The 53,059-nt window shown below is 63.9% G+C and carries 64 protein-coding genes; 28 read left to right on the top strand and 36 right to left on the bottom strand.

Features of this window, described 5'->3' with window-relative positions; all coding sequences use genetic code 11:
* Positions 1 to 35 precede the first annotated feature (35 nt).
* Together FS320_RS07820 and FS320_RS07815 are read left to right on the top strand one after the other, a co-directional pair.
* Positions 36 to 1,481 carry a TolB-like translocation protein gene (locus tag FS320_RS07820; protein ID WP_152710569.1) on the top strand — a complete coding sequence of 482 codons (1,446 nt, stop codon included), beginning with the start codon at positions 36 to 38 and terminating at the stop codon, positions 1,479 to 1,481.
* A gap of 23 nt (positions 1,482 to 1,504) precedes the next feature.
* Positions 1,505 to 2,530: a calcium-binding protein gene (locus tag FS320_RS07815; protein WP_162002916.1), complete on the top strand. Its 1,026-nt coding sequence runs from the start codon at positions 1,505 to 1,507 to the stop codon at positions 2,528 to 2,530.
* Positions 2,531 to 2,740: 210 nt separating this feature from the next.
* Here FS320_RS07815 and FS320_RS07810 read toward each other — a convergent pair whose 3' ends face one another.
* Both FS320_RS07810 and FS320_RS07805 read right to left on the bottom strand, forming a co-directional pair.
* Positions 2,741 to 3,055, bottom strand: coding sequence for a hypothetical protein (locus FS320_RS07810; RefSeq protein WP_152710565.1), 315 nt, complete (start codon positions 3,053 to 3,055; stop codon positions 2,741 to 2,743).
* 156 nt (positions 3,056 to 3,211) lie between these two features.
* Positions 3,212 to 4,414 (bottom strand): pyridoxal phosphate-dependent aminotransferase, encoded by a 1,203-nt coding sequence (locus tag FS320_RS07805; RefSeq protein ID WP_152710563.1) that lies wholly within the window; start codon positions 4,412 to 4,414, stop codon positions 3,212 to 3,214.
* A gap of 124 nt (positions 4,415 to 4,538) precedes the next feature.
* On the opposite strand from FS320_RS07805, the gene FS320_RS07800 reads away from it, so the two are divergent.
* From FS320_RS07800 to FS320_RS07785, 4 genes are all read left to right on the top strand, one after another.
* Positions 4,539 to 5,519 (top strand): Bug family tripartite tricarboxylate transporter substrate binding protein, encoded by a 981-nt coding sequence (locus FS320_RS07800; RefSeq protein WP_152710561.1) that lies wholly within the window; start codon positions 4,539 to 4,541, stop codon positions 5,517 to 5,519.
* A gap of 142 nt (positions 5,520 to 5,661) precedes the next feature.
* Positions 5,662 to 6,075 carry a VOC family protein gene (locus FS320_RS07795; RefSeq protein WP_152710559.1) on the top strand — a complete coding sequence of 138 codons (414 nt, stop codon included), beginning with the start codon at positions 5,662 to 5,664 and terminating at the stop codon, positions 6,073 to 6,075.
* 141 nt (positions 6,076 to 6,216) lie between these two features.
* A complete protein-coding gene (locus FS320_RS07790; RefSeq protein ID WP_152710557.1) occupies positions 6,217 to 6,408 on the top strand; it encodes a hypothetical protein in 192 nt (63 codons plus the stop codon).
* Between the two features lie 82 nt (positions 6,409 to 6,490).
* Complete coding sequence (locus tag FS320_RS07785; RefSeq protein ID WP_152710555.1) at positions 6,491 to 7,630, top strand: PQQ-dependent sugar dehydrogenase; 1,140 nt, start codon at positions 6,491 to 6,493, stop codon at positions 7,628 to 7,630.
* A 196-nt stretch (positions 7,631 to 7,826) separates the two neighbouring features.
* Here FS320_RS07785 and FS320_RS07780 read toward each other — a convergent pair whose 3' ends face one another.
* From FS320_RS07780 to FS320_RS07770, 3 genes are all read right to left on the bottom strand, one after another.
* Complete coding sequence (locus tag FS320_RS07780) at positions 7,827 to 8,147, bottom strand: YnfA family protein (RefSeq protein WP_152710553.1); 321 nt, start codon at positions 8,145 to 8,147, stop codon at positions 7,827 to 7,829.
* Positions 8,148 to 8,155: 8 nt separating this feature from the next.
* Positions 8,156 to 8,497, bottom strand: coding sequence for a DMT family protein (locus FS320_RS07775; RefSeq protein ID WP_152710551.1), 342 nt, complete (start codon positions 8,495 to 8,497; stop codon positions 8,156 to 8,158).
* A 368-nt stretch (positions 8,498 to 8,865) separates the two neighbouring features.
* Positions 8,866 to 9,636 carry a C13 family peptidase gene (locus FS320_RS07770; RefSeq protein WP_152710550.1) on the bottom strand — a complete coding sequence of 257 codons (771 nt, stop codon included), beginning with the start codon at positions 9,634 to 9,636 and terminating at the stop codon, positions 8,866 to 8,868.
* A 130-nt stretch (positions 9,637 to 9,766) separates the two neighbouring features.
* Here FS320_RS07770 and FS320_RS07765 point away from each other — a divergent pair, with 130 nt between their 5' ends.
* Entirely contained in the window at positions 9,767 to 10,156 is a 390-nt protein-coding gene (locus FS320_RS07765) for a DUF3775 domain-containing protein (protein WP_152710547.1), read from the top strand.
* Between the two features lie 186 nt (positions 10,157 to 10,342).
* Complete coding sequence (locus tag FS320_RS07760; RefSeq protein WP_152710546.1) at positions 10,343 to 10,573, top strand: hypothetical protein; 231 nt, start codon at positions 10,343 to 10,345, stop codon at positions 10,571 to 10,573.
* 189 nt (positions 10,574 to 10,762) lie between these two features.
* On the opposite strand, the gene FS320_RS07755 is transcribed toward FS320_RS07760, so the two are convergent.
* Positions 10,763 to 12,943, bottom strand: a complete 2,181-nt coding sequence (locus FS320_RS07755) for an esterase-like activity of phytase family protein (protein WP_152710544.1) — start codon at positions 12,941 to 12,943, stop codon at positions 10,763 to 10,765.
* 201 nt (positions 12,944 to 13,144) lie between these two features.
* Here FS320_RS07755 and FS320_RS07750 point away from each other — a divergent pair, with 201 nt between their 5' ends.
* On the top strand, positions 13,145 to 14,200 hold the full coding sequence (locus tag FS320_RS07750; protein WP_152710542.1) for a DUF808 domain-containing protein: 1,056 nt from the start codon (positions 13,145 to 13,147) through the stop codon (positions 14,198 to 14,200).
* 47 nt (positions 14,201 to 14,247) lie between these two features.
* On the top strand, positions 14,248 to 16,941 hold the full coding sequence (gene uvrB, locus FS320_RS07745; RefSeq protein ID WP_152710540.1) for an excinuclease ABC subunit UvrB: 2,694 nt from the start codon (positions 14,248 to 14,250) through the stop codon (positions 16,939 to 16,941).
* A gap of 52 nt (positions 16,942 to 16,993) precedes the next feature.
* Here uvrB and FS320_RS07740 read toward each other — a convergent pair whose 3' ends face one another.
* Both FS320_RS07740 and FS320_RS07735 read right to left on the bottom strand, forming a co-directional pair.
* Entirely contained in the window at positions 16,994 to 17,278 is a 285-nt protein-coding gene (locus FS320_RS07740; protein ID WP_152710539.1) for a hypothetical protein, read from the bottom strand.
* Positions 17,279 to 17,372: 94 nt separating this feature from the next.
* Positions 17,373 to 18,185, bottom strand: coding sequence for a nickel-binding protein (locus tag FS320_RS07735; protein ID WP_152710537.1), 813 nt, complete (start codon positions 18,183 to 18,185; stop codon positions 17,373 to 17,375).
* 163 nt (positions 18,186 to 18,348) lie between these two features.
* Between FS320_RS07735 and FS320_RS07730 the strand changes: the two genes are divergently transcribed.
* Positions 18,349 to 18,714: an ArsR/SmtB family transcription factor gene (locus FS320_RS07730; RefSeq protein WP_152710535.1), complete on the top strand. Its 366-nt coding sequence runs from the start codon at positions 18,349 to 18,351 to the stop codon at positions 18,712 to 18,714.
* Positions 18,711 to 19,259 (top strand): SRPBCC family protein, encoded by a 549-nt coding sequence (locus FS320_RS07725; RefSeq protein WP_152710533.1) that lies wholly within the window; start codon positions 18,711 to 18,713, stop codon positions 19,257 to 19,259. The genes FS320_RS07730 and FS320_RS07725 overlap by 4 nt, the downstream gene beginning before the upstream one ends.
* Positions 19,260 to 19,571: 312 nt before the next feature.
* Here the strand turns inward: FS320_RS07725 and FS320_RS07720 are convergent, their stop codons facing one another.
* Positions 19,572 to 19,832 carry a hypothetical protein gene (locus FS320_RS07720; RefSeq protein ID WP_152710532.1) on the bottom strand — a complete coding sequence of 87 codons (261 nt, stop codon included), beginning with the start codon at positions 19,830 to 19,832 and terminating at the stop codon, positions 19,572 to 19,574.
* 398 nt (positions 19,833 to 20,230) lie between these two features.
* Here FS320_RS07720 and FS320_RS07715 point away from each other — a divergent pair, with 398 nt between their 5' ends.
* The gene (locus FS320_RS07715; protein WP_152710530.1) at positions 20,231 to 20,962 is read left to right on the top strand and encodes a Crp/Fnr family transcriptional regulator; all 732 of its coding nucleotides are present in this window, start codon (positions 20,231 to 20,233) and stop codon (positions 20,960 to 20,962) included.
* Here the strand turns inward: FS320_RS07715 and FS320_RS45090 are convergent.
* From FS320_RS45090 to FS320_RS07700, 3 genes are all read right to left on the bottom strand, one after another.
* On the bottom strand, positions 20,950 to 21,411 hold the full coding sequence (locus FS320_RS45090) for a hypothetical protein (RefSeq protein ID WP_153885291.1): 462 nt from the start codon (positions 21,409 to 21,411) through the stop codon (positions 20,950 to 20,952). The genes FS320_RS07715 and FS320_RS45090 overlap by 13 nt on opposite strands.
* A gap of 659 nt (positions 21,412 to 22,070) precedes the next feature.
* On the bottom strand, positions 22,071 to 22,229 hold the full coding sequence (locus tag FS320_RS45085; protein ID WP_153885290.1) for a hypothetical protein: 159 nt from the start codon (positions 22,227 to 22,229) through the stop codon (positions 22,071 to 22,073).
* Between the two features lie 286 nt (positions 22,230 to 22,515).
* On the bottom strand, positions 22,516 to 22,674 hold the full coding sequence (locus tag FS320_RS07700) for a DUF3309 family protein (protein WP_152710527.1): 159 nt from the start codon (positions 22,672 to 22,674) through the stop codon (positions 22,516 to 22,518).
* Positions 22,675 to 22,905: 231 nt separating this feature from the next.
* On the opposite strand from FS320_RS07700, the gene FS320_RS07695 reads away from it, so the two are divergent.
* Both FS320_RS07695 and FS320_RS07690 read left to right on the top strand, forming a co-directional pair.
* Positions 22,906 to 23,133 carry a NepR family anti-sigma factor gene (locus FS320_RS07695; RefSeq protein ID WP_244627023.1) on the top strand — a complete coding sequence of 76 codons (228 nt, stop codon included), beginning with the start codon at positions 22,906 to 22,908 and terminating at the stop codon, positions 23,131 to 23,133.
* Positions 23,130 to 23,678, top strand: coding sequence for a sigma-70 family RNA polymerase sigma factor (locus FS320_RS07690; RefSeq protein WP_152710524.1), 549 nt, complete (start codon positions 23,130 to 23,132; stop codon positions 23,676 to 23,678). Before FS320_RS07695 ends, FS320_RS07690 begins: the two co-directional genes overlap by 4 nt.
* Positions 23,679 to 23,745: 67 nt before the next feature.
* Here FS320_RS07690 and infA read toward each other — a convergent pair whose 3' ends face one another.
* The 3 genes from infA to FS320_RS07675 form a co-directional block, all read right to left on the bottom strand.
* On the bottom strand, positions 23,746 to 24,027 hold the full coding sequence (gene infA, locus FS320_RS07685) for a translation initiation factor IF-1 (RefSeq protein ID WP_009494617.1): 282 nt from the start codon (positions 24,025 to 24,027) through the stop codon (positions 23,746 to 23,748).
* Between the two features lie 90 nt (positions 24,028 to 24,117).
* Positions 24,118 to 24,327 carry a cold-shock protein gene (locus FS320_RS07680; RefSeq protein ID WP_091138623.1) on the bottom strand — a complete coding sequence of 70 codons (210 nt, stop codon included), beginning with the start codon at positions 24,325 to 24,327 and terminating at the stop codon, positions 24,118 to 24,120.
* 213 nt (positions 24,328 to 24,540) lie between these two features.
* Positions 24,541 to 24,801 (bottom strand): hypothetical protein, encoded by a 261-nt coding sequence (locus FS320_RS07675; protein WP_152710522.1) that lies wholly within the window; start codon positions 24,799 to 24,801, stop codon positions 24,541 to 24,543.
* A gap of 190 nt (positions 24,802 to 24,991) precedes the next feature.
* Between FS320_RS07675 and FS320_RS07670 the strand changes: the two genes are divergently transcribed.
* The 4 genes from FS320_RS07670 (at position 24,992) to FS320_RS07655 (ending at position 28,081) form a co-directional block, all read left to right on the top strand.
* Positions 24,992 to 25,852 carry a BON domain-containing protein gene (locus FS320_RS07670; RefSeq protein WP_244627022.1) on the top strand — a complete coding sequence of 287 codons (861 nt, stop codon included), beginning with the start codon at positions 24,992 to 24,994 and terminating at the stop codon, positions 25,850 to 25,852.
* 143 nt (positions 25,853 to 25,995) lie between these two features.
* Positions 25,996 to 26,370, top strand: coding sequence for a hypothetical protein (locus FS320_RS07665; RefSeq protein ID WP_152710520.1), 375 nt, complete (start codon positions 25,996 to 25,998; stop codon positions 26,368 to 26,370).
* 177 nt (positions 26,371 to 26,547) lie between these two features.
* The gene (locus FS320_RS07660; RefSeq protein ID WP_244627021.1) at positions 26,548 to 27,363 is read left to right on the top strand and encodes a nucleotidyltransferase family protein; all 816 of its coding nucleotides are present in this window, start codon (positions 26,548 to 26,550) and stop codon (positions 27,361 to 27,363) included.
* Positions 27,356 to 28,081, top strand: a complete 726-nt coding sequence (locus tag FS320_RS07655; protein ID WP_152710518.1) for a metallophosphoesterase family protein — start codon at positions 27,356 to 27,358, stop codon at positions 28,079 to 28,081. The genes FS320_RS07660 and FS320_RS07655 overlap by 8 nt, the downstream gene beginning before the upstream one ends.
* A 49-nt stretch (positions 28,082 to 28,130) precedes the next feature.
* Here the strand turns inward: FS320_RS07655 and FS320_RS07650 are convergent, their stop codons facing one another.
* Positions 28,131 to 28,352, bottom strand: a complete 222-nt coding sequence (locus FS320_RS07650) for a hypothetical protein (RefSeq protein ID WP_152710516.1) — start codon at positions 28,350 to 28,352, stop codon at positions 28,131 to 28,133.
* A 137-nt stretch (positions 28,353 to 28,489) separates the two neighbouring features.
* Between FS320_RS07650 and FS320_RS07645 the strand changes: the two genes are divergently transcribed.
* Complete coding sequence (locus tag FS320_RS07645) at positions 28,490 to 29,071, top strand: type 1 glutamine amidotransferase domain-containing protein (protein WP_152710515.1); 582 nt, start codon at positions 28,490 to 28,492, stop codon at positions 29,069 to 29,071.
* Positions 29,072 to 29,144: 73 nt separating this feature from the next.
* Here the strand turns inward: FS320_RS07645 and FS320_RS07640 are convergent, their stop codons facing one another.
* Together FS320_RS07640 and FS320_RS07635 are read right to left on the bottom strand one after the other, a co-directional pair.
* The gene (locus FS320_RS07640; RefSeq protein WP_152710513.1) at positions 29,145 to 30,185 is read right to left on the bottom strand and encodes a Tim44 domain-containing protein; all 1,041 of its coding nucleotides are present in this window, start codon (positions 30,183 to 30,185) and stop codon (positions 29,145 to 29,147) included.
* Positions 30,186 to 30,330: 145 nt separating this feature from the next.
* Positions 30,331 to 30,606, bottom strand: a complete 276-nt coding sequence (locus FS320_RS07635) for a DUF3072 domain-containing protein (RefSeq protein ID WP_152710511.1) — start codon at positions 30,604 to 30,606, stop codon at positions 30,331 to 30,333.
* 182 nt (positions 30,607 to 30,788) lie between these two features.
* On the opposite strand from FS320_RS07635, the gene FS320_RS07630 reads away from it, so the two are divergent.
* Positions 30,789 to 32,033: a Y-family DNA polymerase gene (locus FS320_RS07630; protein ID WP_152710509.1), complete on the top strand. Its 1,245-nt coding sequence runs from the start codon at positions 30,789 to 30,791 to the stop codon at positions 32,031 to 32,033.
* A 134-nt stretch (positions 32,034 to 32,167) separates the two neighbouring features.
* Here the strand turns inward: FS320_RS07630 and FS320_RS07625 are convergent, their stop codons facing one another.
* Positions 32,168 to 33,055 carry a branched-chain amino acid aminotransferase gene (locus FS320_RS07625; RefSeq protein ID WP_152710507.1) on the bottom strand — a complete coding sequence of 296 codons (888 nt, stop codon included), beginning with the start codon at positions 33,053 to 33,055 and terminating at the stop codon, positions 32,168 to 32,170.
* Between the two features lie 162 nt (positions 33,056 to 33,217).
* Here FS320_RS07625 and FS320_RS07620 point away from each other — a divergent pair, with 162 nt between their 5' ends.
* The 3 genes from FS320_RS07620 to FS320_RS07610 are packed head-to-tail and all read left to right on the top strand — an operon-like array spanning position 33,218 to position 35,853.
* Positions 33,218 to 33,739: a MarR family winged helix-turn-helix transcriptional regulator gene (locus FS320_RS07620; protein WP_152710505.1), complete on the top strand. Its 522-nt coding sequence runs from the start codon at positions 33,218 to 33,220 to the stop codon at positions 33,737 to 33,739.
* Between the two features lie 33 nt (positions 33,740 to 33,772).
* The gene (locus FS320_RS07615; protein WP_152710503.1) at positions 33,773 to 34,489 is read left to right on the top strand and encodes a response regulator; all 717 of its coding nucleotides are present in this window, start codon (positions 33,773 to 33,775) and stop codon (positions 34,487 to 34,489) included.
* Entirely contained in the window at positions 34,486 to 35,853 is a 1,368-nt protein-coding gene (locus FS320_RS07610) for an ATP-binding protein (protein WP_152710501.1), read from the top strand. The genes FS320_RS07615 and FS320_RS07610 overlap by 4 nt, the downstream gene beginning before the upstream one ends.
* A gap of 65 nt (positions 35,854 to 35,918) precedes the next feature.
* On the opposite strand, the gene FS320_RS07605 is transcribed toward FS320_RS07610, so the two are convergent.
* The 5 genes from FS320_RS07605 to FS320_RS07585 all read right to left on the bottom strand — a co-directional run bounded on the left by FS320_RS07605 (position 35,919) and on the right by FS320_RS07585 (position 38,994).
* A complete protein-coding gene (locus FS320_RS07605; RefSeq protein WP_152710499.1) occupies positions 35,919 to 36,278 on the bottom strand; it encodes a tRNA-binding protein in 360 nt (119 codons plus the stop codon).
* 20 nt (positions 36,279 to 36,298) lie between these two features.
* Entirely contained in the window at positions 36,299 to 36,955 is a 657-nt protein-coding gene (locus tag FS320_RS07600) for a TetR/AcrR family transcriptional regulator (RefSeq protein ID WP_152710576.1), read from the bottom strand.
* Between the two features lie 116 nt (positions 36,956 to 37,071).
* Positions 37,072 to 37,899, bottom strand: a complete 828-nt coding sequence (proC, locus tag FS320_RS07595) for a pyrroline-5-carboxylate reductase (RefSeq protein ID WP_152710498.1) — start codon at positions 37,897 to 37,899, stop codon at positions 37,072 to 37,074.
* 72 nt (positions 37,900 to 37,971) lie between these two features.
* Positions 37,972 to 38,472, bottom strand: coding sequence for a type III secretion system chaperone family protein (locus tag FS320_RS07590; protein ID WP_152710496.1), 501 nt, complete (start codon positions 38,470 to 38,472; stop codon positions 37,972 to 37,974).
* Positions 38,473 to 38,715: 243 nt separating this feature from the next.
* Positions 38,716 to 38,994, bottom strand: a complete 279-nt coding sequence (locus FS320_RS07585) for an accessory factor UbiK family protein (protein ID WP_152710494.1) — start codon at positions 38,992 to 38,994, stop codon at positions 38,716 to 38,718.
* A gap of 138 nt (positions 38,995 to 39,132) precedes the next feature.
* Between FS320_RS07585 and lgt the strand changes: the two genes are divergently transcribed.
* The 3 genes from lgt to pgeF are packed head-to-tail and all read left to right on the top strand — an operon-like array spanning position 39,133 to position 41,840.
* The gene (gene lgt, locus FS320_RS07580) at positions 39,133 to 39,990 is read left to right on the top strand and encodes a prolipoprotein diacylglyceryl transferase (protein WP_152710492.1); all 858 of its coding nucleotides are present in this window, start codon (positions 39,133 to 39,135) and stop codon (positions 39,988 to 39,990) included.
* Positions 39,987 to 41,063, top strand: a complete 1,077-nt coding sequence (locus tag FS320_RS07575) for an SAM-dependent methyltransferase (RefSeq protein WP_162002914.1) — start codon at positions 39,987 to 39,989, stop codon at positions 41,061 to 41,063. Before lgt ends, FS320_RS07575 begins: the two co-directional genes overlap by 4 nt.
* A 9-nt stretch (positions 41,064 to 41,072) precedes the next feature.
* Entirely contained in the window at positions 41,073 to 41,840 is a 768-nt protein-coding gene (gene pgeF, locus FS320_RS07570) for a peptidoglycan editing factor PgeF (protein WP_152710490.1), read from the top strand.
* Here the strand turns inward: pgeF and FS320_RS07565 are convergent.
* Positions 41,830 to 42,585: an SDR family oxidoreductase gene (locus tag FS320_RS07565; protein WP_152710488.1), complete on the bottom strand. Its 756-nt coding sequence runs from the start codon at positions 42,583 to 42,585 to the stop codon at positions 41,830 to 41,832. The two genes, pgeF and FS320_RS07565, sit on opposite strands and share 11 nt — an antisense overlap.
* A 293-nt stretch (positions 42,586 to 42,878) precedes the next feature.
* Here FS320_RS07565 and FS320_RS07560 point away from each other — a divergent pair, with 293 nt between their 5' ends.
* On the top strand, positions 42,879 to 43,520 hold the full coding sequence (locus FS320_RS07560) for an outer membrane protein (protein WP_152710486.1): 642 nt from the start codon (positions 42,879 to 42,881) through the stop codon (positions 43,518 to 43,520).
* A gap of 56 nt (positions 43,521 to 43,576) precedes the next feature.
* Here the strand turns inward: FS320_RS07560 and FS320_RS07555 are convergent, their stop codons facing one another.
* The 11 genes from FS320_RS07555 to uvrC form a co-directional block, all read right to left on the bottom strand.
* Positions 43,577 to 44,182: a glutathione S-transferase gene (locus FS320_RS07555; protein WP_152710483.1), complete on the bottom strand. Its 606-nt coding sequence runs from the start codon at positions 44,180 to 44,182 to the stop codon at positions 43,577 to 43,579.
* A 64-nt stretch (positions 44,183 to 44,246) separates the two neighbouring features.
* Positions 44,247 to 45,095, bottom strand: coding sequence for a 23S rRNA (adenine(2030)-N(6))-methyltransferase RlmJ (locus tag FS320_RS07550; protein ID WP_152710481.1), 849 nt, complete (start codon positions 45,093 to 45,095; stop codon positions 44,247 to 44,249).
* Between the two features lie 88 nt (positions 45,096 to 45,183).
* Positions 45,184 to 45,846: a ribonuclease T2 family protein gene (locus FS320_RS07545; protein ID WP_152710479.1), complete on the bottom strand. Its 663-nt coding sequence runs from the start codon at positions 45,844 to 45,846 to the stop codon at positions 45,184 to 45,186.
* Positions 45,843 to 46,274 carry a hypothetical protein gene (locus FS320_RS07540; protein WP_152710477.1) on the bottom strand — a complete coding sequence of 144 codons (432 nt, stop codon included), beginning with the start codon at positions 46,272 to 46,274 and terminating at the stop codon, positions 45,843 to 45,845. The genes FS320_RS07545 and FS320_RS07540 overlap by 4 nt, the downstream gene beginning before the upstream one ends.
* A gap of 81 nt (positions 46,275 to 46,355) precedes the next feature.
* A complete protein-coding gene (locus FS320_RS07535) occupies positions 46,356 to 47,402 on the bottom strand; it encodes an extensin-like domain-containing protein (protein WP_152710475.1) in 1,047 nt (348 codons plus the stop codon).
* Positions 47,403 to 47,873: 471 nt separating this feature from the next.
* Complete coding sequence (locus tag FS320_RS07530) at positions 47,874 to 48,953, bottom strand: IS630 family transposase (RefSeq protein ID WP_152710473.1); 1,080 nt, start codon at positions 48,951 to 48,953, stop codon at positions 47,874 to 47,876.
* Positions 48,954 to 49,041: 88 nt separating this feature from the next.
* Positions 49,042 to 49,311 carry a hypothetical protein gene (locus tag FS320_RS07525; RefSeq protein WP_152710471.1) on the bottom strand — a complete coding sequence of 90 codons (270 nt, stop codon included), beginning with the start codon at positions 49,309 to 49,311 and terminating at the stop codon, positions 49,042 to 49,044.
* A 66-nt stretch (positions 49,312 to 49,377) separates the two neighbouring features.
* Positions 49,378 to 49,833 carry a molybdenum cofactor biosynthesis protein MoaE gene (locus tag FS320_RS07520; protein WP_152710470.1) on the bottom strand — a complete coding sequence of 152 codons (456 nt, stop codon included), beginning with the start codon at positions 49,831 to 49,833 and terminating at the stop codon, positions 49,378 to 49,380.
* A gap of 24 nt (positions 49,834 to 49,857) precedes the next feature.
* On the bottom strand, positions 49,858 to 50,109 hold the full coding sequence (gene moaD / locus FS320_RS07515; protein ID WP_152710469.1) for a molybdopterin converting factor subunit 1: 252 nt from the start codon (positions 50,107 to 50,109) through the stop codon (positions 49,858 to 49,860).
* Between the two features lie 5 nt (positions 50,110 to 50,114).
* Entirely contained in the window at positions 50,115 to 50,711 is a 597-nt protein-coding gene (gene pgsA / locus FS320_RS07510) for a CDP-diacylglycerol--glycerol-3-phosphate 3-phosphatidyltransferase (RefSeq protein ID WP_152710468.1), read from the bottom strand.
* A 127-nt stretch (positions 50,712 to 50,838) separates the two neighbouring features.
* Positions 50,839 to 52,842 (bottom strand): excinuclease ABC subunit UvrC, encoded by a 2,004-nt coding sequence (gene uvrC / locus FS320_RS07505; RefSeq protein ID WP_152710467.1) that lies wholly within the window; start codon positions 52,840 to 52,842, stop codon positions 50,839 to 50,841.
* Between the last annotated feature and the right edge of the window lie 217 nt (positions 52,843 to 53,059).

The following is a 53,059-nucleotide window of genomic DNA, read 5'->3' as shown; positions in this document are numbered from 1 at the left end:
GGGGGGCTGCGTTTTTTATCGATTAAAGGCCGACCATGTTTCTGTCCGTGCTGTCCGTCTCTCGCCCGACGAGCGACGATATCCAGACCCGAATCTCGACCGCGGCCGATGGCACGGAGGGGCTGGGCGACAGCAATGAAGCCCAGTTCAGCCCGGACGGGCGCTTTGTGGTGTTCGAAAGCGATGCCAACAACCTGGTCGCCGGCGACACCAACAATGCAACCGACGTCTTTCTGAAGGACTTGAGCACAGGCGCGATCAGCCGCCTCTCCACCACGGCAGGCGGAGCACAGGCCAACGGCGGCAACTCGACAGCTCATTTCAGCTCCGACGGGCGCTTCGTGGTGTTCACCAGCGCCGCCACCAATCTGGTTGCCGGCGACACCAACAATTTCGACGACATCTTCCTCAAGGATCTGACCACCGGAGCCGTCACCCTTCTCTCCACTACGGCGAACGGAACACAGACAAACGGCAACAGCTCTAATGCTCAGCTCAGCCAGGACGGACACCTCATGGTGTTCAGCAGCGTCGCTACCAACCTGGGCAGCAGCAGCATTCTTTTCTCCGACATCTTCCTGAAAGATCTAATCACGGGGGCCGTCACTGTTGTCACAAACGCCGCAGATGGAACCCGGGCAAACGGCCTCAGCTCCCACGCTCGGTTCAGCCCGGACGGGCACTCTGTAGTGTTCGAAAGCAGCGCCAATAACTTGGTTACTGGGGACGCCAACAATCAAATCGACATCTTCTTGAAAGACCTAGACACGGGTGCCGTCACACTTGTTACAAACACCGCGGACGGAACACAGGGAAATGGGCGCAGCTCTGACGCTCGGTTCAGCGCGGATGGACACTTCGTGACGTTCACCAGCGTCGCCACCAATCTGGTTGCCGGCGACACCAACGATGCGAGTGACATCTTTCTCAAGGACCTGAACACCGGGTCCGTCACTCGCCTTTCCACCGCCGCAGACGGAACGCAGGCGAATGGCCGCAGCTATGACGCTCGGTTCAGCGCAGACGGACGCTTCGTGGTGTTCACGAGCGAGGCCTCCAACCTGGTCGCCGGCGACACCAACGGCGTCTCCGACGTTTTCCTCAAGGACCTGAACACCGGCGCGATCACCCGCCTCTCCACCGCGGCCAACGGAGCCCAGACAGACTTCGATAGCTATACGCCTCTGTTCAGCCCGGATGGGCGCTCTGTCGTGTTCGAAAGCGACGCCACCAACCTGGTCGCCGGCGACGGCAACAACCGAACCGACCTCTTCCTCGTCAACCTGTTCTACAAGGCCAACGCGGCCGCCATCCTCGAGGGCCGTTTCATCGAGACGACGCTCGGCGTCGGCAGCGCCTCGAGCGTCAACATCGCCTGGGGCGACGGCACCAGCACCACACGGAGACACCCGTCGCCGGCAAGGTCAGCCTGCACCACGCCTATGCCAGCACCGGGGCCAAGGATGCCGTCGTCACCCTGATCGAAGGCGCGTTGACCTGGAACGTGGCGCATACTCTCGATCTCGCCAGCGGCACCATGGTGCGCAACACGGCGCTCGCCGACACGCTGTCTGGCAGCGCGGGCAACGACGTCCTCACCGGCGACGCGTTTCGCAACATCCTCAACGGCAACGCCGGCAACGACCGGCTCGACGGTGGATTCGGTGCAGACGTCATGAACGGTGGTGTCGGCGACGACACCTATGTCACGGATGGATCGGACACGATCGTCGAGGCGGCCGGCGGTGGCATCGACACTGTCGTGACCGGCCTCAGCTTCTCGCTGGCCGCGTTGACTGAGGTGGAGAACCTCACGGCTGCAGACGGCAGCGCTGGCGTGATGCTCACGGGTAATGCTCTCGCCAATATGCTTAGCGGCAACGCCGGCGCGAACCGACTCGATGGCGGAGCCGGTGCGGACGTGATGAACGGCGGCAGCGGCGACGACACCTACGTGACCGACGGAGCGGACATGATCGTCGAGACTGTCGGCGGCGGCACCGACACTGTTCTTACGAGTGGCAGCTTCTCCCTCGCCGCGCTCGCTCAGGTGGAGAATCTCACAGCCGCAGACGGCACTGTTCGCTTGGCGCTCACCGGCAACAACCTCGCCAACGTTCTCACCGGCAATGCGGGCGTCAACAAACTCTCCGGCGCCGCCGGCAACGACCGGCTGACAGGTGGGCTCGGCCAGGACAGCCTCACCGGCGGCGCGGGACGGGACGTGTTCGTCTTCGACGATCGGGACACGAGCGCGTCCAAGAGCCGGGCAGATTATATCCTCGACTTCTCGCACCGGCAGGGCGACAGGATCGACCTGAGGGCAATCGACGCTAATACGAGGAAGCGGGGCGACCAGAACTTCAGCTTCATCGGCACCAAGGCCTTCAGCAAAGCGGGCGAGGTGCGCATCGAGAAGACGAAGAGCGTGACTTACGTCTCCCTCAACACCGACAGCGACAAGGCGGCCGAGGCCGTGATCAAGATCAAGGGCGCGCTCGACCTTCAGAAGGGCTGGTTCGTGCTGTAGGAGACTGGCCGGGAACGAGCCCGCCCCAGCTCACACCCTCCCCGTCATGGCCGGCCTCGTGCCGGCCATCCCGATCATGGGAAGCGCGGCGCTTTTCCTCATCGAGATCACCGGCACGAGCTCGGTGATGACGGTGGAGTTGAACTGACGGTCGGTCCTTCACGAGCAAGGGATCGCGGGCCTTCCTCTCCCGGTCCGAGAGAAGGCCCCTCACCCGTCCTGATGCTCGCCGCGCCTGACGATGCGCATGGCCGTGATGGTCACGGGGCCCGCGCGCAGCAGGTTCATGGCTGAGACGATCATCTCGGCCAGGCGTTCGGGGCTGACGTTGTCGCCCGCGATCTCGAGGAGGAAATCCTTGGCCTCCACATAGCCGCCATTGGTGAAGTCGACGCGGGCGTCGAACTTCACGCGGTGCGTGGAGGCGGGATCGGCCCGGTAGGGCTGTGCCGCGGGATCCGGACGGAATGTCCGCGGCAGGCTTGTCTGCACGGTGCGCTCCTCGAAGACAATCTCGTCAGTCACTGCCCTCATCCTGAGGAAGTCACGAAGTGACTGTCTCGAAGGAGGATCCAGTGAACGCTGGAGTCGCCCTCGTCCTTCGAGACACCGCCTCCGGCGGTCCTCAGGATGAGGGCTTGAGGGGCAGGCACAATTTTGAGCCGCCCCTCATCCAATGCTCTAGCGCAAAGACCCGCAGAAGCGCTGGATGCGGTTGCAGGCATCTTCCAGCGCCGCGTTGGACGTGGCGTAGGAGATGCGGAAGTTGGGGCCGAGGCCGAAGGCCGAGCCGTGCACCGCCGCGACGCCCTCGGATTCCAGCAGTTCGGACACGAAGTCCTCGTCCGTCTCCAGCACCTTGCCCGAAGGCGTGGTCTTGCCCATGGCCTCGGCGCAGGACGGATAGACGTAGAACGCGCCTTCCGGCATCGGGCACTTCAGGTACTTCGACTGGTTGAGCATGGAGACCACGAGGTCGCGGCGCTCCTCGAAGGCTCGTCTGAACACCTTGAGGTGATCCTGCGGACCGTCGAGGGCCTCCACGGCCGCCCATTGGGCGATCGAGGTGGCGCCGGAGGTCTGCTGGCCCTGCACGAAATCCATGGCCTTGATGAGCTGCTCGGGGCCGGCCGCGTAGCCGATGCGCCAGCCGGTCATGGCATAGGCCTTCGACACGCCGTTCATGGTGAGCGTGCGCTCGTAGAGGCCGGGCTCGACCTGCGCCGGAGTCACGAACTCGAAATCGCCGTAGGTGAGGTGCTCGTACATGTCGTCGGTGAGCACCCACACATGCGGATGGCGCATCAGCACGTCGGTGATCGCCTTCATCTCAGCCCGGGTATAGGCCGCGCCCGTCGGGTTCGACGGCGAGTTGAGGATGATCCACTTGGTCTTCGGCGTGATGGCGCGCTCCAGCGGCTCCGGCTGGAGCTTGAAGTTGTGCTCCATGGTGCATTCCACGAAGACCGGCTTGCCGCCGCACAGGCCCACCATCTCAGGGTACGATACCCAGTAAGGCGCCGGGACGATGACCTCGTCGCCCGGGTTGAGGGTTGCGAGCAGCGCGTTGTAGATCACCTGCTTGCCGCCGGTGGACACGATGGTCTGCGAGGGCTTGTAGTCGAGGCCGTTCTCGCGCTTGAACTTGCGGGCGATGGCCTCGCGCAGGGGAACGATGCCGGCAACCGGCGTGTACTTCGTCTCGCCGCGGCGGATCGCGGCGATGGCGGCTTCCTTGATGTTGTCGGGCGTGTCGAAATCCGGCTCGCCGACGGAGAGGCTGATCACGTCCCGCCCTTGAGCTTTCAGATCCCGCGCTTTCTGCGTGATGACGATGGTTGCAGACGGCTTGATGCGGGAAAGGGCGTCAGACAAAAAGCCCATGGGAATCCTCCGATCGGGGCGTTAGATAAGGACCGTGACGGCGGCGGACCCTAATGCGGCCAAGCCGCCCAAGCAAGCAAAACAGCCCCTCCAGAACGGGGTTTTTCAGGAGACGCCTTTTCCGATGACCACATCCGTCACCCGCCGCCTCGCGCTCGGACTCGTTGCCGGCGCGGCCCTCTTCGCCACCGCGGCCGCCGCCCAGGATTATCCCAACCGCATCATCAAGATGGTGGTGCCCTACCCGGCCGGCGGGCCGACTGACGTGATCGCCCGCATCGTGGCGGAGGAGATGGGCAAGTCTCTCGGCCAGAACGTGCTCGTCGAGAACCTGGCCGGCGCCTCGGGCGCGGTCGGCACCCGCGCGGTCGCCAAGGCGGATCCCGACGGCTACACGATCGTGTTCGGCAACAACCAGACGCACGGGAACAACATGTTCCTGCTCAAGGAGCCGGGCTACGACGCGGTGAAGGATTTCGCCCCGCTCGCCGGCGCCGGCGCCTTCGAGCATGTGTTCGTGGTCAAGAACGACCTGCCCGCCAAGACGATCCCCGAGCTGATCGAGCTCGCCAAGAAGGATCCCGGCAAGCTGAATTACGGCTCGACCGGCGTCGGCTCCGGCTCGCATCTGGCGACCGAGCTGTTCATGGCCCGCACCGGCATCAAGATGACCCACGTGCCCTTCCGGGGCGCCGCGCCCCTGGTGACGGAGCTCATGGCGGGCCGCATCGACGTGTCGAACTCGACCTTGCCCAGCGTGCTCTCCCAGTTCCAGGCCGGCCAGATGCGCGCCATCGGCATCGCGAGCCCTCAGCGCAACCCGCAGGCCCCGGACGTGCCGACCCTGCGCGAGCAGGGAATCACCAATGCGGACGCGGAATCCTGGGCCGCCTTCTTCGCACCGGTGAATACGCCGAAGCCCGTTCTCGACAAGCTGTCGGGCACGATCATCGCGATCCTGAACCGGCCCGACGTGAAGGAGCGCATCACCAAGCTCGGTTTCACCCTGAACGTGCGCGACCCCGAGGCGTTCAAGCCCTATCTCGCCAAGGAGATCCAGACTTGGGCCGAGATCATCAAGGACGCCGGCATCAAGGCCGAGTAATTTTACCTCATTACACCGCCGTGGCCGGGCTTGTCCCGGCCATCCCGATGATGTGAAGCGCCGCGCTTTTCTTCATCGAGATCACGGGCGCAAGGCCGGTGATGACGTGACGAGGGTCGTCGAACCCACTGGAGGAAAGTCCATGCAGTTCCACCAAGGCCGGCTGATCGACCACGTTCACCTGCGCGTCTCCGACCTCGAGGCGAGCCGGCGCTTCTACCGCGCCGTCCTGAAGGCGCTCGGGCGTGAATTCTCCTCGGAGAGCCCGAAGCACTTCTCATGCGACGAACTGTGGGTGGATCAGGCGGACGGGCCGGTCACACGGGTCCACCTCGCCTTCCAGGCGCGGGACCGGGAGGCCGTCCACGCCTTCCATGCGGCGGCCCTCAGCTCGGGCGGCCGTGACAATGGGGGGCCTGGAGAACGGTCCTATCACCCAGGCTATTATGCCGCCTTTGCGTTCGATCCTGACGGCCACAATGTCGAGGCGGTCCACCATGGGCCGGCGGAGCGCTCTGCGGAATCCGTCGTCGTCAGCCCCAAAACTGAGCTTTAGCCTGCCACAATGGTTAATGATTAGTTAACGCCGATACTTAGCCAAGAATCCGGATGCGGCACTTTCGGATGAGGCGGGAACTTTCTTGAATCGCACAAGTTTTTCTCCCGCAGCCTCCTTTCGGCTGCTGGGAATGGACCAATGAAAACTTTCCGACCAAGAAACGTCTGCCACGTTTCGTCCCGTGTCCACCGCCTCGACCCGCGCCAGGAAAGCCGCTGCTCGCTGGCCCTGGTCATGCTGCTGGGCCTTGCAACCCTCTCCGTCATGGCCACGACCCAGACACTCTCGGCTGAGGATACGAAGACTATCCACGTCTATTCCCTTCGATAACGCGCGAGTGAACGGCGGCATGGTTGACCGCCTGTCGCAGGCGTCTAGCTCTCCGGCATCGGAACGACGGAGAGATTCCCCCATGCTGAGCCCCCGTATCGCCCTGGCCTGCGCCCTCGCTCTCGGCGCCATCCCGTCCGCCCTGGCCCAGGACACCCAGCGTTTCCGCACCGACAAGGTCGAGGTGATCGTCGAGACGGTCGCACGCAATCTCCAAAATCCCTGGGGACTCGCCTTCCTTCCCGACAATCGCATGCTGGTGACGGAAAGACCCGGCCGCCTGCGCATCGCTGACGCCGACGGCAATCTCTCCGAACCGCTTCAGGGCGTCCCGCCTGTTGCGGCGCGCGGACAGGGCGGCCTTCTGGACGTCGCGCTCGATCCGAACTTCGCGCAGAATCGCCTAGTCTACCTGAGCTTCGCCGAGGATCGCGGCGAAGGCCGCGCCGGCACCAGCGTGGCGCGGGGCCGCCTCGACGCGGACGGGACCGCCCTGGAGGGCGTCACGATCATCTTCCGCCAGGAGCCGACCCACACGGGCAACAATCACTGGGGCTCGCGCCTAGTCTTCGACCGCGAGGGCCATCTCTTCGTCACCCTCGGCGACCGGTTCGACCTGCGCAACCAGGCGCAGAACCCGGCCAACCATCTGGGCAAGATCGTCCACATCAAGCCCGAAGGGGGCGCGGCCCCCAACAACCCCTTCCTGAACCGGGAGGATGCCAAGCCCGAGATCTGGTCGCTCGGACACCGGAACCTGCAATCGGCCGCCCTCCATCCGACGACCGGCGAACTCTGGACCGTGGAACACGGCGCCCGCGGCGGCGACGAGGTGAACATCCCGCAGAAGGGCAAGAACTACGGCTGGCCCGTCATCTCCTACGGGGTCGATTATTCCGGCGCGAAGATCGGCGAAGGCACCAAGAAAGCGGGCCTGGAGCAGCCGGTCTATTACTGGGATCCGTCCATCGCACCCTCCGGCATGGCCTTCTACACGGGCGACAAGTTCCCGGCCTGGCGCGGCAGCATTCTGGTCGGGGCGTTGGCCGGCAAGCTCGTCTCGCGCCTGGAAACCAACGGCAACCGGGTCACGGCTGAGGAGCGCATGCTGCAGCAACTCGGCGAGCGCATCCGCGACGTGCGCCAGGGCCCGGACGGCTTCGTCTATCTTCTGACGGATTCCCGCAACGGCCGCATCCTGCGGATGATGCCCGCGACCTGAGAGGCCGATCGATAACACAGGCTCATCTTGAAGGGTGGGCTCGTAAATCTCTCACCTCATCCTGAGGAGCAGCGGAGCTGCGTCTCGAAGGAGGCTCCAGTGCATTCTGGAGATGCCCTCGTCCTTCGAGATACCGCCTCCGGCGGCCCTCAGGATGAGGGCTCAGGATTGCGTCATTTGGCCAGATACTGAGGAATTAAGCCCGTGGCCCGAACAGGATGAGCGCCGTGCCCGCCAGGCAGATCCCGGCGCCGGCGATGTCCCACCGGTCGGGCCTCGCCCCTTCGGCGATCCAGAGCCACAGGATCGACGCGACGATGTAGACGCCGCCATAGGCCGCATACGCCCGCCCGGCGGCGTCAGACGGAACCAGCGTCAGCAGATAAGCGAACAGGGCGAGCGCGCCCATGCCGGGCACGAGCCACAGGTGAGATTTGCCGAGACGCAGCCAGGCCCAGAAGGAAAAGCAGCCGGCGATCTCGGCCAGCGCTGCGCCCGCATAAACGAGGAACGTCATGGCTCGGGTCAGCTGCCCTGGAAGATGAAAGTCGCTCCGGCCGCGATGAGGCCGAAGCCGATCAGATGGTTCCACCCGAGCGGCTCCTTCAGGTAGAGCACCGAGAAGATCGCGAAGACCACGAGGGTGATGACCTCCTGCATGGTCTTGAGTTCGGCTGCCGAATAGACGGCGGAGCCGATCCGGTTGGCGGGAACGGCGAACCAATATTCGACGAAGGCGATGGCCCAGCTGGCCATGACCGCGATCCAGAGGGGCGATGTCTTGAATTTCAAATGCCCGTACCAGGCAAAGGTCATGAAGACGTTCGATGCGATCAGCATCAGGACGGGCGCCGTGTGGGGGCTCATGGAGAAGACCTGAGGAGAGAGGAAGGATCGGGCCCTGCCCTATTCCTTCACGCCGCGGTGTCAAGTCACCCCGTGGACGCGCTCCTCCGAGGAAGGGTCATTGAACGCCGACCGCCTCCCGAGAGGCTGGCCGGACATTCACCTCGGACGTCATCACCGGCCTCGTGCCGGTGATCCGGATGTGAGAGGCACGGCGTTTCACACCATCGGGATGGCCGGGACGGGCCCGGCCATGACGGCGAGGGAAGCGCATGATCGGTCGGCCTCTCAGGACGAGGCTCAGGGATGGGTCGGGTTCAGACCAGCCTCTCTGAGAATGAACGTCGGACGGATCCGTGACATGCGCATCCGAGTGTCAGTCCGATGCTCTAGCGGGCGCTGAGACGCTCCAGCACCTGGGCGCCGCCCGCGATCTGCGGATTGGAGGGATCGAAGCCTTCGCGCCGCTCACGCTGCGTGACGAGCCCTCGGGCTCGCTCGAAAGCGACGTCCAGGCGGCGCTCGCCGCGCAGGGCCTTGTTGAAGAAGGCATCGCCGAAATAGGTCCAGGTCGCCCCGTCCCGGCAGCCGAAGGACGGCTTGTCGGCGGCGGCCGCCGTGATGACGAGGGTGCGGGCATCGGCGAGGTCCCGGGCAAAGACGCCCGAATAGCAGGCCGAGACGATCACGACCCGGTGCTGCGCCCTGGTCTGGTCGAGCAATCGCCTGACGTCGCCCGGCGTGACGAGAAGGGCATCGCGCCCGGCCACCAGTCCGATGCCTTCGGGTGCCCCATGGGAGGTGAGGACGAGCACCACGATATCCTCGGCCGGATCGAGCGTCTGCCCCGCGGCGGTAGCGGCGGCTTGCAGGGATTGCGGTGTCGCTCCGGCGCGGCGCTTCGTGTTGAACTGGACGATGGAGCGCCCCTTGGAGCCGATCTGCGCCTCGAGAATGCGCGCCGCCCCTTTGGCCTCGCTCTCGAACACGCTCTGCGGCCCCCAGAGACCGAAGGACAGGATGTACACGTCGGTCTGCCCCGGACGCTGCGGCGCCAATCCGACAGGCTCAGCCCTGCGGGCCGTCTGCCCGAAAGCGTCGTGAGAAGGACCGAGGGCAAGAAAGAGCCCGATCAGACAAAAAGCGAGCAACCGGCGCATGTTACACCCCAACCTCGGCCTACCTTACGCTCAGCGCCCCTCGAAAGCCAAGGATCGGCCGTCGCTGAACCGAATCCCCTCTTCCGTGTTTCCCTGTCAGTTCCGTCAAGATTCATCCCAAGAGGGTTTTATGGACATCGCGCTCGATAAGGTTTGCGAACTCATTCTCCGGGTCAGGGCCATTGATGTGAAGGAAGGCATTACCGATCCGGCCTCGGGCTCGAACCCTATCGACGACGGCAGCATCGACTCCCTCACCTCCTCGCCGGATGACGCCACGGAGGACGAGCTTCGCGACGTGATCGCGGGCCTCAACGATGACGAGCGCGCCGACCTGATCGCCCTCGTCTATATCGGCCGCGGCGACATGGAGCCCGAGGAATGGGGCGCCGCGGTCCGTCTGGCCCGGGAGCGCGAGGAAGCGAGCTCGCTCTCGACCGCCGACTGGCTCATCGGCATTCCGAACCTGGCCGACCTTCTGGACGAAGGCCTCAACGCCATGGGCCGAAGCTGCACCTGACACGCGGCCGAACCCGCAACCCTGTCGGCTGATCGCGACCTCGTTCGAGCCACCGGCCGGGGCACCTGCGGGACGAGGGTCGAAGCTTGCCTCCATCACGAAAACGGCATGGCCGACACGGCGACGGCGCCCTATTTGTGACACGGATCAAGCCAATAATTCAGTCTACTCCTAAAGGAGGATGCCATGACTCCGCGCCAGCCCCCGGAGAATCCGGATGACGACGAGCAGAGCGAGCTGCTCCGGGCCGTGCACACGGCTCTGAACGATCTCGCCCCGATGAACGACCCGGTGGAGGAACTGCCCCTCACCGAGACGCAGCAGGGCGTGCGACCGGCCCTGTCCCCGGACGAAACCGAGGTCGAGATCGACCGCTTCGAAGCTTACCTGAGGGGTCCGACGGCGTTCACCGCCTGACCCTAAACCTGCCCTGCATCCGCACCTCGATGCCCAACCCCGGTTCCTCGATTTCAGGGCATCTTTTCACTTAATCTCATCTGTGCAGCAGTGCCGGCCGTCTGATCCGAGCGATGAATGTTGCCTTCGATCAGCTGCCTGCATTCGCGAGTGGGGCCCAGGGCCCCACTCCCTACCGTCATTGGTTTCTCAAAGCTTCCCGAGCTTGAGGAACTGCGTCTCGCCCGACGAATCGTCCACCCCGTCGTTGTCAGTCACGATGTAGGCGTCGCCCGCGGCGTCAATGGCGAAGCCCTCGACCTTGTCGAGCACATAGCCTTTCGCAGCTTTCAGATCGGGAAGAAGATCGCGCACCAAGGTCTTCTGCACGAGCGGCAGTTCTCCGCCGAGCTTGATGGGTTTCATGTCGGCGAGCGACACCGCATAAAGCTTCTTCATCGCAGCCTTCTCGGCGATCTGGCTGTCGCGCTCGATGATGATGACGCGATCGCCCGCCGCCGTGATCTCGGAAAGGCCGATCCAGCCGGCCCCAGCCGTGTCGAGTGGATAGCGCACGGCACTCCAGCTCTTGTCCGACGGCTTGTACGCAAGGAGCTTCACGGCGTTCTTGCCGTCGTCCGCCCATGGGCGTTGCACCGCGAGCCACACGGTCTCGTCGGCGCCGGCGCCTGTCACCGTCACGCCCTCGAAGCCGTAGTTCTTCGCTCCCTTTTCGAGATCCGCCGGAACCGCGATCTCCTCCTGGATGGCGCCCTTGGCATCGACCTTGATGAGCAGGTTCTTGATGCCCTTTTCCGGATTGCCCTCGGAGGCGAGCCAGAACCCGTCTTGCGCAACGGCGATTCCTTCGAGATCGAGCTTCTCCGCCGCAACGCCGTTGCGCGTCACGAGCGCCTCGCCGGTGATCAGTGCAGGCTTTTTCGCGGCATCGATGGGGAGGATGCGCGGCGCACCGGCATAGACGCTGTCCGTGACTGCATAGAGCCTGCCGGCCTGCGTACTGTCGGCGGCGAGACCGGAGAGCGCACCCCAGGCGATCGGCAGGCCATCGGCATTCCTGGCCGAGCGGATCGTCGGATAGGCCGGAGCCGCGCGCTCGGCGCGCTGGTAGATCATCACGTGCGGAGCAACCCCGCCGTCACCGTGCAGGTCGGTCTCGCTGGTGGCGACGAAGAGGTTGCGTCCGGGAATGGCAATCAGCCCTTCCGGCCCGATGCCGGTCGGCAGAATCTGCACGAGTTCCGGCGCAGCGCCCGTGTCGCGGTAGACGGCGACGACCGAGGCGCGCTCGGAGCCGAAGAAGATCAGGTTGTCGTTGCCGAAGCGCCCGGTCTCGACGCCCTCGATTTCGACGCCCTTCTTGTTGCGCTTGTCCGGGTAGTGGCCGAGCGCAACGATGTCGTGCTCCAGGCTCGCGCCGGATTCATACGCCACGGTGCCGTCTCTGTTGAAGATGGTGAAGCCGCGGGAGCCGCCCTTCCAGTCACCCTCGTTCGCGGTCACGAAACGATTGGTATCGATCCAGTGCACGGCGTCCGGCTCGCGGGCGACCTTCTCCATCGATCCCGTGAGCTCGATCCTGCCGTCCTTCTTGGTGTCGATCTGCTTTAGGTCGATGCTGCCGGCGGAGAAATGCGCCTCGACCTTGCCGGTTCTTCCATCGACGACCGCGATGTGGCTGTTCTCCTGCAGGGTCACGACAACCTTGCCGTCATCGGAAACATCCACGTATTCCGGCTCCGGATCCTCACCTGCGACAGCCGCGAGGCCCGTCAGGCTGACGGTCGTGAGGGACGTGCAATCGAGGCTGTCACCATTGAGCGGCGCCACCACCAGCGCACCTGCGGGCAGTTGCGGAAGTGCGCCCTCGTTGACCTCCTCGTTACGCTCGTTCTCGATGGCGATCGCAAGAACGCCCGCATTGGCGGCGACGGAATCGGGCTGTCCCGGCAGAGCGCATTCCGCCGCGATCCTGCGGTCGGCAAGGTTCACGGTCACGAGCTTGCCGCTCGGATGGGTGAAGCTCGCGGAGGTGTTGACGGCCACATAGGCCTTCCCGCCCACGACCTTCACGGAGGTCGGTTCGCCGCCGATAGCCAGCGAGCCGCCGGCCGTGGGCTGCGCGGGGTCGGCAATGTCGATGAAGCCCAGCGCCTTGCGCGGGCTGTCCGTGTAGATCAGCAGCCTGCCATCCTCGCTCGCCGCGATGATCTCGGCCACGGTCCCGGCCTTCTGGTCTCCGTCCTTCGACAGATTCGCGGTGATCGGGAAGCTGGCGATGCGATCGAAGTATTCCGCCGCCGAAGCGCTGAGCGCCGTGCCGGACAGGAGAGCGGCTGCAAGCGAGCCGATGATGAAGGAACGGTACATGGAATCCCCGCGCAACTGTGAAGGTTAGCCGGGATGTGATGCGCGCGTCGTATGACGGGCCGATGACGGTTCGTGATTGGCATCGACATGGGTGGTTCTGCAGCAAAATTGCCGCTCAGGCGTTGTCGAAGCCAAAGCCAAACGATAGCTAATGCTCATCGAGCACACAGTCACGCTTCAACGCTTTAGACGGGAGCCTCCATGAGCATCGGCCTGATCGCCTTGCTGGACGACATTGCAGGCCTCGCCAAGGTCGCCGCCGCCTCGCTCGACGATGTGACCGCCCAGGCGGCCAAGGCGGGCGCCAAGGCGGCCGGCGTGGTGATCGACGATGCCGCAGTGACGCCGCGCTACGTGACGGGCTTTGCCGCATCGCGGGAACTGCCGATCGTCGGCAAGATCGCCTTAGGGTCGCTCAAGAACAAGCTCATCTATCTGCTGCCGGCAGCCCTGCTTCTCAGCCTGTTCGCGCCCTGGGCCATCACGCCGCTTCTGATGATCGGTGGCGCCTATCTCTGCTACGAGGGCTCGGAGAAGGTGTTCGAGGCGCTGTTTCCGCATGGCGCCCACGACCATGAGGCCGCTGTCGGCGCCGCGACCCGGACGGCCCGGAATATCGAGGACGAGAAGGTGAGCGGCGCGATCAAGACCGACTTCATCCTCTCGGCCGAGATCATGGCGATCACGCTCGCGAGCATACCGGCGGGCTCGGCCTGGATGCAGGCGGTGGTCCTCGCCGTCGTCGGCATCGGCATCACGGCCCTGGTCTATGGCGGCGTCGCGCTGATCGTGAAGGCGGACGATGCCGGCGTGGCGCTCGCCCGCAACGACAGGCCGGTCTCGAGCCTGCTGCGGCGCAGCACCGCGAGCGCCCCGCTTCATACGGACCGTCTCCTGGCTCCTGTGACGAAGTTGTTCGGGCGTGGGCTCGTGAAAGGCATGCCGGCCATGCTCAGAATCCTCGGCATCGTCGGCACGGCCGCGATGATCTGGGTCGGCGGCGGAATCATCATCCACGGGCTCGAAGGCTACGGCTTTGCCGGTCTCGGCCATGTCATTCACGATGTGGCGGCAGCCGCGGGCCACGCGGTGCCAAGCCTCGGCGGAGCGGTCGAGTGGCTGGTCTCGGCCGCTGCTTCAGGTCTTTTCGGGCTCCTTCTCGGCGCCCTCCTGATTCCCCTCGTCCACTTCGTCGCAGTGCCGCTGCTGAGGCCTCTGCGCGGCGGGAGCGGGAAGGCGGAGAAGCATACGGTATAACCGCCTTCACTCTTCCATTCCCCGGCCGTTCGTACCATATTCGTTCTATGGCCAAATCACCCAAGAAGCCCAAGCTTTCCACCGGGAAGGCGTCCAAACCTGATCTGAAGCCCCTGGCCCCTCATCTGGCAGAACTTCTCAATCCGGCGGTCAACCGGGAGCGGGAGGCGGCTGAGGGCTTTGCCGAGCGGGCGCAGGAAACCTTCATCCACGGCGACATCACCGATGTCGACCCGGCGCTGGCCAAGAAGCTTGGCCTGAAAGGGCCTGACGACGGGCCGGACGTCGCCGAGGAGCTTGGCGAGCTGTCTCCCGGCGCGGGCGTGTCGGCCACGGTCGACGCCCTGAGCAGGCTGCTCACCGAGGGCGACCCGCGGTTCAAGGACGGCAAGGCCTGGGTGCCGCACCGCCCGCCTCGCCCCGAGAAGACGGAAGGCGGCATTCCGTTCAGGATCAAGTCCGACTTCGCGCCCTCGGGCGACCAGCCCACGGCCATCCGCGAATTGGTGGACGGCGTGCGCCGCGCCGAGCGCGATCAGGTGCTGCTCGGCGTCACCGGCTCGGGCAAGACCTTCACCATGGCCAAGGTGATCGAGGAGACGCAGCGTCCTGCCCTCATCCTCGCGCCGAACAAGACGCTCGCCGCGCAGCTTTACGGCGAGTTCAAGTCGTTCTTCCCCGACAACGCGGTAGAATATTTCGTCTCGTATTACGACTACTACCAGCCCGAGGCCTATGTGCCGCGCTCGGACACCTTCATCGAGAAGGAATCGTCCATCAACGAGCAGATCGACCGCATGCGCCACTCGGCGACGCGCGCCCTGATCGAGCGCGACGACGTGATCATCGTCGCATCCGTGTCGTGCATCTACGGTATCGGCTCAGTCGAGACCTATACGGCCATGACCTTCTCCGTGAAGGTGGGCGAGCGCATCGAGCAGCGCCAGCTCATCGCGGATCTCGTGGCCCTGCAGTACAAGCGCATCCAGAGCGACTTCGCCCGCGGCACGTTCCGCGTCCGCGGCGACGTGATCGAGCTGTTTCCGGCCCACTTGGAAGACCGCGCCTGGCGCATCGGCCTGTTCGGCGACGAGATCGAGAGCATCGTCGAGTTCGATCCGCTCACCGGCAAGAAGACCAACGACCTGCAATTCGTGAAGGTCTACGCGAACTCGCACTACGTGACGCCGCGACCGACGCTGCAGCAGGCCGTGAAGGGGATCCAGAACGAGCTGCAGCACCGCCTGCAGGAGCTCGCCCGCATGGGTCGCCTGCTCGAGGCGCAGCGCCTGGAGCAACGCACGCAGTTCGATCTCGAGATGATCGAGGCCACCGGCGTGTGCAACGGCATCGAGAACTATTCGCGCTATCTCACCGGCCGCAAGCCGGGCGAGCCGCCGCCGACCCTGTTCGAATACCTGCCCGACAACGCGCTCGTCTTCACCGACGAGAGTCACGTGACCGTGCCGCAGATCGGCGGCATGTATCGCGGCGACTTCCGCCGCAAGGCGACGCTCGCGGAATACGGCTTCCGCTTGCCCTCCTGCCTCGACAATCGCCCTCTCAGATTCGAGGAATGGGACGCCATGCGTCCGCAATCCGTGCACGTGTCGGCGACCCCTGCCAAGTGGGAGATGGAGCAGACCGGCGGCATCTTCGTCGAGCAGGTCATTCGCCCCACGGGCCTCGTCGATCCCGTCGTGGAGATCCGCCCGGCGCGAAGCCAGGTCGACGATCTCGTGCACGAGGTGAAGGAGCTCGCGGCGCAGGGCTACCGCACGCTCGTCACCACGCTCACCAAGCGCATGGCCGAAGACCTGACCGAGTACATGCACGAGAACGGCATCCGCGTTCGCTACATGCACTCGGACATCGACACGCTGGAGCGCATCGAGATCATCCGCGACCTGCGGCTCGGCGCCTTCGACGTGCTCATCGGCATCAACCTGCTGCGCGAGGGCCTCGACATTCCGGAATGCGCACTCGTGGCCATTCTCGATGCGGACAAGGAAGGTTTCCTGCGTTCCGAGACCTCGCTGGTGCAGACCATCGGTCGCGCGGCGCGTAACGTGGAAGGCAAGGCGATCCTCTATGCCGACAAGATCACCGGCTCGATGGAGCGCGCGATCGCGGAGACCAACCGTCGCCGCGAGAAGCAGCTCGCCTACAACGCCGAGCACGGCATCACGCCGCAAAGCGTGAAGAAGAACATCGCCGACATTCTCGAGAGCGTCTACGAGCGCGATCACGTGTCGGTCGATACGAGCCTCGCCGACAGGACGGTCGGCCACAACCTCAAGGCCGTCATCGCCGACATGGAAAAGCGCATGCGCGAGGCCGCCGCGAATCTCGAATTCGAGGAGGCGGCTCGCCTTCGCGACGAGCTCAAGCGCCTGCAGGCGACGGAGCTTGCGATCAGCGACGATCCGATGGCGCGGCAAAGCGACGTGGAGAAGGAAGCGGGCCGGTATGGCGGCTCGCGCAAATACGGCCGCAGCGCCAACCTGCCGCCGAAAGGCCTGCCGCCCTCGGGCGACGGCGCCGCGGATTCCGACGCCTATGGGCCGACGGGCAAGGGCCGCTCGGACGAAGGCACCCGTATCCGCAAGCCCGGCCTCGACGAGATGGGCCCCGGCACGGATCGCGAGGTCCCGCTGAACTACCGCGAACGCCCCGCCGCGCGCTCGACGCAAGGGCTTGCGGGGCAGAAGCCGAAATACAAAGGACGCAAAGGGCGCTAGCGCCCTTTGCAAAGACCTGGGTCCAATCGTCCGTCCAAGGGGTGTCCCGGGCCTAACCCGGCATGGCGTCAAGGATGCCGGTCACCACTGAGCCGATGCTGGTGATGAGGATGGCGGCCGTGGCCGCCGCCTTCGGCAGCAACAGGCCAGCACGTCGCGCGTCCGCATACCAGCCACCCGCGATGGTGCGCCATTGCCAGTACGGCGAGAGCGTCCAGGCCGGCGGATAGGACCGCCTCTCGCGACGGCAGACATCCCAGACGATCCGGTCATTCACCCCATATAACGCCACCGATGCGGCTCCGAACAGCGCAAACCAAACCAGACCTCTGACCATCACTCGACGCTCCGGCTTTCGCCCGAACCTCATGGTAGACGCAGCCCGTGCAATCTTTGTGGCAATGCGATCGGGAACATCGGCCTGCCGCCCCTCACCGCCAGCTCACCGCGAACGCCTCCACCGGACGCCCGAAGCCTTTGACATGGCGGCTCCCAAGATCGACCAGCGAGAAGCGGCCGGGGAGCGACCCGGTGACTGCCCCCGACACCACGATGGTGTCGGGCTCGGCGCTCTGGCACAGGCGCGCGGCCATCTGCACGGTCGCGCCGAACAGGTCGTTGTGATCGGCGACCGGCTCGCCGGCATCGAGGCCGATGCGCACCCGCAGCTTCTCGCGGCTTGCGAGGTTGAAGGCCTCGAAGGCCTGCTGGATGGCGCGGGCGGCATCGACGGCGGAGGTTGCATCGTCAAAGGAGGCCATGATCCCGTCGCCCGTATGCTTGACCTCCCGCCCGCCCTTGTCGTGCAGGGCCCGGCGGACCATGGCGTCGTGCGCTCGCACCATCTCGACGGCGCGCACATCGCCGAGGCGCTCGGTCATGGCGGTTGAATCGACGATGTCGGTGAACATGATGGTGCGCAAGGCCGGATCGACTCGGCCCTCCGAACAGCATGCCGCCGGCTCAGGATCGGAGATACGGCCGAGAAAGGCCTCGACGGCGGAAAGATCGACCTCGATCACGTCGCGGGCGACCTTCCCATGGGCTTCGTCGTGCACCCGCATGGCGGTCTCGATATCGGGAGCATCGATGAGGCAGAACGCGGTGCCGCGGGTGTCGTCGAACCAGTAGGTCAGGAACCGCACCCCGTAGCGTCCCTGCACCTCCAGGTCACTCCGATGGGCGTCGGCAATATCGGCGGCGGTCACTCCTGTCAGGTCGTGACGGTCAAGGAAGATAGGCATCAACGCCTCCTGCTCCCCCAGCGTAATCTACACGGTTTGGACGGAACCAGCGATCTCTCCGCGCGCGCCAAGTGCCGGGCCGCACATCAGGGCGATGTCAGCCCACGATCATCATTAAACCAATTGGTTGACTATCTGAAGGCCCACGTCTATATTCAACCTCATGGTTGAATTACAGACAGTCCAGCTCGACACCGTCTTTCACGCCCTCGGCGATTCCACCCGGCGGCGGATGCTGCGCGATCTCGCGGTGGGCGAGCGCACGGTGAGCCAGTTGGCCGAACCCTTTGCGATTTCGCTCGCGGCCGCCTCGAAGCACATCAAGGTGCTGGAACATGCCGGGCTGCTCCGGCGCGAGGTCCGGGGCCGCACCCATCTCTGCCGCCTGGACCCTGGACCGCTCGCGAGCGCCCACCAGTGGCTCGGCGTCTACGAACGCTTCTGGACCGAGCGTCTGGATGTGCTGGAACGGCTCCTCCGCGAGGAGGACGCCAGGAAGTCCCCACCCCCCGAAGGAGACGACACATGAGCGACCTTGCGACCACAGACCTCGCGGCCCGGAGCCCCTATGGCGTGCTCACCGACCCCGCTACACTGACGATCCAGCGCCTTCTGCCCGGCCCCATCGAGCGCATCTGGGCCTATCTCACGGAGAGCGACCTGCGCCGCCAGTGGCTCGCGTCGGGCGAGATGGAGATGGCCGTGGGATCACCCGTCGAATTCGTCTGGCGCAACCACGAGCTGACCAACCCGCCCGGCGAGCGGCCGCCGGGCTTCGGCGAGGAGCACAGGATGGAGAGCCGGATCACCGAACTCGATCCGCCTCACAGGCTCGCCATCACGTGGGGCTCCACCGGCGGCGTCTCCTTCGAGCTGGAACGAAAGGGCTCCGAGGTGCTGCTCACGCTGGTCCACCGGCGCGTCCCCGACCGCGCGACCCTGCTCAATGTCAGCTCCGGCTGGCACGCCCATCTCGACATCCTGGCCGCCCGCGCGGCCGGCGAAGAGCCGCAGCCGTTCTGGGAGAACTGGAGCCGGTTGAAGGAGGAGTATGGGAGGCGGTTGCCGGAGTGACAGGGTTTTAGGAAGGGGCTCCGCCCGGACCAGCCCGGTGGAGCCCCTCCCGGACAATAGTGCTCCGAAATCCGGTCATACCGGTGACCTCGCCCATGAGGTCGAGAACCGGCGCGAATCTCAGCACGCCAGTCCCGCGTACTATGTCCCGCTCCGGCAGTGGCTTCGGAACACCATGCGGCCTGCGCTGACCGGACCAGCACTGGTAGGGAATGACCGGCCTTTACGGAACCCTTGCTGGTTCCTCCGCGTGCCACGCCCGGATACGCCGAGAGGCACTTGCCGCCGGTTCCACGAATGGCATTTTCGGAATCACACGACCGGACGCGTCAGGATCTGTTCAATCCAGGCTCCGGCCTCTTCAGGCGTTTTGAACAAGGGCGCATCACGAACGTTGCACTTGCCGAACCCGGCTTCCAGGTGCCACCGCCCCTTGTGCTCAGGGTCATGGGTCTGACCGTCGAGGCGGACGATCACGGCCGCGAGCTGGTTATCGGCGAGGACAAGGTTGCCCTCGCTGTCATGGCCGTCGATGAGCACGCGCATGGGCATGAATGAGATGTCGAGGGTCATCACCTTCGCCTTCCAAATTGGGGCGAGAGGTCAGTGCCAGATGGCCAGACACCCGAAAAATGAACATACACGTTACACCAGCCGGGCCAGATAACCTCTAACATAAGTTTAGCTCGGCAATAACATAAGTTGCGCTCAGATGTAACCTATGTTCGATTTGGCCATAATATAGGTTTGGTTTAGCCACTGTATAGAGAACTCGTTGCGCAAGAGTACGTTGCGCAAGAGTAATTGTAGCTTTTCGAGAAAAAAGACAAGTTTTTTCTAAACACAACATAGATCAATGACAGAGCTTCATTTCCGTGCACTAAGTCGTTTATTATCGGCAACCGATCTTAGGCGCTGATAGCTGAGAGATTCGACGTGCTCCCGCCTGCAACAGGAGGAGCACCGCATGCATGCCTCTCTGCATCCCCGCGCTCATCCGGAAGATGGAGAGTGTCTTCACGCTCACCGAGGACGAGCGCCAGGTGCTCGAGACCCTGCCGATGCAAGTGATGGTCATCAAGGACGATCAGGACATCGTGCGCATGGGGGATCGCCCCTCGCGCTCCTGCCTGATCCTGAGCGGCTTTGCCGCCACCTACAAGGTCACCGCCGGCGGCAAGCGCCAGATCGTCTCCTTCGCCATCGCCGGCGACATTCCCGACCTGCAGAGCCTGCACCTGAAGACCCTGGACACCAGCATCGCCACCATCAGCACCTGCCGGGTCGGGTTCATCCAGCACGAGGCCCTGCGCGACATCTGCCTCCGCTATCCGCGCATCGGCGCAGCCTTGTGGCGCGAGACCCTGATCGATGCGGCGATCTTCCGCGAATGGGTGATGAATGTCGGGCAGCGCGAGGCCTACCAGCGCATGGCCCACGTGCTGTGCGAGCTGCTGGTGCGCCTGCGGGCGGTGGGCCTGGCCGAGGACCATGCCTGTGACCTGCCGATCACCCAGGCTGAGTTCGCGGATGCGCTCGGCATCACGACGGTGCACGTCAACCGGGTGCTGCAGCAGATGCGGGCCGATGGCCTGATCGTGAGCAAGGGAACCCAGATCAAGATCCCCGATTGGGACAAGCTCAAGCAAGCGGGCGAGTTCGACCCGGCCTACCTTCACCTGGAGAGCGATCAGGCGGCATGACCCTCACCCTTCAGCCGATCCGTGTGGCGACGGGCTTTGACGAGGACGGCATGATGGTCCTCGATCGGCAGCGGCTGGTGGCGGTGCTGGTACGCCTTGCGGACGACAATGAGGTGGCGCCGGGGCACTGGTATCTGGAAGCCGGCTTTGGCCGGATCGATGGAGCAAGCCACCCCACCTTCGCCAGCCTCGACGGTGCCCAGGACTGGATTGCACAGCGTCTTGCCCGTCACCCCTGATCCATTCAGGCTTTTGGCTTGCGCAGAATCGGCTCGCTCTCGCCGGGCCGTGCTGGCGTCGATCTCCAGAACCTCGGCAACCCGCCGCTTGCCGCCGTCTTCCTCGATCCTGACCCGCACCGTCGTCCCACGCGGGAGCCAGACATACCCGGCCTCCTTGAGCACCGACATGTGCAGGAAGGCATCTCCGTAGCCATTGCTCAGCGTCACGAAGCCGAATTGCCTGGCCAGGTCGAACTAGATCCTTAGCACAGTGATTTTGACGGTTTGACACCGCCAAGCTCGTGCTGCGGACTTCGCATCTGGTACCGAGGCCCCGTCCAATGGGGATCAATCCACTTGCAGATCCCGCACCGCTTCGAAGTGCCGTCACAAGAGACGGCAGGCCAACCGGTCAAAATCACTGTGTCGAGGATCTAGGCGACTGTTCCCGTTGCAGTCATGCATGTTCTCCGCGGGCCGAAACGTCAGCACAGTGTGCCCGGTTTCCCGGCCAGCGGAGGCTCATACGTCTTAGATGCAATCCAGTTCCCTAAATAGCCCTATAGGGCATCTGCGGTTCGGGGCTTTACGCAGACGGGGCGGCAAGGGCCTCGCGTCCCGAGCATCGTTGCCTGATCCTGGCGCCATGCCTTTCCTGTCCTGGGCGGCTTCCCGAACGAAAGAATTTGTCAGGTGTGACGCGCTTCACAGCGGTGTCGGTCAAAGTGGTTCAAAGTCCAATCATCGCCAACAGAGAGAGCATCTCAGGCGGTCTTGAGAGCAACGCCAACTTGAAGAGGCCCTATTATGGAAAATTTCCAGTTCTCCGCAAACGACATCGACCAGCACGTCTTCAACACCGCCTTCGGCGGCAGCGCGACCTCGGCCTAGCTGGCCAACATTTCCGACCCCGATACACTGCTCGACACCGGCAGCAGCTGGTTCGGCGGCGGGGTCAACGACCAGCAGTCCTTCAACACCATCGACCAGAGCGCCTTCAACACGTCCTTCGGCGGCAGCGCGACCTCGGCCCAGGTGGCCTCCATCTCGGACGGCGACACCCTCGTCGATGCCAGCCACGACTTCCCGGTCTACTACTAACCCATTCCTCCCGGAGCGCCACACGCGGCAAGCCGTGGCGCTCCTTTCCCTTCCCATCTCGCTCTTCTCTCCCGCCCTCCCGGTCTTTCGGGAGCGCGGCCTTTTCGTTGCAGAGCGACATGGTTGGATCCACGGGATCCAATCGCGATCCAAATTTGCAGCGACGGAGTTCTTCCTGAAACGCAAGGGCGGCCCGAAGGCCGCCCTCGCTGTCTCACGCTGTCGGAGCCCTTAGAGCCGTCCCATCAGCAGCAGGATGATGAGGATGAGCAGGACCACGCCCAGGAGGCCGCTCGGGCCGTAGCCCCAGCCGCGGCTATGGGGCCAGGCGGGCACGGCGCCGATGAGCAGTAGAATGACGAGAATGAGCAGGATGGTGCTGAGTGCCATAGAGAAATCTCCGTCCATTGGCGCCGCCTCGATGGGGGCGACGTTCATCCAGGGAAACTTGGCCGTAAGGGAAAAAGTTCCCGCCTCTTTTACCTGTGGATGAGCGCCGAAGGGGCGGGTCCCGCGGCGGAACGATCACCCTGGCTTGACGTTAGCTCCACGGCGATTGGGTGCCGCCGTCAGCGCGACCCCGGCGGGAGGTCGCTACCTTCGATGGACCAGGACAATCCAATGCAAAAGAAGAAGCCAACCTATATGCCCCCCGACGATCCAGAGCCGATTCCTGGCCTCAACACCTCCGCATCCCCTGCTCTCAGCCGCTCGGTCCAGGCGCAGATCGGCCAGCGGCTGCGCCAGTTCTACGACGCCCTGGCGCTGGGCGAGCAGCCAGTGCCGGACCGGTTCATCGAGATCATCAACCGGCTGGATGGCGTGAAGGGAGAGAAGCAGCAATCATGAGTATCGACATCGATTTGCGCGACTCCATGCTCAAGGCGACGCCGAATCTGCGCGCCTTTGCCATTTCGCTGACGAACAACGTGGACCGCGCCGACGACCTCGTGCAGGAAACTCTGATGCGGGCGATCGCCAATATCGACCGCTTCCAGCCCGGCACGAACATGCAGGCCTGGCTCTTCACCATCCTGCGCAACCTGTTTCATTCCGAATACCGCAAGCGCCGCCGCGAGGTCGAGGATGCGGACGGCAAATACGCGGCCGCCCTCTCGGTGCAGCCGGACCAGCTGCCCCATCTCGATTTCGAGGATCTGCAGAAGGCGCTCGCCCGGCTGCCGCACGACCAGCGCGAGGCGCTGCTGCTGGTGGGAGCCTCGGGCTTCTCCTACGAACAGGCGGCGGAGATCTGCGGCTGCGCGGTCGGCACCATCAAGAGCCGCGTCAACCGCGCCCGCAACCGGCTGGCCGAACTGATGCACTTCACCGATATGGAGGAAGATCTCGGCCCGGACCGCGTCATCCTCTCGGTGATGCACGCGGTCGCCTGACAGGCCTCAAGGCAACCAAAGAGCCTCAACCGATAGGCGCGCCTGAATGAAAGGTGCGCCTATCGTTTTAGCGGCGCCGGAACTGCTGGTTGCCGCGCTGCGGCGGGCGCGGACCGGAAGAGGCACCCGAATCCTTATGACGGAAGATGAGCCGGCCCTTCTCCAGATCGTAGGGCGACATCTCGACGGTCACGCGGTCGCCGGCGAGCGTCTTGATGCGGTTCTTCTTCATCTTGCCAGCCGTGTAGGCGATGACCTCGTGCCCGTTGTCGAGCTGCACGCGGTAGCGCGCATCGGGCAGAATTTCGGTCACAAGTCCTTCAAAGGTGATCAGTTCTTCCTTTGCCATGCAAAGCCTTCCTCACAACAAAAAAGCCGCCCCTGAATCGGAACGGCCATATGCAAGAGGACGTGCGGGCACGTCCTCCGGCATCAAACTTTATGCGTTCTGCAGGTTCACTGCAGAAGCGCGACCGGTGCGCTGGTCGGTCTGAAGCTCGTAGGAGATCTTCTGACCTTCGCGCAGACCGCGCATGCCGGCACGCTCGAGTGCCGTGGCGTGAACGAACACGTCCTTGCCGCCGTTATCGGGCTGGATGAAACCATAACCCTTGGTTTCATTGTACCACTTCACGGTTCCCGTTTCCATGGGAATTCCTTTCACTGTCGTTTGCACGTGGATGTGGGCCAAGGGCCAGTCATCCGCTAGTCGATAGATGGTAGAGAAGGAACGTGCGCCCGGCAGTGCCAAAGCGGGAAGCCCAGTCGTCCGGCCAAATGTCGATGGAATTTACCTAAGGCACAGATGGGGCAATTACAAGGCAAAGGTCCGTTCCGGGCCGGAAGTGAATTTCTTTGAAATTCAGGCGCTTCGGAGACCCCGGATCGTCGACACGATGCCTTGGAGCACTTCCTCGCCGGCCGGCGTGAAGACGATCTCGCGGCCATCGGCCTTGATCAGGCCCCGCCCGTCGAGCTCGTCCACGGCGGCATCGCTCGCCCTGTGGCCGGTGCCGTCCTTCTGGACCACGCTGCGGACCCTCTGCCCGCTCGACAGCTCGTGATAGGCGGCAAAGGCGAAGACCGCCAGCGCCTCGTCGCTCAACCCGGACAGATCCGCCATCGTTCAACCTCGGTTCGTTTGAAAATCCCGTCCCGGTCAATGCGAAGGCCGCATGAGCGTTCAAGCGGCGCGTTAAAATCCAGGGCCACGGCCCGGCTCGGGGGCAGGAACAGACCTCCGCGCCTCCACGTTGGTTGCGCAAATGCCGCCCTTGAGGTGGCCGGAAACCACAACGACGAGGAGCGCTCTCATGGCCAACGAACGCCGCTACGGCAATCAAGATATGGACTGGCGCGACCGCGAGGACGACGGCTACATCGCCCGCCGCGGCTTCGGCAATCGCAGCGCCGGCTACGACCGCGGATCCCGCTCCGACGAGGATTACGGCCGGCGCCGGGATCGCGATGTCCGGGAGCGCGATTTCGGCGATTCGGCCGGCTACGGCACCGGCGGATCGGCCCTCGACTGGCGCGACGTGGTCGGCGACGATCGCGGCGGCTACGAGAGGCCCTTCTTCGGCACCGACCGCCGCCGCGACCCGGATCAGTTCGGGCAGGATCGCTACGGCCGGGACCGCTCCGGATCGGAGAGCTTCGGGCGCGGCTCGCGCGACTACAACGAGGATCGCGGCTTCATCGAGCGGGCCGGCGACGAGGTCCGGTCCTGGTTCGGCGACGAGGATGCGGAACGGCGCCGCGACAGGGACATGCGCGAGGCCGGACAGCATCGCGGCCGTGGGCCGAAAAGCTATCAGCGCTCCGACGCCCGCATCACGGAGGACGTGAACGACCGCCTCACGGAAGATCCGCATATCGACGCCTCGGAGATCGAGGTGCGGGTGGAGGGCCGGGAGGTCACGCTCACCGGCACCGTGAACAGCCGCTTCGAGAAGCGCCATGCGGAAGATCTGGCCGAGTCCGTCTCCGGCGTCACCCATGTGCAGAACAACCTGCGCATCCAGCAGGCGGCCGATGCCGGCATTGCCGGCACCATGATGTCCGGCGCAGGCTCCGCAGGAGCCGGCAGCACCGGCGTGCCCGAGACCGCCGGCACAGGCACGGTCGGGTCGACCCGGCGGCGCACCGGCGGATCCTCGGGCAGCGGGACCTGACGGATTACGGCTCGCACGGCCGCCGGTTTACCAGGATGCGCTTCTCCCCTTGGGGACGAGGCGCATCTGTCGTACCAAGGCCTTTGCCTTTCCCTTGAAGCAGGTGCTCCCCATATGGGGGACTGGGAAAGACGAGGACGCTCATGGCAGGTATTTCCGTCACGCTCGAAGGCGACAACATTCAGCTGGCATTCCAGAAGGGCGAGCAATCGACCGCCGTGGTCATGGACCCCCATGCCGCCCGCTCGCTGGTCAGGGCCGTGAGCCAACTGCTCGCCGCGATCGGCGAGAGCAGCGAGGAAGGTGACGATATGCCGGAAGAAATGGTTGACGTGACATCCCAGACCATCGATGTCGGCATGGACGATCACGGCATGGCCGTGGTGGCCCTCCAGGCCGGCATGATGCCGCCCTTCCTGCTGCGCCTGAAGGATGACGAAGCCCGCCACATCGCCCAAAGCCTGCTCGAGATCCTCAACAGCCCGCGCGATGTCCGGGTCTCGCACGGGGATCACTAGGCTTAACCAAGCCTCCTCGGCTTCCTGGCGATGCTGCAGGGCGTTCAATCGCCCGATCCCGGTACCCCGTTTCTGACCTTCGGCTCTTCCCGGTATTAAGCTTGGCCGGCACGGAACTTCACTACGGCCATTCTGTTGTCGAACGCGGGGCATTCTCGGCCGCGCTTGGACAAGGCCATGGCAGTTCACGATCCCGATCTCGTCTCCGGTGGGCATCCGGGCGTTCCGATGATGAACGCCAAGGCGGAGCCGACCCTCAAATATCCGGAATCCGAAGCGTTCTATGCCGAGGCGCTTCGGGAGTTGAACCATCTCGGGCTGCCCTTCCTGCTCGCCGGCACCTACGCGCTGTCAGCCTACACGGGCATCACGCGCCCGACCAAGGATCTCGACATCTTCTGCAAGGCCGGCGACTACACCCGGGTCCTGTCGCATTTCAAAAGTATCGGATATTCCGTCGAGATCGAGGACGACCGCTGGCTCGGCAAGGTCTTCAAAGGCCAGTATTTCTTCGACGTGATCTTCGCCTCGTCCAATGGCACCATGCCGATCGGTGACCAATGGTTCGAACGCGCGCGCCAGATCGAGGTCTTCGGCTCTCCCGTGCGCATCGTCGGACCGACCGAGCTCGTCTGGTCGAAGTGCTTCATCCAGCTGCGCCACCGTTATGACGGCGCCGACGTGGCGCACACGATCCTCAAGGCTCACGACCAGATCGACTGGCACGCCTTGCTCGCCTACATGGAAGTGCATTGGGAGGTGCTGCTCATGCACCTGCTCAATTTCCGCTGGATCTACCCATCCGAGCGCGACAAGGTTCCGCGCTGGGTGATGGACGAGCTTCTCGACAGGCTCGCCAAACAGCTCGATCTTCCGCCGCCGCAGATGAAGGTCTGCCGCGGGCGGATGTTCTCCCGCATCGATTACGAGATCGATGTGAAGCAATGGGGCTTCGCCGATGTGGGCGGCGAAGGTGAATGGCGGAATGAGTGACGAACCACGGCAAACGATGAAGGTTGCTGCCATTGGCGACCTTCACGTTCGCGAAGACAATGCGGAATCCTACCGTGAACTCTTCGGAGAGATCTCGAGGGAAGCGGACGTCCTTGTCCTGGCCGGCGACCTCACGGATCTCGGCAAGCCGAAGGAAGCGGAGCTTCTCGCCCAGGATCTGAAAGCCTGCTCGATTCCGATCGTCGGCGTACTCGGCAATCACGATTACGAATGCGGCGCTCACGAAGAGGTCGCCCATATCCTGCGCGATGCGGGCATGAAGCTGCTCGACGGGCAATCCGTCGAGATCGACGGCGTCGGTTTCGTGGGCGTCAAGGGATTTGCCGGCGGCTTCGGGCGACGCATGCTGGGCTATTTTGGCGAGCCGGCGATGAAGCAGTTCGTCAATGAAACAATGAACGAGACGCTGCGGCTCGAGAATGCCATGCGTCATGTTCGCGCCAAGCGTTCCATGGTCATTCTTCATTATGCGCCGATCGTCGAGACGATCGAAAGCGAACCGCTGGAGATCTATCCGTTTCTGGGGTCATCGCGGCTGGCTGAAACCATCGACCGCTTCAAAGTGAACGCCATTGTTCACGGCCACGCGCATCGCGGCCGCTTCGAGGGCCGCACGCCCGGCGGACAGCCGGTCTACAATGTCGCCAAGCATATCGAGAAGCCGACCGGTAGGCCCTACGCCATCATCGAAATATGAGCCGGCTCGCAAGAGGCGGCCGGCTCATGAGGCACATCCATCTTTCGCCTCAAAGCCGCGTTCCGGGGTCTGTCGGGTTGCCCGGCAGGTAATCCGGCTCGGAACCTGGCCCTTTCGGATCCATGATCCCAGGATCGTTGACGGGATAAGGCGTGCGAGGCCCCGTGGGACCGATATCCGGCTCCTCATCGGGAATGGAACCTGGTGGGACCTCGCTCGGGATATTGCCGCCGGGCACAGGATCGTTGGTCGGCACTCCTGGATTGACCATCGGTTCTTCCTCGTTTTTTCAAATCCGTGACTGGGTCAACAGGACCGCGCCGCCAGGGTTCCGACAAGCGCCTGACCGGAACCCCTCTCCGCTCCATCCGTTCTCAAGCAGATCCCCCGCAAACAATGGAGAATGTCATGCCTGACATCAAACAGGCCAAGATCCTCATCATGGCGACCGACGGCTTCGAGCAATCCGAGTTGATGGTGCCGCAGGAAAAGCTTTCGAATGCCGGCGCGACCGTTGAAGTCGCCGCTCCGAAATCGCGCATGAAATCCGGCAAGATCTATGGCTGGGACAAGTCGGATTGGGGCAAGACCGTGTCCGTCGACAAGGACATCGACGATGTGAACCCGGCCGATTACGATGCGCTCGTTCTGCCCGGCGGGCAGATCAATCCCGACAAGCTGCGCGCCGAGTCGAAAGCCATCGAGATCATCCGCGCCTTCTATTCCTCCGGCAAGACCGTTGCCGCCATCTGTCACGCGCCATGGCTTCTCATCGAAGCGGGCGTGATCAAGGGCAAGAAGTGCACGTCCTATCATTCGATCAAGACGGATGTGATCAATGCCGGCGGACAATGGCGCGACGAGACGGTCGTGACCGATCAGGGCCTCGTCACCAGCCGCAATCCCGGCGATCTCGATGCTTTCGTGAACAAGATCATCGAAGAGATCCGTGAGGGCTCCCATGCGGGTCGCCGCCAGGCGGCAGAGTAATCGTTGCGGCTCTTTGCGACACAAAAAAGCGGCCGGTGAAAACCGGCCGCTTTCGTAGTCGATGTGGATGCTATTAAGCCTGCTGGATCGCGGAGATCTTCCAGGGACCGCCCTGATCGCGGCGGAACGTCCAGAGTTCCGTCGCCTCATCAATCTTGTTCGGATCGCCTTCCACCACGTTGCCCGTGGCCCTGTCCATCATGACATCGGTGATACCGAAGCGCATGGCGACAGTGGCGTAATCCGTGTTGCCCTCGCGCCAGGCCTCCGACAAATCGCCCTGGTTGAGGCGTACATTGGAGAGCTTGTTCACGACGCCGCGGGCCGCGTTATCGTTGAGTTCCTCCTGGATGTAGCCGGCCATCTCGGGGGTCGCCAGCGTCCAGAGCTTGGCGACGTCTTCCCGCGAATAGGCGTCCTGCATCTCGACGAGACCCCGCTCGAAGGCCGCGTAATCCTTCTCGCCGATGCCGATCTCGTCACGCACGCCCGGACGGGCTTGCGCCTGCTGAGATCTGCCGCCAAGAGCACCCCCAAGTGCGCCACCCAGACCACCGCCCAGGCCGGATCCTAAGCCGCCGCCGAGGCTGCTGTTCATGGGCCGTCCGCCCGTCGGGGGTACGCTGCCGCCCATGGAGCGGGCATAGCCCTGGCCGGAGCCAGCATAGGCCGGCTGCTGCCGCCTGTTGCGGAACCATTTCATGGCGAAGGAGACCACCAGGACCACAAGGCCGATCTGGAGCAGAAGGCCGAAGATCGAGGCGAGACCGCCAAAGAAGCCGTGGCCGAACAGCATGCCGAGCAGACCCGCGCCGAACAGGCCGGCCATCAGGCCCGTGCCGAAGCCGAAGCGCCGCGGCTGCGCCACGTTTGGAGCGGGCGCTCCTGGACGGGTCACGTTCGGACCTTGGTTCGGAATCTGCGAGCGCTGAATCGGGGCCGCCGCTTCAGGGGCCGTCCGAGTCGCCGGCGGAGCCGTATAGGTGCGTGCACCGCGCGATCCGAAGCTGCCGCCTCCCCGCCCGACGCGAGCCTCTGCCGCGCTACCGGCGAGGACCAAGGCAGCCGCCAGGGCAACCATCACCCGACTGCGGCGAGAAGCAAATTTCATCATCGTCTTCGTTTCATCCCTTTGGAGCACGATGCTCTTACGGGATAATGTGGTGATGCCTTGAGGGTTGTGGAAGGGCCGAGCCGTCCGATTTTGGATGGATGCTGTCATCCCCGCCTTCGCGGGAATGACAGTGGCGATCCGAGGCCTAATGCCCCTGCTTGTGCTTCAAGTGATCGATCCGCTTCGAGGCCTCGGCCTTGTCGAGTTTGGGATCGAAAGCCTTCGGATCGTGGGCCTGCTCGGATAGGGTCTTCAGGTAGGAAGCCTGGGCGCCGGTCATCGGCTCGTCGCCGGAGACCCATTCATCCGGATCCTTGATCTGGTTGTCGGAAAAATCAGGATTGACCTTCGGATTACCTGCCTCTGCGGAAGCTTTATGGTTAACGGCAGAACGGCTTGTCGCTTTACCATTCGATGACATGCGGGACTCCTATTGTTCTGGTTTTGTTCTGAAACAAGAACACTCCCGCAGAGCGTTGGTTCCTCAAGGAAAGGCGGATTACTCCTGCCGATTATTCCCCGTTATCCACAGATTCTGTCCTCCACTCGCCGCCACGCCTATGTTCGTGATATGTTCCATCGACACAATGCGGATGGATGGCGATGCGCAAACCGACGGGCCTCGAGCGGCTCTATGTCGACTTCGATTCCTTTTTCGCCAGCGCCGAGCAGCATCTCCAGCCGCATCTACGTGGCAAACCGGTCGGCGTGATTCCGGTCGATTCGGAGCATACGGGCCTTATCGCCGTCAGCCGGGAGGCGAAGACTCTGGGGCTCAAACGCGGCACCTTCGTGCGCGACGCCCGCAAGCAATGCCCCGGGCTCGTTCTGGTAACGGCGCGGCACGAAGTTTACGTCGAGCTGCACCGTGCGATCGTCGAAGCCATCGAGACCGTCCTTCCAGTGAAGGCGATCTGCTCCATCGACGAGATGCTCTGCGCCCTCCTGCCAGCCGAGTGGCCGCAGGCGCTCAGGATCGGGCAGCGCGTCAAGGATGTCATCGCCCGTGACATCGGCCCGACCCTCACCTGCTCGGTCGGCCTCGGCCCGAACGATCTCCTGGCCAAGATCGCCGCCGAAATGGAAAAGCCCGACGGGCTGGTCGCGCTTCATCCGGACGACCTCCCGGGCCGCCTTCTCTCCCTGGACCTGACGGACATTCCCGGCATCGCCAGGGGCAACGCGGCGCGCCTCGCCCGTGCGGGCATTACTGACATGGCTGCGCTCTGGCGGCTCCAGCCGAAGGAGCTGCGCAGGCTCTGGGGGAGTGTCGAGGGGGAGCGGCTCTGGATGGGGCTGCATGGCCATACGGTGGAACGCCCTGAGACTCGGCGGCGGATGTTCGGCCACGGGCGCATCCTGCCCGCCGACTGGCGCTCCCTGAATGGCGCCTATGCGGCCGCACGAGTCCTCCTGGCAAAGGCCTCAGCCCGCATGCGCAGGGCGGGATTTGCGGCCCGGACGCTCGCCCTCTGGCTCACCGACAGGCACAGCGCCGGCTGGTATGGGGAAGAGCATTTCCAGCCAACCTGGGACGACCCGTCCCTGCTGGGGTCGTTGAGCCGCCTTTTCTTCCATGCGGAGCGGGAAGAGATGCATCGCAGTCGCAGCGTGCATGTCACTCTGCACGATCTGGTGCCGTTGGCCGAGATTGAGGAGGACTTGTTCGATCATATGCCGGAGGCGCAGCTCAAGCGCCGGATGGAGTACCTGTCCGTCATTGCCGACCAGCTTAACGTCGCCCACCGCAAGCCCCTTCTGCACTGGGGTCCGTGGGTGACGCTTCCCGGCGGCTATGCGGGGGCGAAGATCGCCTTCAACCGGATTCCGGACGCGGAGGATTTTTGAGGAGGTCTGTCGCTGACAGACACTCTCGTCATGGCCGTGGCGAGCACGGCCGTCCACACCGTCTCGAAGGCTCTAAAACGGTCATGCCCGGCACGAGGCCGGGCATGACGTGGAGTGATGAGAGGCGAAGAACCCTACGCCGCCTTGCTCTTGGGCTGCACCTCGGCCGAGTAGTCATCCATCAGCACTTTGGTCATGTTGCCGGGCTGGAAGGTGTAGGGGCCGATCTCCGACACGGGGGTCACTTCCGCCGCCGTCCCGGTGATGAAACACTCGCTGAAGGATGGGAGCTCCTCCGGCATGATCCGGCGCTCCGCCACCTCGAAGCCGCGGCGCTTGGCGAGATCGATCACCGTGCGGCGGGTGATGCCGTCAAGGAAGCAATCGGCGATCGGCGTGTGGACCACGCCGTCACGGATGAAGAACACGTTGGCGCCCGTGCACTCGGCCACGCGGCCCTGCCAGTCGAGCATGAGCGCGTCGGCATAGCCCTTCCGTTCCGCCTTATGCTTGGAGATGGTGCAGATCATGTAGAGACCCGCCGCCTTTGCCGCCGATGGAGCCGTGGCCGGATCGGGACGGCGGTATTCCGCCATGTCGATGCGGATGCCCTTCATCTTCTGGGCCGGGTCGAAATAGCTCGGCCATTCCCAGGAGGCGATGGCGAGGTGAATCTTGTTGTCCTGCGCCGCGACGCCCATCATCTCCGAGCCGCGCCAGGCGACCGGACGCAGATAGGCGTCCTTCTGCCCATTCTTTTCCAGCACTATTCGCTTGGCCGCGTCGATCTCGGCCACCGTGTAGGGGATCTCGAAATCGAGGATCTGGGCCGATTTCTTGAGGCGCTCGGAATGCTCCGCCGACTTGAAGATCTCGCCGCCATAGGCGCGCTCGCCTTCGAACACCGAGGATCCGTAATGCAGCCCGTGCGAGAGGACATGGAGCTTGGCATCTTTCCAAGGTACGATCTGCCCGTCGTACCAGATCCATCCATCACGTTGATCGAAGGGGGTCGCGGACATCGTTTTTTCTCCTTGCATGCCGACCTTTGTGGCAACCGGGGCCGTGTAATTTCCGGTTCGCTTCAGGGCGATTTCAATTTCATTCATTTCGCAGAAGCGGCTTGACGAGTAACAATCGTCCTGAGATATGTCAACAAGGCTGACATAAAAAATGGGAACAGGATGGTACCAGACGCAATTCCGGCTTTGAAATCTCAGCAGCCCGACAAGGATATCCTGACCGAGCAGCCGGCCTATGACCTCATCGAATTGTTCTTCTTCGCCTATCGCGACTTCGTCAGCGATCCCGACAGGATCCTGGACGAATATGGCTTCGGGCGGGCCCATCACCGGGTCCTGCACTTCGTCAGCCGCCAGCCGGGCCTGACGATTGCGGAACTCCTGGATATCCTGAGGATCACGAAACAGAGCCTCAACCGGGTACTGAAGGAACTCATCGAGAAGGATTTCATCGAGAGCCGGATGGGCACCTCCGACCGGCGCCAGCGGCTGCTCTTTGCCACCGCCAAAGGTCGTGATTTGGCCTTGAAACTCGCCAAGCTTCAGACCCGCCGCATCATGCGGGCCCTGTCCGAGATGGAGCCCGAGGCGAAGGATACGGTCAGCCGCTACCTTCTGCGCCTCATCGATCCGGACGACAGCGCCCATGTGAAGCAGCTCGTATTCGGGCCCCCGGAAACCTGATAAGCAGGGCCCGACAAAGCAGCTTGAAGCCCGATGGATGCACGCATCGACATTCCCGACCATGCCCCGCACGTCCTCGTGGTCGATGACGATCGCCGCCTGCGCGACCTGCTGGCCCGATTTCTCACCGAGAACGGCTACCGGGTGACGGCCGCAGCCAGTGCGGCAGAAGCGCGGGCGAAGGCAGGAAATTTCGTCTTCGATGCCCTCGTGCTCGACGTGATGATGCCGGGCGAAACCGGGTTCGAATATGCCCGCAGCCTGCGTGAGCATTCGCAGGTGCCGATCCTGATGCTCACGGCGCGGGCCGATGCGTCCGACCGGGTGACGGGCCTGGAAATCGGCGCGGACGACTACCTGCCCAAGCCCTTCGAGCCGCGCGAGCTGCTGCTGCGCCTCGGCAACATCCTCAAGCGTGCTCTGCCCGTGCCGGGCGCGCCGAGCGCCGACGTGCCGGAGGTCATCCATTTCGGCCCCTTCTCGTATCGCTTCGACCGCGGCGAGCTGCGGCGCGAGGATGAGGTGGTGCGCATCACTGAGCGGGAGCGCGAGATCCTGACGATCCTCGGCAGCCATGCCGGCGACAACGTTCCGCGTGAGGCGCTCGCCGGCAACGGCATTGCCGCCAATGAGCGCACAGTCGACGTTCAGATCAACCGGCTGCGCCGCAAGATCGAGATCGACCCCGCCAACCCGAACTTTCTCCAGACCGTGCGCGGCATCGGCTATCGCCTCGTGATCGATCGATGAAGATCGGAGCGACCCTACGCTATTCGCCCCTCGACCATGTCGCGCGCTGGTTCGGCCGCTTCCTGCCGAAAGGGCTTTACGCCCGCGCGCTCATCATCATCATCGCGCCCGTCATTCTGCTGCAATCCGTCGTCGCCTACGTGTTCATGGAGCGACACTATCAGCTCGTCACGCGGCGCCTGTCCTCGGCTGTCACGGCGGATATCGCGGCACTCATCGACATCTATGAGAGCTATCCGCAGGACAAGGATGCAAGCACGCTCGCGCGCATCGCATCGGAACGCCTGCAGCTCGATGTGGACATCCTGCGCAACACCGATCTGCCACCGCCCGGCCCAAAGCCCTTCTTCGACATTCTCGACGAGACCCTGACCGACGAGCTGCGGCGCCAGATCGACCGTCCGTACTGGATCGATACGGTCGGGCGTTCGAGCTATGTGGAAGTGCGCATCAAGCTCGATCAGAACGACGTCATGCGCATTCTTGCACGACGCAGCCAGGCCTATGCCTCCAATTCGCATATCTTCCTCGTATGGATGGGAGGCTCGTCCTTCGTGCTGCTTGGCATCGCGATCCTGTTCCTGCGCAACCAGATCAGGCCGATCCTGCGGCTTGCGGAAGCCGCCGAAGCATTGGGCAAGGGCCGCGAGATCGAGTTCCGTCCGCGCGGCGCGCGCGAGGTGCGCCAGGCAGGCCACGCGTTCATGGAAATGAAGCGACGCATCGAGCGTAACATCGAACAGCGCACCACGATGCTGAACGGCGTCAGCCACGACCTGCGTACCATTCTCACACGCTTCAAGCTCTCGCTCGTCTTCCTGGGCCAGACGCCGGAGGTCGACGACCTCAAGCGCGACGTGGACGAGATGAGCCGCATGCTCGAAGGCTATCTCGCCTTCGCGCGCGGCGAAGGCGGCGATGCGGGCGAGCAGGCGGTCGCAACCGATCTGCGTCAGCTCCTCGAAGAGGTGCAGTCCGATGCCGAGCGCCAAGGCCATGTGACGGAACTCGACATCATCGGCGACCCGATGATCACGGTGCGGCCCGACGCCTTCCGTCGCCTGCTGTTCAACCTGGTCGGCAATGCCGCACGACATGGCGACCGGATCGAAATCACCGCCAACCACGAAACGCGCTGGCTCGTTCTGCATGTGGACGACGACGGGCCGGGCATCCCGGCCGACATGCGCGAGGAAGTCTTTAAGCCGTTCGTGCGGCTGGACGAAGCGCGCAATCAGGACGAGGGCGGATCGGGCCTCGGCCTTGCCATCGCCCGCGACGTCGCGCGCTCCCACGGCGGCGACATCGTGCTCGGAGAAAGCCCGCTCGGCGGCTTGCGCGCAACGGTGCGGCTGCCGGCGTAGGCCCCTTCACGCATGACGCCATCTCGGGCTCTGCTCCGCAGCCTCGGAATACATCCGTGTTGGTACTAATAGAGACGTCCGCCCACCGGAACGTCGCGATCCGGACGGATCAGCATGACGTCGCCATTGGCATCCGGCACGCCGAGCGTCAGAACCTCCGACATGAACGGCCCGATCTGGCGCGGCGGAAAGTTCACCACCGCCATCACCAGCGATCCGACGAGATCCTCCGGTGAATGGTTCACCGTGATCTGTGCCGAAGAGCGCTTGATGCCGATCTCAGGCCCGAAATCGACAGTGAGCTTGAACGCCGGTTTGCGCGCCTGCGGGAACGGCTCCACGGCAACGATCCGGCCGACTCGAATGTCGACCTTCAGGAAATCGTCGAACGTGATCGGCGCGGTTGTCGGACTCACCTGATCCATTCTTGCCCCTTGATCTCGTGTCAGATGGCCGCCGCGGGATTCTGCGTATCGCCGTTGCCTTCACCGGTGCGGCGTGTCTCCGAGCGGGTTGATCGGCGACCCTGCATCAAGGCCCGTCCGACCGCGCGCAGGGGTGCGCTCAGGCGGCGCAGGTCCTCGGCGCCTTCCAGGATGCGCTCGGCCCGGCGCAGTTCGCGGTCGAGCCGCGCCATGGTCTTGGCGAGCGTCGGGTCGTCGTCGTCCAGCCATGTGCGCATGGTGTTGGCATAGACCAGAACCGCGCCCTGGAGCTTCAGCTTTCCGAGCGGCCCTTCGGTGTTGATGCCGGCAGCGGCGAGCATGAAGCGCTGGGAATTGAGCGACACCTGATTGAGAGCGGCAAGCGACACAGGATCGTATTGCAGATCCTGGAAAATCCGCCGTAGAGCCTGCTTATGGGGCTGCAACGCATCGAAGCGGCGCATCAGCACATCGAAGATGCGCTCGCGCGCGGGCTCCCCCGCGAGGTCGTCGGTCGTACCCTCCAGCACCTGCCGGTCGATCTGGCGCGAGAGCGCACCGAGCACGGCGCCCTTTGAGGGGAAGAAATCGCGGAACTCGGCAAGGGACACATTGGCGGCCTTCGCGACATCGCCGATCTCGATCTCGCTCCAGGACCGCCGTGCGGCGAGATCCATGAGCGCCTCGAGGATGGCCTTGCGCTTATCCGTGGGAACGTCAGCGGTCACGATGGATCTCCTGAGAATATGCCGTTGAAGCTTAATCTAGGGGCTGATCGAACCAAGCCCAAGGCTCAGCCCGCGAGTTCCTCCGCACGCCGCTTGGCAGCCGCCACGGCCTCGCGCATGAGCGCCTTCAGTCCGTTCGGCTCGGCCATGAGGACTTCGAGCGCGGCTGCCGTGGTGCCGCCGGGAGAGGTGACGTTCTGTCGGAGCGTGGCGGGCGGCAGGTCGCTCTGGAACAGGAGTTCCCCCGCGCCGGTCACCGTGGCCCGCGCAAGGCGTTGCGCCAGATCCGGCGGAAGGCCGGCAGCCGTTCCGGCGTCAGTGAGGCATTCCACCAGATGGAACACATAGGCTGGGCCGGAACCCGACACGGCCGTGACCGCATCGATCAGGTCCTCGGAAGGCAGCCATTCGACGATGCCGTTGCTGCTCAAAAGCGCATCGGCGGTCAGGCGCTGCGTCTCGCTCACCTTCTCGTTGCCGGCAGCTCCGGTCGCCCCTCGCCCGATGCTGGCGGGAAGGTTCGGCATGGCGCGCACGATGGCGCTGGAAGCGGGAAGCCTGGAGCGCAGATCCGCGATGGTCTTGCCGGCAAGAATGGAGATGATGAGGGTCTTGGGCCCGAGATACCCGTTCAGAGCGGGGGCAGCCTCGTCGAGCATCTGCGGCTTGATGGCCAGTATCAGCACATCCGCGGCAGCAGGATCGGCCGGATTCAAGGAGATGCCGTTCGTCCGGCAGAACTGCGTCATCTCCTCCGACGGGCGCGGATCGATAACGGTCACGCCCTCAGGCTTCATGCCGACCTTGAGCCAGCCCTCCAGCATGGAACCACCCATCTTGCCGGCGCCGACGAGAATGAGAGATGACGGCAGATGGGAAGCGTTCGACGACATGGGCTTAACCTGACGGAATGAATGCGGGAGGCCGCACTCTATTCACGCCCGCCCTGCCCTGTCGAGGCAGGTTTAAGCCTCGCCCTCTGTTTCGAACAGGACAGAGTCGAGAGCCTCGCGGGCGGACTTACCGGCCCAGATCACGAACTGGAACGCTTGGAAATATCGCTCGCAGGCTTCGACCGCGACCCGCAGCATGGTTTCGCATTGTCCGTCGGTCGGATCAGCTCCGCCCGCCAGCAGCAGGGCATGGCGGAACATCACCACGTTTTCCGTGCTCCACAGGTCGAAATGCCCGACCCAGAGCTGCTCGTTGACGGAGGCGATGAGCTGGAGCACCTCCTGCCGCCGCCGCTCGGGAACCTTGAGATCGAAGGCGCAGGCCATATGCATGGCCTCCACGTCCTCGATCCACGTGAAGGCGACGTCGTAATCCGCCCAGCGGCCTGCCACCGAAATGGACATCTCGTCCGCTTCGGCCCGATCGAAGATCCAGTACCGCAAGGAAGCGAGACGCTCGACCACATCGAGAGGATGTTCCGAGCGATCGATTTCAAGATGAATCTGCGACATGTCGATCCTGGACGCTCACTTGCCTGAATATGGTAAACATATCGGGCAACACCATTGCGTTGATCCGGGCACTATTCGAAAGAAGTACTCAGAATACCTTCGATATTCGGAGGTCCCGCCGTCGCCGCCTCGAATCAGCTTATGAATCGACAGTGTTAGATTTCGGCCTTTGTCACAATGCGCCGGATTCACCTGTCCACAACAGGAGCCCCGCGCCGGGCGCAGATCGGATTCCCGCTCGGTTCAAGGGGTCGCAGGATTCACGCCAGCGCTGGAAGCCAGTTTCGCCTCGAGGTCCTTCACCCGGACCTGGAGCCGCTCGTTCTCCTCGCGGGCTGCCGTCACCATCTCGCGCAGAACCTCGACCTCCTCGCGGGTGGCGACGTCCATATCCTTGATCAGGCGCTCGAACTGGCTGCGGACCACGCTCTCGACCTCTTTCCGAACACCTTGTGCCGCTCCCGCGGCATCGGTGGCGAAGCGGGCGAGTTCATCGAAGATCCGGTTGGACGATTGAGTCATGGGTGCAAATCCGCAGCGTTCGACGGGCTTTTGAAGCCCTGGAACGTCACACATGGGCACATTCGCCGCAAACTGCAACAGGGTTGACGATCCGGTCCCGGCGGGTCCAATGGCGTCGCATTCGAACAAGGCCCGCTTATGCCGCTCTCCTTTCCCATCATCGATCCCGTGGCGATTTCCATCGGTCCCTTTGCGATCCGCTGGTATGCCCTCGCCTATGTGGCCGGCCTCCTGGGCGGCTGGTTCTATGCCAAGCGCCTCGCGGCAAAGGCCGATCTCTGGGGCGGGTTGAGACAGCCCAAGCCCATCGACGTGGACGATCTCATCGTGTGGGTGGCCCTCGGCGTCGTGCTCGGTGGGCGGGTCGGCTACGTGCTGTTCTACAATCTGGCCTCGTATCTCTCCCATCCCCTGGAGATTTTCGCCATCTGGCGCGGCGGCATGTCCTTCCATGGCGGCTTCCTCGGAGCGGTGCTCGCCATCGTGCTCTTTGCCCGCTCGCGCGGGCTCAACCCGCTGGCCATGCTCGACATGGCGGCGGTGGTCACACCCATCGGGCTGTTCTTCGGGCGCATCGCCAATTTCATCAATGGCGAGCTCTGGGGCCGCCCCGCCCCCGATTTTCCCTATGCGGTGGTGTTTCCTCATGCAGGTCCGGAGCCGCGCCATCCAAGCCAGCTTTATGAGGCCTTGGGCGAGGGCCTGATCCTGTTCATCGTCATGGCCTTTGCCGCACGCCGCTTCGGCTTCCGCCGTCCTGGCCTCCTCGGCGGCATCTTCGTGCTGGGCTATGCGGTGGCCCGCATCGTCTGCGAATTCTTCCGCGAACCGGACGCACAGCTGGGCTTCCTGTTCGGATCCTCGGTGCAGGCGCTCAGCGGCGGCATTACCATGGGGATGCTTCTGTCCGTCCCCATGGCGCTGGTCGGCGCCGGCTTCATCGTCATGGCGGCGCGCGGCTATACGCGGCCCTCGAAAACGGTTGAGGCCGCGTGAGCCCGCTGAAGGACAGCTTGCGCGAGTTGATCGCGCTCGAAGGGCCGATTACGGTCGAGCGCTATATGAGCCTGTGCCTGAGGCACTACTACGCGACCCGCGACCCGCTGGGTGTGGCCGGCGACTTCACCACGGCTCCCGAGATCAGCCAGATGTTCGGCGAGCTGATCGGCCTGTGGATGCTGGAGGTCTGGAACGGGATGGGGCGCCCCACCGATTGCCGTCTCGTCGAGCTGGGGCCAGGCCGCGGCACCCTCATGGCCGATCTGCTGCGGGCGACGCGGCTCCTGCCCGACTTCAAGGCGGCCGCCACCGTGCATCTCGTCGAGACGAGCCCGTCCCTGAAGCGGAAGCAGCAGGCCGCCCTCGCCCCCTCGGGCTTCTCGCTTCACTGGCACGATCGGATCGAGGATGTGCCTCCGGGCCCGATCCTTCTCGTCGCCAACGAGTTCTTCGATGCTTTGCCGGTGCGCCAGTTCGTCGGTACCGAGCGCGGCTGGTGCGAGCGCTTGGTCGGATTGGAGGGCGAACGCCTGATCTTCGGCCTGCGCCCAGAGCCGGAGCCCGCTCTCGGCAAGCCATTGAAGCCCGGTGACATCCTCGAATGGCCGGCCGCCGCCATCGACGTGATGAGCGAACTCGTCCGTCGACTGGCCCATGATATGGGAGCAGCCCTGATCCTGGATTACGGCTATTGCGGCCCGGCTTTCGGAGACACGCTGCAGGCGCTCAAAGCGCACAAACCGGTTGATCCCCTGGAGGAGCCGGGGGAAGCGGATCTCACGACCCATGTCGACTTCCATCGCCTCGCCCAGGCCGCCGCCGCGCAGGACGCCAGGCCTCACGGCATCGTCACCCAGGGGGATTTTCTCCAGGCGCTCGGAATCGAGGCCAGGGCCTCCGCCTTGAAGGCGCGCGCCACACCGGCACAGACCGCCGATATCGACCGGGCGCTGGCGCGCCTGACGGAGCGCGGCCCGACGGGGATGGGTGATCTGTTTAAGGTTTTAGCCGTTACACATGAAGGGATCGAAGCCGTTCCCGGATTGCCCGCCCTGTCTCCCTCTTCCTAAGATCGAGCCATGTTCATTCAAGCGCCTGCCCTCGCCTCCCATTCCGGCATCCGCCATGCCTTCTTCACCCGCCAGGGTGGCGTCTCGGACGGGATCTATGCCTCCCTCAACGGCGGCATCGGGTCGTCGGACGAGCCCGCGAAGGTGCAGGAGAACCGCCGCCGCATGGCGGCGGCGCTGGGTGCAAAGCACGATGCCCTGATCAGCGTCCATCAGGTCCATTCGCCCGATGCGGTCATCGTGGAGGGCCCCTGGCGGGGAGAGCGGCCCAAGGCGGACGCCATGGTGACGGCCACACCCGGTCTCGCACTCGGCATCACCACGGCGGATTGCGGGCCGGTGCTGTTTGCGGATGCGGAGGCGCGCGTGATCGGGGCTGCCCATGCAGGCTGGCGCGGCGCCGTGACCGGCGTGCTCGAATCCACCCTTACGGCCATGGAGCGGCTCGGCGCTCGGCGCGAAAAGATCGTTGCGGTGCTCGGCCCGACGATCAGCCAGAATGCCTATGAAGTCGGCCCGGACTTCATCAGGCGCTTCGCCGAAGAGGTGCCAGGGCACATGCGCTTCTTCCGGGAAGCCGAGAAGCCGGACCATGCCATGTTCGACCTCCCTGGCTTCATCGGCGCGCGGCTCGAGGCCGCCGGTGTCGGCGAATTCACCAATCTCGGACTCTGCACTTATTCCGACGCGGAACGGTTCTTCAGCTACCGCCGCACCACCCATCGCAAGGAGCCGGATTACGGCCGGCTGATCTCGGCGATTACGCTCACTCCCTGATGCCGGCCACGTCCGGGGTCTCCCAGGCAAGATGCTGGCCGCCGTCGACGGCGATCATCTGGCCGGTGACGCTGCGGGCTTTCGCAAGATAAAGCACCGCATCGGCGATCTCGTCCGGCGTGCCGCCGCGGCCCAGCAGCACCGCCTCGCTCTGCTTGGCGAAATCCCCATCGCCCTGGCGCACATTCGACAAAGTGGGACCAGGCCCGATGGCGTTGACGCGGATGCGTGGTGCCAGTGCCTGCGCCATCGTCTGCGTGGCGGAGAACAGTGCCGCCTTGGTGAGCGTGTAGGAAAAGAACTGAGGCGTCAGCTTCCACACGCGCTGGTCGACGATGTTGACGATGCAGCCTTGTCCATCGGCGGGAAGCTGATGCGCGAAGTCGCGGGCGAGGAAGGCCGGCGCGCGTAAGTTGACGGCGAAATGCCGGTCCCAACGGTCCTGCGAGAGCGTGCCGACCTCGTCGGGCTCGAACTCGGACGCATTGTTGACGAGCAGGGACAGCGGACCCAAGACCCGGACCGCCTCCGGTACAAGGCGCTCGACCGCACCGGCATCCGCCAGGTCGGCTCGGAGGACGGCGGCCTGCCCGCCCGCCTCTCTGATGCGGGCTGCCATTGTCTCCGCCTCGTCGGTCGAGCGGCGACAGTGGATCGCCACAGCATAGCCCTCCCCGGCGAGCCGTTCGACGATTCGCCGCCCGATGCGTTGCGCCCCGCCGGTCACGAGAGCGGCTTTGTTCATAATCAACCCCTTGAAATGTAAGCACATCACAGCAGTTCAGTGCGGTGGACAAGAAAATGACATTTTTTCGCTATGACGTCGAACCAACGGCCAAGCTGCGCGTTATGGACTCCAGCGATGACGCAAGGGGAAACTCGCACATTGCCGCCACAATCCTGCCATGGTGGTCTTCAGCTGCTGTGGTTGTCAGGTCACAGCCTTCGACCGGTTGTCGCTCTATAAACGGACAGTGCTTGGCTGGCCCAACGAAATTTGGGTTGAGCCCGCATGACATCGATTAGGAAAGAGAAACCATGAAGAAGATTCTTCTCGCCAGCGTCGCTCTCCTCGGCTTTGCCGGAGCTGCTTCCGCTGCGGACCTTCCGGTCCGCGCTGCTCCCCCGGCTCCGATCATTGCCGCTGTTCCGGTTTTCACCTGGACGGGCTTCTACGTCGGTGTGAACGCCGGCTACGGCTGGAACGCCAATGACAGCATCACGGTCGGCGGCGTGCGCTTCGACCTCGACGACGAAGGCGGCTTCGTCGGCGGCGCTCAGGCGGGCTACAACTACCAGATCGGCTCGTTCGTGGTCGGTCTCGAAGGCGACATCCAGTACGCCGACTTCGGTGGCGACGACCGCTTCGACTTCGATCGTGACGGCATCGCTGACGACGACTTCAACAACAGCGACTGGTTCGGCACCGTGCGCGCTCGCGCCGGTGTGGCCTTCGACCGCGCCCTGATCTACGCCACCGGTGGTTTCGCCTTCGCGGACGACGCCACGGGCTGGACCGTCGGTGGTGGTCTCGAGTACGCCTTCACCAACAACCTGTCGGCCAAGGTCGAAGGCCTGTACGTCAACCTCGACCAGGACGACAACTTCCTGGGCATCGACAGCGACGCCGAGTTCGGTGTGGTTCGCGCCGGCCTGAACTTCCGCTTCGGCACCTACTAAGATCCGTCTCCTCGGAGACAGACAAGGCCCGGGTCAACACCCGGGCCTTTTTCGTTTCATGGCGTCACTCTGGTCTTGGCATAGGCCGGGACGCGGGATTCGAAATCCGCCAGCCAGGCGACGAGCTTGGGATAGCTCTCGCGCCAGCGGCCCCCGAAGCGCAGATCGAGATAGCCCAGCGCACAGGCGAGAGCGATCTGGCCGATATGGAGAGGCTGGCCTGCTTCCGAGAGACGGGCCTCCGCGTGATCGAGGCCACGGCGCACCTTGTCCGCCTGGTGGCTGACCCATTTCGGCTCGTGCTTGTCCTCGGTGCGGAAGCGGCCTTCATAGACCTGCAGTAGCGCCGCATCCATGATGCCGTCGGCAAGCGCCTGATCGCGCAGGGCGGTAAATCGCTCCGGACCGTTCGGAATGATGCCCGCGCCTCCGGCGAGATGATCGAGATAATCCACGATCACGCGGGAATCGTAGAGCACGTCGCCGTTCTCCAGAAGGAGCGCGGGGATCTTGCCCAGCGGATTCTGCTGCCGGATGGAATCCTCAGGGTTCAAGGTATCCGCGTCGACGATCTGAATGCGATCGGACAGCCCGAGAATCGACGCCGAGAGTTTGACCTTCCGGCCGAAGGGCGATGCGGGTGAGGAACGGAGAACGAGCATTGGTGACCCCTATTGAGATAATGGCAGGAGTCATGAACGCTCGTGTCTCAAACGGCAATCCGCTTTAAGCAGGAGGCCCGAAGGCTTCACAGCGATAAGCGCCATAGCCGCTGCGCGACAGGCGCTCCGCCAAAGCCGGGAGCAGCTTTTCCGCCTCCTCCCTCAGGGACCAAGGCGGATTGATGACGAAGAGGCCGCTGCCGTTCAGGCGCGACGGATCGCGCGGGTCATCCACATAGAGCTCGAGACGCAAGCCGGGGCGTGCGCTCTCCTCATGCAGTCGTGCCGCCACCGCATCGACGGGGCCCGCATCCTTGATGGGATACCAGCCGGCATAGACTCCGGTCGGCCATTTCTTCAAAGCGATGATCAACTCCGTCCCGAGCCGGTCCAGTTCGTTCGGCTTCTCGTAAGGCGGATCGATGAGCACGAGACCGCGCTTCTCCTTCGGTGGGACGAGGGCGTGAAGCGCCGTCCATCCGTCGAGATGCATCACCTTGAGATTCGTGACTTCATTGAAGGCATCGCTCAGCACCTCGTGATCGGCCGGGTGCAGTTCCACGAACACGCCCCGGTCCTGCCGCCGCAGAAGCTCGCGCACGATGGCGGGCGAACCGGGATAGGCCGCCTCGCCATGCCGCGCACGCACGTCGGCAACCACGCTCCGGTAGGGCGCGAGGATTTCTTCGACCTCAGGCGAAAAGGCGTCGCCCAGGCGCCCGATCCCGTCGACCCATTCTCCCGTTCGTCCGGCCTCGTCTCCGGCGAGGTCGTAGAGCCCGATCCCCGCATGGGTGTCGATGACGCGTAGCGGAGTCTCCTTGCGCTGCAGATAAACCAGGATGCGCACCAGGAGAGCGTGTTTCATGACGTCGGCGAAATTGCCGGCGTGAAAGGCATGGCGATAGTTCATTGTCGTCCTAAGGCATCGGACCCAAAAGGGACCTCACTTTCGGGATCGATCCGATGCTCATCTCCTTTTTGGGCGCTCGTTCGATGTCCTATCTCACCGCCGGGACCGTAATCTCGCCCGTGCGGCAACCGTCGCCGTCGACCTCCGGACACTGGCGAAAGCCGCGCAGATCCTTGGCAAGGCAGATGCGAACCTCCTGAAAGATACGCCGTCCGCAGGAAACGGAAATCATATCGGAACGCAAGCCCGGATTGGCATTCATGAAGGCGCGTTCGATCTCGCTCGGCAGCACCTTGGACCGGCTGTCCAAGGCTTTGAACCCGTCCGGAACGCGCACGAGTTCGCGAGCTTGCCGGACCGCACGGAAATAACCGCTCGGCGACTCGCCCGTGCAGGTCCCGTGCTTGCGCCATTGATAGCGCGCCAGGTTATCGTCCGGGAACAGGCCGTTGGCGTCGGCCAGCGCCGCCTGCGGGACGAAGCGGCCATTGGGCTCGCAGAAACTGGGATAGCCCTGCTCCCGCTGGGGCCACAGGCCGTGGGTCACGAAGCCGAGACCACTGCCGCTGTCGCATTGCCGGTTCCGGCTGCCGCTGTTCTCGCAGAAGCCGGGCGACCAGGAGAGAGCCAGGACATAGAAGTCGAATTGCCCCATCGGGGCGCCCCTCGCCTCCCGAGCGCCTTGGGCCGCGGAAGGCTGGATCGAGAGAAGGCAGGCACCCGCGAAGGCAAGGCACCAGCGCAGGATCAAGGGGCCGCCTGCTTGCAATGCGGCGCGAAGGCATAGTTGCGGTCGAGGCCGTCGACGCAGGCCTCCGTGTTCCAGCCGATCCCGATGAAGCCGAGATCCTCACGGATCGAGAAGTTGATCCGGCGCTTGAAGCCGTCGGACACGATCACCGTGCCGGTGCAGAAGCGGCGGGGGATGTAGTCGAGCCCCCAGGGGCGCCACGCGACTTCCTGAACGCGCTCGAAGCCGATCAGCTTGAGGTCGGAATTCCAGAACCGGCCTTCCTTATGCGAGAATCGCGAGCTGATGTCCCGGAGCACGGAGGGATCGGCGCAGGCCGGCAGGGAGGCGTCGAAAGGCTCGTCCCGCCGTTCCGCGGGCGTGACCTCGCGCGCAAGCGCAGGGGCGCTCAACAGCGTGCAGAAGATGAAAGCCGCCAGCCACTTCATTCGAATGCTCCACCAAGTCTTCAGACCGTGTAACAGCGACCATGTGGGCGGCGCCCGCGAAGGTCAAGATCCGCTTACGCTTTAATAGATGGCGTGGCTGTTGAGCATCATCGGCTGGCCTGCGGAACGCCCCTGCGGCCTGGGCGGAGCATAGGTCTGTTCGAGCGGGCGGCCCGCCGGCGGAAGCGGAGCTTGCGGATAGGCCTGGGGTGGCGAAAGCCTTGAGGATCCCGCATTCGGCCCCGGCAGATCGGCGGCATAGCTCCCGCCGGAGGAGTAGCGCGGCGCCGGAGCGACCGGAGCGGACATGACCGGAGACGGCGGCGGAGGCGCGGGCGGAATATGGGCCTGCCCATCCGCAACGTCCTGCTCCAGATCGACCGGGGCCAGGTCGCCGGAGGCCGCCGCGCTCTGGAGAGCCTCGCGGCTGCGCTCGGGATCGATTCGCGGGGCGAATTTCAGGATGGGCTTGCAGATGCGCCGCTCGCCGCGGGGATCGTGCCGTGCCAGGTCGATGTGGAAGTGATCGTAATGGAAGGCGTCGGAGCCTGGGCCGAGCACCGTGGTGAAGTAGCGGCAGGCGCCGACGAACGCCTCACGCAGGAATTCCTGTTCGGTGGCGTCCCCTCCCCGCCAACCCTTGACCACGGAGATCTCCCGGCCATCGGTCAGGACGAAGCCCATCACGTCGAGCGCGTTGCCGAATGCGTGCTCGGAGACCTTTGCGCCCATCTGGTTGTTGCGGGGACGGCAGGAATAGGAGCCCGCCTTGATGTCGGCCAGAGGCACGCCGAAATACATTTCGGCCGCCGGCCTGACGATCTCGTCGAGCCAAGTATCGATCCGGGGAATAATCGGGCAGGCCAGCGTGACCTTCGATTTCAGCCCCACCGCGCCGTTGTTGAAGGCCGAGACCTTGAACGGATAATCCATGCCGCAGACGCCCGGCCCGTCGATCTTGGAGCTGAGAGCCATATAGGCGGAGGGCTGCACGAGGCGCTGTGACAGGCAAGCCTCCTCGGCCTGGGCACGCCAAGGCTCACGCTGCTCGAACCGAAACAGCCCGCAACCGGTAAGCCCAAGCCCGATGAGCGATAGGGCGAAAAACGCAACTAACCCATGACGCATGGGCGAAAGACTGGCTCATGGACGTAAACATCCCGTCAACGGCCAACAATGTCTTCCGTAGCCGCCTCGATTCGGGCCTTCGAGGCGCGTTTTTACACACGGGTCCCCCGTAAAGCCGGGTGCGACAGAATCGAGCAGGAACTTTTTTCGCAAAAAACTTCGGGAAAATTTCAACCATCGATACAAGGGTTTAACTTTTTGTTAACGATTACATTGCCTGGGGTCTTGCCGTTCATGCCCTGTCGGAGCGCTTCTCAGGATCCCGCAGGTTTGATAGGGTACCTCTGCATTCAGATAGGGGATTAACCCCTTTAGAAAGAGGGGCTTCGATGAACCTGACTTCGAATCTGGACTGGACGTCCAAGCTCAACATCGCCGCCGTCTGCGTTTCCTTTTCCTTCATCTGCGCTGTTTTTACCGGTCTTTTCTAAGACAGCATTGACGGTTCTTGGAGAGCCGAGCATCGATCGCCTAGTGTTGTGACTCTAACGCTTGTTTCGCACGGGCGACCTTCTCCAGGATAGCTGAGGCCGAGGCGGTCCAGACAAAGGGTCGAGGGTCGGCATTGTGGTGCTCCAGGTAGTCTATGATCGCGCTTTCCAGATCGGGCACGCTCGTGAAGGCGCCCCGCCGGATGCGCTCCTGGGTGATCAGGGCAAAAAAGCGCTCGACCAGGTTGAGCCACGAAGCCGAAGCCGGGGTGAAGTGAAGATGAAAGCGCGGATGCTTTGCCAGCCAAGCCTTCACCTTGGGGTGCTTGTGGGTGGCATAGTTGTCCACGATCAGGTGCAGGTCGAGGTGTCTTGGCGTGGCCCGGTTGATCTCGCGCAGGAAGCGCAGGAACTCCTGATGGCGATGCCGCTTCATGCAGGTGCCCAGCACCGTGCCGGTCGCCACATCGAGAGCGGCAAACAGGGTCGTGGTGCCATGTCGTTTATAGTCGTGGGTCATGGTGCCGGCACGGCCCTTCTTGAGCGGCAGGCCCGGCTGGGTGCGGTCGAGCGCCTGGATCTGAGACTTTTCATCAACCGCGAGTACCAGGGCTTTGTCCGGCGGATCGAGATACAGGCCGACCACATCCTGGACCTTCTCGACAAAGGGCTTGTCGGTGGACAGCTTGAAGGTCTTGACCAAGTGCGGCTTGAGGCCGTGGGCGTGCCAGATCCGCTGCACGCTGGTGTGGGACAGGCCTGTGACAGCGGCCATCGAGCGCACGCTCCACTGCGTCGCTCGCGGCGGCTTCTCATGCAGGGTCATGTCGACAACCCGCTGGATCACCGCTGCCGTCAGGGGCTTGCGCCCTGGCGGGCGGGTGGCGTCCTTGAGAAGCCCGTCGACGCCCGCCTGCGCATAGCGGCGGCGCCAGCGCCGTACCGTCAGAGTGCTCGTGCCGACGCGAGTTGCCACCTCGGTGGCGCGCAAGCCCTCGTCCGTCAGCAGAACGATCCGAGCCCGCCAGACAACCTTCTGGGGCGTGTTTCGGTCGCGGACCAGGGTCTCCAGGCGATCCCGATCGGCGGCGGGAACCTCAATGCGTTCGATCTTTCCCATCAGAGCAGCATCGCACGTCAGACCAGATTTCGGGATCACCCGTCAGAGACACAACACTAGTTTCAACGCTGCCGCTCCGGCAGCGTTTTTATGTCTCCGGACAGGACACTTCCGTGATGCTCCAGGACATCACGTTGATCTCCATCTGGCACAGCGCGAGCTTGGGCCCCTCGGCGGTCCTGAGACAGACCTTCTCTCCGGGCGCGAACATCTTGCCCTGAGCGCGGCAATAGCAATCGAGCGGATTGTGAGCGGGCGCCTGAGCCGTCTGCGACGTCGGCACCTCATGGGCCGGGACCGAACGGGTCAAGACCGGGGCTGCCGCGATCAAGCTGAGAAAGACAACGACGCTGCGCATGAGACGTCTCCGTATGTCATTTCACGGACGATGCTCATCCCGTCGTGAGGCCGCGTCAAGCGTCGATTAACGCCACTTCTCCGCTGCCCGGTCGTCGGCTTCCTTGGCCTCGACCCAGGCGCCGGTCGTGCCATCCTTGAGATGCTCGCGCTTCCAGAAAGGCGCGTGGGTTTTCAGGTAATCCATCAGGAATGAAGCCGCCTCGAAGGCTGCTTGGCGGTGGGTGCTGGCCGTGAGGACGAGAACGATCCCCTCACCCGGCACGATCCTGCCAAACCGATGGATGATTGTGAGGCCGAGAAGGGGCCAGCGGGTCTGAGCCTGCGCGGCGATGCGGCCGATCTCAGCCTCCGCCATGCCTGGGTAATGCTCGAGTTCGAGGGCCGCCAATCGTCCGCCCTCGTCCCGGCACAGGCCTGTGAAGGCGACAACGGCACCGATATCCGCCCTCCCCTCGGTCAGAGCCGCCGTCGCGGCGGCGGCATCGAAGGGCTCGGCCTGGATGCGGATGGTTGCTGCCATGGATTTTTTGCGCCTCGACTGGAGCTAGCCTCCCGTCATCGGCGGGAAGAAGGCGATCTCCTGTGCCCCGGCGATCCGGGCCTCGGGCTTGACGTGGACATGATCGAGGGCGGCACGGACGACGCCTTCGTTCTCGAAGGCATATTCATATTCCTCGCCTCGGCCCTTCAGCCAGCGCACCAGATCAGCAACCGTATCGATGCCTTCCGGCAAGACCACCTGCTCGTCCGTCCTGCCGACCCGCTCACGCACCCAGGCGAAATAGACGAGCTTCATCGCCTCTAGCCTCCGTCCACGAGGTGATGGATGCCGTTCTTGAAGTAATCCCAGCCGGTGTAGATCGTCAGGATGGCGGCAATCCACAGAAGGATTGTGCCGATGAGGGTGTTGTTGGGCAGCACCGTCTCTCCGGCCGGGCCCGCGATCAGAAAGCCCAGGGCGACGAGCTGGAGCGTCGTCTTCCACTTGGCGACCCGGCTGACGGGCACGCTGACCTTCAGCTCGGCGAGGAACTCACGCAGCCCCGAGACCAGGATCTCGCGGCAGAGGATGACGATGGCGGCCCAGAGCGCCCAGCCCTTGATGGTGCCGTCGGCGACCAGCATGAGCAAGCTTGCCGCCACCAGAAGCTTGTCGGCGATGGGATCGAGCATGCGCCCGAGCGCCGATTGCTGGGCGAAGGTCCGCGCCACATAGCCGTCGAGGTAATCGGTGATCGCCGCTACGGCGAACACGATGAGGGCCAGCCAGCGGGACCAATGGTCGTCCGGCCAGAACAGGAGGCCGACCACGGCCGGCACCGCAGCGAGCCGACCATAGGTCAGCATATTCGCCAGGTTGAAAGCCTTCGAGCGGCCCAGGGAGGAAACGGTCTTCATAACACCTGCAGGAAGCATGAGGACGGTCCGTCCGTCAATCGGACAGACCCCGGTTGCGCACCGACGCCAACCAGCGAACACGCCAATGTGAGACCAGGCTGCCCTTTCGATCTGCGGACACCCATGCTCAGCCCCTTTCGTGGAAGAAATCGTAGACCGCGCGGGCCGTGGCGGCATTGACCCCGGGCGCCTTCATCAGGTCCTCCAGGGCCGCGCGCTGGATCGCCTTGACGGTTCCGAAATGGTGCAGGAGCGCCCGCTTGCGGGTCGGCCCGATGCCGGGGATCTCGTCGAGCGGGTTCTTCACCAGCTCCCTTTTCCGTTTGGCGCGGTGCGCCCCGATGGCGAAGCGGTGAGCCTCGTCGCGAAGGCGCTGCACGAAATAGAGCGCGGGATCCCGCGGCGGCATCTTGAAGGCTGGCTGGCCCGGCTTGAAGAAGGTCTCGCGCCCGGCATCGCGGTCGCGTCCCTTGGCGATGCCGACCAGGGCCACGTCGTCTTCGCTCACACCTACGTCCGCCAGGGCCTGACGGGCAGCCTCCAGCTGGCCCTTGCCGCCGTCGATCAGGACGAGGTCCGGCCAGGCGGGAAAGGCGTCGTCTCCCGTCTGCCCATCCGTCTCCGAGCCTCTCGGCTCCTCCTTCACCAGGCGGGCGAAACGGCGCTGCAGCATCTCGCGCATCATGCCGTAATCGTCGCCGGGCTTAAGGTCCTCGGACTTCATGTTGAACGTGCGGTAATGCTGCTTCATGAAGCCGTTGACACCCGCCACCACCATGGCGCCCACCGCATTGGTGCCCATGATGTGTGAGTTGTCATAGACCTCCACACGCTTTGGCACCTTCGGCAATCCGAAGGCCTGGCCTAAGGACACGAGGAGCTTCTGCTGCGAGGATGTGTCGGCGAGGCGTCGGCCGAGCGCCTCGCGGGCATTGCGCAGCGCGTATTCGATGAGCTGGCGCCGCTCGCCGCGCTGGGGCGAATGGATCTCGACCCTGGTCTCGGTCCGGGTGGAGAGCGCCGCCGCCATGAGCTCGGCATCCTCGATCTCATGCGAGAGCAGGATCAGGCGGGGAGCCGGCTTGTCGTCATAGAACTGCGCCATGAACGAGCCCAGGACCTCCTCCCGGCTCATGGATTTGTCGGCCTTTGGGAAATAGGCGCGGTTGCCCCAGTTCTGCCAGTTGCGGAAAAAGAATACCTCGACGCAGAACTGGCCGGCCTGTTCGTCGAGCGCGAAGACGTCCGCCTCCTCCACCGACTGGGTGTTGATGCCCTGCACGCCCTGGATGGCCGACAGCGCCGCCAGGCGGTCGCGACAGCGCGCAGCGCGCTCGAACTCGAGCTCCTCCGCCGCCTGCTGCATCTCGTCCGTGATGCGCTGCTTCACCGCATTCGACTTGCCCGACAGGAAAGCACGCGCCTCGTCCACAAGTCCGGCATATTCCTCATGCGGGATCTCGTTGGTGCAGGGTCCCGAGCAGCGCTTGATCTGGAACAGCAGGCAGGGCCGCGTGCGATTTTCAAAGTAGCTGTCGTTGCAGGACCGCAGCAGGAACGCACGCTGCAAGGCGTTGATGGTGCGGTTCACCGCCCAGACGCTGGCGAAGGGGCCGTAATAATCTCCTTTGCGCTTCCTGGCGCCGCGATGCTTCACGAGCTGCGGCGCCTCGTGATCGGCGGTGAGCAGGATGTAGGGCAGCGACTTGTCGTCCCGCAGAAGCACGTTGTAGCGGGGCTTGAGCTGCTTGATGAGATTGGCCTCGAGCAGCAGCGCCTCGGTCTCCGTCGCCGTGGTGACGAACTCCATCGAGGTGGTTTGGCCGATCATCCGGGCGATGCGGTTCGAATGCGCCTGCCCCCGTGCATAGGAGCCGACGCGGTTCTTCAGGCTCTTCGCCTTGCCGACATAAAGCACGTCGCCCTTCGCATCGAGCATGCGATAGACGCCGGGCGCATTGGGAAGGGTCGTCCAGAAATGCCGGATGACCTCGGTGCCGCGCTGGACCGAGTCCGGATTGACCTCCAGATCGAACTCGACATCGGACCCGCTTTCGACGGCGACGGTCTCATCGTCTTCCTCGTTGTCCAGAATGTCCGGCGGGACGTCGTTGGTGGTGTTGCGACTCATGGGAGTGATTTAAGGGCTCGGGAGTCGAGAGGAAAGTGCCGCCGACGAACTGGCGCAGCCCCACCGTTCGGTCTAAACGGCTAAGCTCCTAGAGCGCGTTGACATTCATTTGGTCCAGATGAACGCGCTGACGAGGCAAAGGATTGACATAAACGCCCGTGGGGTCTGTTCGTAGCGCGTGGCGATGCGTCTGAAGTGCTTGATTTTCAGGAAGAAG

This window comes from Microvirga tunisiensis (assembly GCF_009296175.1).
Classification (GTDB): domain Bacteria; phylum Pseudomonadota; class Alphaproteobacteria; order Rhizobiales; family Beijerinckiaceae; genus Microvirga; species Microvirga tunisiensis.
Note: the sequence above shows the minus strand (reverse complement) of the source record. Positions and strands in the feature narration are given on the sequence as shown.

Coding starts and splice junctions, on each gene's coding strand:
- FS320_RS07635 (WP_152710511.1), bottom strand. CDS start 30,606: ATGTCATCGAATGGTAAAGCGACAAGCCGTTCTGCCGTTAACCATAAA.
- FS320_RS07655 (WP_152710518.1), top strand. CDS start 27,356: ATGAGTGACGAACCACGGCAAACGATGAAGGTTGCTGCCATTGGCGAC.
- FS320_RS07615 (WP_152710503.1), top strand. CDS start 33,773: ATGGATGCACGCATCGACATTCCCGACCATGCCCCGCACGTCCTCGTG.
- FS320_RS07565 (WP_152710488.1), bottom strand. CDS start 42,585: ATGAACAAAGCCGCTCTCGTGACCGGCGGGGCGCAACGCATCGGGCGG.
- FS320_RS07680 (WP_091138623.1), bottom strand. CDS start 24,327: ATGGAAACGGGAACCGTGAAGTGGTACAATGAAACCAAGGGTTATGGT.
- FS320_RS07675 (WP_152710522.1), bottom strand. CDS start 24,801: ATGGCGGATCTGTCCGGGTTGAGCGACGAGGCGCTGGCGGTCTTCGCC.
- FS320_RS07800 (WP_152710561.1), top strand. CDS start 4,539: ATGACCACATCCGTCACCCGCCGCCTCGCGCTCGGACTCGTTGCCGGC.
- FS320_RS07765 (WP_152710547.1), top strand. CDS start 9,767: ATGGACATCGCGCTCGATAAGGTTTGCGAACTCATTCTCCGGGTCAGG.
- FS320_RS07620 (WP_152710505.1), top strand. CDS start 33,218: ATGGTACCAGACGCAATTCCGGCTTTGAAATCTCAGCAGCCCGACAAG.
- FS320_RS07550 (WP_152710481.1), bottom strand. CDS start 45,095: ATGAACTATCGCCATGCCTTTCACGCCGGCAATTTCGCCGACGTCATG.
- FS320_RS07630 (WP_152710509.1), top strand. CDS start 30,789: ATGCGCAAACCGACGGGCCTCGAGCGGCTCTATGTCGACTTCGATTCC.
- FS320_RS07805 (WP_152710563.1), bottom strand. CDS start 4,414: ATGGGCTTTTTGTCTGACGCCCTTTCCCGCATCAAGCCGTCTGCAACC.
- FS320_RS07795 (WP_152710559.1), top strand. CDS start 5,662: ATGCAGTTCCACCAAGGCCGGCTGATCGACCACGTTCACCTGCGCGTC.
- pgeF (WP_152710490.1), top strand. CDS start 41,073: ATGTTCATTCAAGCGCCTGCCCTCGCCTCCCATTCCGGCATCCGCCAT.
- FS320_RS07735 (WP_152710537.1), bottom strand. CDS start 18,185: ATGCCTATCTTCCTTGACCGTCACGACCTGACAGGAGTGACCGCCGCC.
- FS320_RS07715 (WP_152710530.1), top strand. CDS start 20,231: ATGCCTCTCTGCATCCCCGCGCTCATCCGGAAGATGGAGAGTGTCTTC.
- pgsA (WP_152710468.1), bottom strand. CDS start 50,711: ATGAAGACCGTTTCCTCCCTGGGCCGCTCGAAGGCTTTCAACCTGGCG.
- FS320_RS07650 (WP_152710516.1), bottom strand. CDS start 28,352: ATGGTCAATCCAGGAGTGCCGACCAACGATCCTGTGCCCGGCGGCAAT.
- FS320_RS07590 (WP_152710496.1), bottom strand. CDS start 38,472: ATGTCGCAGATTCATCTTGAAATCGATCGCTCGGAACATCCTCTCGAT.
- FS320_RS07670 (WP_244627022.1), top strand. CDS start 24,992: ATGGCCAACGAACGCCGCTACGGCAATCAAGATATGGACTGGCGCGAC.
- FS320_RS07535 (WP_152710475.1), bottom strand. CDS start 47,402: ATGCGTCATGGGTTAGTTGCGTTTTTCGCCCTATCGCTCATCGGGCTT.
- FS320_RS07780 (WP_152710553.1), bottom strand. CDS start 8,147: ATGACGTTCCTCGTTTATGCGGGCGCAGCGCTGGCCGAGATCGCCGGC.
- FS320_RS07610 (WP_152710501.1), top strand. CDS start 34,486: ATGAAGATCGGAGCGACCCTACGCTATTCGCCCCTCGACCATGTCGCG.
- FS320_RS07605 (WP_152710499.1), bottom strand. CDS start 36,278: ATGGATCAGGTGAGTCCGACAACCGCGCCGATCACGTTCGACGATTTC.
- FS320_RS07785 (WP_152710555.1), top strand. CDS start 6,491: ATGCTGAGCCCCCGTATCGCCCTGGCCTGCGCCCTCGCTCTCGGCGCC.
- FS320_RS07645 (WP_152710515.1), top strand. CDS start 28,490: ATGCCTGACATCAAACAGGCCAAGATCCTCATCATGGCGACCGACGGC.
- FS320_RS07695 (WP_244627023.1), top strand. CDS start 22,906: ATGCAAAAGAAGAAGCCAACCTATATGCCCCCCGACGATCCAGAGCCG.
- FS320_RS07690 (WP_152710524.1), top strand. CDS start 23,130: ATGAGTATCGACATCGATTTGCGCGACTCCATGCTCAAGGCGACGCCG.
- FS320_RS07530 (WP_152710473.1), bottom strand. CDS start 48,953: ATGGGAAAGATCGAACGCATTGAGGTTCCCGCCGCCGATCGGGATCGC.
- FS320_RS07790 (WP_152710557.1), top strand. CDS start 6,217: ATGAAAACTTTCCGACCAAGAAACGTCTGCCACGTTTCGTCCCGTGTC.
- moaD (WP_152710469.1), bottom strand. CDS start 50,109: ATGAAGCTCGTCTATTTCGCCTGGGTGCGTGAGCGGGTCGGCAGGACG.
- uvrB (WP_152710540.1), top strand. CDS start 14,248: ATGGCCAAATCACCCAAGAAGCCCAAGCTTTCCACCGGGAAGGCGTCC.
- FS320_RS07755 (WP_152710544.1), bottom strand. CDS start 12,943: ATGTACCGTTCCTTCATCATCGGCTCGCTTGCAGCCGCTCTCCTGTCC.
- FS320_RS07730 (WP_152710535.1), top strand. CDS start 18,349: ATGGTTGAATTACAGACAGTCCAGCTCGACACCGTCTTTCACGCCCTC.
- FS320_RS07750 (WP_152710542.1), top strand. CDS start 13,145: ATGAGCATCGGCCTGATCGCCTTGCTGGACGACATTGCAGGCCTCGCC.
- FS320_RS07600 (WP_152710576.1), bottom strand. CDS start 36,955: ATGGATCTCGCCGCACGGCGGTCCTGGAGCGAGATCGAGATCGGCGAT.
- FS320_RS07555 (WP_152710483.1), bottom strand. CDS start 44,182: ATGCTCGTTCTCCGTTCCTCACCCGCATCGCCCTTCGGCCGGAAGGTC.
- FS320_RS07720 (WP_152710532.1), bottom strand. CDS start 19,832: ATGACCCTCGACATCTCATTCATGCCCATGCGCGTGCTCATCGACGGC.
- FS320_RS07740 (WP_152710539.1), bottom strand. CDS start 17,278: ATGGTCAGAGGTCTGGTTTGGTTTGCGCTGTTCGGAGCCGCATCGGTG.
- FS320_RS07665 (WP_152710520.1), top strand. CDS start 25,996: ATGGCAGGTATTTCCGTCACGCTCGAAGGCGACAACATTCAGCTGGCA.
- FS320_RS07585 (WP_152710494.1), bottom strand. CDS start 38,994: ATGACTCAATCGTCCAACCGGATCTTCGATGAACTCGCCCGCTTCGCC.
- FS320_RS07625 (WP_152710507.1), bottom strand. CDS start 33,055: ATGTCCGCGACCCCCTTCGATCAACGTGATGGATGGATCTGGTACGAC.
- FS320_RS07760 (WP_152710546.1), top strand. CDS start 10,343: ATGACTCCGCGCCAGCCCCCGGAGAATCCGGATGACGACGAGCAGAGC.
- FS320_RS07700 (WP_152710527.1), bottom strand. CDS start 22,674: ATGGCACTCAGCACCATCCTGCTCATTCTCGTCATTCTACTGCTCATC.
- FS320_RS07640 (WP_152710513.1), bottom strand. CDS start 30,185: ATGATGAAATTTGCTTCTCGCCGCAGTCGGGTGATGGTTGCCCTGGCG.
- proC (WP_152710498.1), bottom strand. CDS start 37,899: ATGTCGTCGAACGCTTCCCATCTGCCGTCATCTCTCATTCTCGTCGGC.
- uvrC (WP_152710467.1), bottom strand. CDS start 52,842: ATGAGTCGCAACACCACCAACGACGTCCCGCCGGACATTCTGGACAAC.
- FS320_RS07525 (WP_152710471.1), bottom strand. CDS start 49,311: ATGCGCAGCGTCGTTGTCTTTCTCAGCTTGATCGCGGCAGCCCCGGTC.
- FS320_RS07775 (WP_152710551.1), bottom strand. CDS start 8,497: ATGAGCCCCCACACGGCGCCCGTCCTGATGCTGATCGCATCGAACGTC.
- FS320_RS07520 (WP_152710470.1), bottom strand. CDS start 49,833: ATGGCAGCAACCATCCGCATCCAGGCCGAGCCCTTCGATGCCGCCGCC.
- FS320_RS07770 (WP_152710550.1), bottom strand. CDS start 9,636: ATGCGCCGGTTGCTCGCTTTTTGTCTGATCGGGCTCTTTCTTGCCCTC.
- FS320_RS07820 (WP_152710569.1), top strand. CDS start 36: ATGTTTCTGTCCGTGCTGTCCGTCTCTCGCCCGACGAGCGACGATATC.
- lgt (WP_152710492.1), top strand. CDS start 39,133: ATGCCGCTCTCCTTTCCCATCATCGATCCCGTGGCGATTTCCATCGGT.
- FS320_RS07660 (WP_244627021.1), top strand. CDS start 26,548: ATGGCAGTTCACGATCCCGATCTCGTCTCCGGTGGGCATCCGGGCGTT.
- infA (WP_009494617.1), bottom strand. CDS start 24,027: ATGGCAAAGGAAGAACTGATCACCTTTGAAGGACTTGTGACCGAAATT.
- FS320_RS07725 (WP_152710533.1), top strand. CDS start 18,711: ATGAGCGACCTTGCGACCACAGACCTCGCGGCCCGGAGCCCCTATGGC.
- FS320_RS45085 (WP_153885290.1), bottom strand. CDS start 22,229: ATGGAGGCCACCTGGGCCGAGGTCGCGCTGCCGCCGAAGGACGTGTTG.
- FS320_RS07560 (WP_152710486.1), top strand. CDS start 42,879: ATGAAGAAGATTCTTCTCGCCAGCGTCGCTCTCCTCGGCTTTGCCGGA.
- FS320_RS07540 (WP_152710477.1), bottom strand. CDS start 46,274: ATGAAGTGGCTGGCGGCTTTCATCTTCTGCACGCTGTTGAGCGCCCCT.